The sequence below is a fragment of the Nocardioides sp. YR527 genome, assembly GCF_900101045.1.
Classification (GTDB): Bacteria; Actinomycetota; Actinomycetes; order Propionibacteriales; family Nocardioidaceae; genus Nocardioides.
Map to the genome: position 1 here is coordinate 450,583 of NZ_FNFN01000005.1, position 56,871 is coordinate 507,453.

At 69.7% G+C, this 56,871-nt stretch carries 52 protein-coding genes, 1 tRNA gene and 1 pseudogene (2 of these 54 cut by a window edge); 26 read left to right on the forward strand and 28 right to left on the reverse strand.

The window, feature by feature from the left end:
- The 4 genes from BLT25_RS17695 to BLT25_RS17710 form a co-directional block, all read right to left on the reverse strand.
- Nucleotides 1-1,036 carry the 5' portion of a sensor histidine kinase gene (locus BLT25_RS17695; RefSeq protein ID WP_091048870.1) on the reverse strand. 89 nt of this gene lie to the left of the window's left edge, so 1,036 of the gene's 1,125 nt are visible here — the first part of the coding sequence; it begins with the start codon at nt 1,034-1,036; its stop codon lies off the left edge, out of view.
- A gap of 14 nt (nt 1,037-1,050) precedes the next feature.
- Nucleotides 1,051-1,842, reverse strand: a complete 792-nt coding sequence (locus BLT25_RS17700) for an ABC transporter permease (protein WP_091048563.1) — start codon at nt 1,840-1,842, stop codon at nt 1,051-1,053.
- Complete coding sequence (locus BLT25_RS17705) at nt 1,839-2,756, reverse strand: ABC transporter ATP-binding protein (protein WP_091048566.1); 918 nt, start codon at nt 2,754-2,756, stop codon at nt 1,839-1,841. The genes BLT25_RS17700 and BLT25_RS17705 overlap by 4 nt, the downstream gene beginning before the upstream one ends.
- A 69-nt stretch (nt 2,757-2,825) precedes the next feature.
- The gene (locus BLT25_RS17710; protein ID WP_091048568.1) at nt 2,826-3,218 is read right to left on the reverse strand and encodes a pyridoxamine 5'-phosphate oxidase family protein; all 393 of its coding nucleotides are present in this window, start codon (nt 3,216-3,218) and stop codon (nt 2,826-2,828) included.
- A gap of 212 nt (nt 3,219-3,430) precedes the next feature.
- Here BLT25_RS17710 and leuA point away from each other — a divergent pair, with 212 nt between their 5' ends.
- Nucleotides 3,431-5,191: a 2-isopropylmalate synthase gene (gene leuA / locus BLT25_RS17715; protein WP_091048570.1), complete on the forward strand. Its 1,761-nt coding sequence runs from the start codon at nt 3,431-3,433 to the stop codon at nt 5,189-5,191.
- Here leuA and BLT25_RS17720 read toward each other — a convergent pair.
- A complete protein-coding gene (locus BLT25_RS17720) occupies nt 5,172-6,164 on the reverse strand; it encodes a DMT family transporter (protein WP_091048573.1) in 993 nt (330 codons plus the stop codon). The two genes, leuA and BLT25_RS17720, sit on opposite strands and share 20 nt — an antisense overlap.
- Nucleotides 6,165-6,231: 67 nt before the next feature.
- On the opposite strand from BLT25_RS17720, the gene BLT25_RS17725 reads away from it, so the two are divergent.
- Nucleotides 6,232-7,608 (forward strand): MocR-like pyridoxine biosynthesis transcription factor PdxR, encoded by a 1,377-nt coding sequence (locus BLT25_RS17725; protein ID WP_091048576.1) that lies wholly within the window; start codon nt 6,232-6,234, stop codon nt 7,606-7,608.
- A gap of 6 nt (nt 7,609-7,614) precedes the next feature.
- On the opposite strand, the gene BLT25_RS17730 is transcribed toward BLT25_RS17725, so the two are convergent.
- The gene (locus BLT25_RS17730; protein WP_091048578.1) at nt 7,615-9,372 is read right to left on the reverse strand and encodes a serine/threonine-protein kinase; all 1,758 of its coding nucleotides are present in this window, start codon (nt 9,370-9,372) and stop codon (nt 7,615-7,617) included.
- Between the two features lie 78 nt (nt 9,373-9,450).
- The gene (locus BLT25_RS17735; protein WP_256328650.1) at nt 9,451-10,251 is read right to left on the reverse strand and encodes an ion transporter; all 801 of its coding nucleotides are present in this window, start codon (nt 10,249-10,251) and stop codon (nt 9,451-9,453) included.
- A gap of 123 nt (nt 10,252-10,374) precedes the next feature.
- On the opposite strand from BLT25_RS17735, the gene recO reads away from it, so the two are divergent.
- The 3 genes and pseudogenes from recO (at nt 10,375) to BLT25_RS17750 (ending at nt 13,183) form a co-directional block, all read left to right on the forward strand.
- Nucleotides 10,375-11,103, forward strand: coding sequence for a DNA repair protein RecO (gene recO / locus BLT25_RS17740; RefSeq protein WP_091048583.1), 729 nt, complete (start codon nt 10,375-10,377; stop codon nt 11,101-11,103).
- A gap of 342 nt (nt 11,104-11,445) precedes the next feature.
- Nucleotides 11,446-12,255: pseudogene (locus tag BLT25_RS17745) on the forward strand (YibE/F family protein); the annotation flags it as partial.
- 139 nt (nt 12,256-12,394) lie between these two features.
- A complete protein-coding gene (locus BLT25_RS17750) occupies nt 12,395-13,183 on the forward strand; it encodes an isoprenyl transferase (protein ID WP_218131394.1) in 789 nt (262 codons plus the stop codon).
- A 127-nt stretch (nt 13,184-13,310) separates the two neighbouring features.
- Here BLT25_RS17750 and BLT25_RS17755 read toward each other — a convergent pair whose 3' ends face one another.
- From BLT25_RS17755 to bioB, 8 genes are all read right to left on the reverse strand, one after another.
- Nucleotides 13,311-13,703 carry a Fur family transcriptional regulator gene (locus BLT25_RS17755; RefSeq protein WP_091048587.1) on the reverse strand — a complete coding sequence of 131 codons (393 nt, stop codon included), beginning with the start codon at nt 13,701-13,703 and terminating at the stop codon, nt 13,311-13,313.
- Nucleotides 13,690-14,709: a metal ABC transporter permease gene (locus BLT25_RS17760; RefSeq protein WP_091048590.1), complete on the reverse strand. Its 1,020-nt coding sequence runs from the start codon at nt 14,707-14,709 to the stop codon at nt 13,690-13,692. Before BLT25_RS17760 ends, BLT25_RS17755 begins: the two co-directional genes overlap by 14 nt.
- Entirely contained in the window at nt 14,709-15,479 is a 771-nt protein-coding gene (locus BLT25_RS17765) for a metal ABC transporter ATP-binding protein (protein ID WP_256328651.1), read from the reverse strand. Before BLT25_RS17765 ends, BLT25_RS17760 begins: the two co-directional genes overlap by 1 nt.
- 38 nt (nt 15,480-15,517) lie before the next feature.
- On the reverse strand, nt 15,518-16,474 hold the full coding sequence (locus tag BLT25_RS17770) for a metal ABC transporter substrate-binding protein (protein WP_091048873.1): 957 nt from the start codon (nt 16,472-16,474) through the stop codon (nt 15,518-15,520).
- Nucleotides 16,475-16,485: 11 nt separating this feature from the next.
- A complete protein-coding gene (gene bioD / locus BLT25_RS17775; RefSeq protein ID WP_091048594.1) occupies nt 16,486-17,133 on the reverse strand; it encodes a dethiobiotin synthase in 648 nt (215 codons plus the stop codon).
- A gap of 115 nt (nt 17,134-17,248) precedes the next feature.
- The gene (locus tag BLT25_RS17780) at nt 17,249-18,367 is read right to left on the reverse strand and encodes an 8-amino-7-oxononanoate synthase (RefSeq protein ID WP_091048595.1); all 1,119 of its coding nucleotides are present in this window, start codon (nt 18,365-18,367) and stop codon (nt 17,249-17,251) included.
- Nucleotide 18,368: 1 nt separating this feature from the next.
- The gene (locus BLT25_RS17785) at nt 18,369-19,670 is read right to left on the reverse strand and encodes an adenosylmethionine--8-amino-7-oxononanoate transaminase (RefSeq protein ID WP_091048597.1); all 1,302 of its coding nucleotides are present in this window, start codon (nt 19,668-19,670) and stop codon (nt 18,369-18,371) included.
- Entirely contained in the window at nt 19,651-20,826 is a 1,176-nt protein-coding gene (gene bioB / locus BLT25_RS17790) for a biotin synthase BioB (protein WP_091048600.1), read from the reverse strand. Before bioB ends, BLT25_RS17785 begins: the two co-directional genes overlap by 20 nt.
- 120 nt (nt 20,827-20,946) lie before the next feature.
- Here bioB and BLT25_RS17795 point away from each other — a divergent pair, with 120 nt between their 5' ends.
- From BLT25_RS17795 to BLT25_RS17805, 3 genes are all read left to right on the forward strand, one after another.
- A complete protein-coding gene (locus BLT25_RS17795) occupies nt 20,947-22,182 on the forward strand; it encodes an alpha/beta fold hydrolase (protein WP_091048602.1) in 1,236 nt (411 codons plus the stop codon).
- A gap of 67 nt (nt 22,183-22,249) precedes the next feature.
- The gene (locus BLT25_RS17800; protein ID WP_143033784.1) at nt 22,250-22,720 is read left to right on the forward strand and encodes a hypothetical protein; all 471 of its coding nucleotides are present in this window, start codon (nt 22,250-22,252) and stop codon (nt 22,718-22,720) included.
- A 25-nt stretch (nt 22,721-22,745) separates the two neighbouring features.
- Nucleotides 22,746-23,291, forward strand: coding sequence for a GrpB family protein (locus tag BLT25_RS17805; protein WP_091048606.1), 546 nt, complete (start codon nt 22,746-22,748; stop codon nt 23,289-23,291).
- An 84-nt stretch (nt 23,292-23,375) separates the two neighbouring features.
- Here BLT25_RS17805 and BLT25_RS17810 read toward each other — a convergent pair whose 3' ends face one another.
- The gene (locus BLT25_RS17810) at nt 23,376-24,200 is read right to left on the reverse strand and encodes an aldo/keto reductase (RefSeq protein WP_091048608.1); all 825 of its coding nucleotides are present in this window, start codon (nt 24,198-24,200) and stop codon (nt 23,376-23,378) included.
- A 122-nt stretch (nt 24,201-24,322) separates the two neighbouring features.
- On the opposite strand from BLT25_RS17810, the gene uppS reads away from it, so the two are divergent.
- Both uppS and BLT25_RS17820 read left to right on the forward strand, forming a co-directional pair.
- Nucleotides 24,323-25,072, forward strand: a complete 750-nt coding sequence (gene uppS / locus BLT25_RS17815) for a polyprenyl diphosphate synthase (protein WP_176884001.1) — start codon at nt 24,323-24,325, stop codon at nt 25,070-25,072.
- A 115-nt stretch (nt 25,073-25,187) separates the two neighbouring features.
- Nucleotides 25,188-25,841 (forward strand): HAD family hydrolase, encoded by a 654-nt coding sequence (locus BLT25_RS17820; RefSeq protein WP_091048612.1) that lies wholly within the window; start codon nt 25,188-25,190, stop codon nt 25,839-25,841.
- Nucleotides 25,842-25,848: 7 nt separating this feature from the next.
- On the opposite strand, the gene BLT25_RS17825 is transcribed toward BLT25_RS17820, so the two are convergent.
- Nucleotides 25,849-26,175, reverse strand: a complete 327-nt coding sequence (locus BLT25_RS17825; protein ID WP_091048615.1) for a hypothetical protein — start codon at nt 26,173-26,175, stop codon at nt 25,849-25,851.
- A complete protein-coding gene (locus tag BLT25_RS17830) occupies nt 26,172-27,041 on the reverse strand; it encodes an SCO6745 family protein (RefSeq protein WP_218131395.1) in 870 nt (289 codons plus the stop codon). The genes BLT25_RS17825 and BLT25_RS17830 overlap by 4 nt, the downstream gene beginning before the upstream one ends.
- A gap of 159 nt (nt 27,042-27,200) precedes the next feature.
- Between BLT25_RS17830 and BLT25_RS17835 the strand changes: the two genes are divergently transcribed.
- From BLT25_RS17835 to BLT25_RS17855, 5 genes are all read left to right on the forward strand, one after another.
- Nucleotides 27,201-28,601 carry a glycine--tRNA ligase gene (locus tag BLT25_RS17835; RefSeq protein WP_091048619.1) on the forward strand — a complete coding sequence of 467 codons (1,401 nt, stop codon included), beginning with the start codon at nt 27,201-27,203 and terminating at the stop codon, nt 28,599-28,601.
- An 80-nt stretch (nt 28,602-28,681) separates the two neighbouring features.
- A complete protein-coding gene (locus BLT25_RS17840; RefSeq protein ID WP_091048621.1) occupies nt 28,682-29,365 on the forward strand; it encodes a hypothetical protein in 684 nt (227 codons plus the stop codon).
- Nucleotides 29,366-29,404: 39 nt separating this feature from the next.
- Nucleotides 29,405-30,541 carry a tRNA dihydrouridine synthase DusB gene (gene dusB, locus BLT25_RS17845; RefSeq protein ID WP_091048623.1) on the forward strand — a complete coding sequence of 379 codons (1,137 nt, stop codon included), beginning with the start codon at nt 29,405-29,407 and terminating at the stop codon, nt 30,539-30,541.
- Between the two features lie 415 nt (nt 30,542-30,956).
- Nucleotides 30,957-31,679 carry a VldE C-terminal domain-containing protein gene (locus BLT25_RS17850; protein ID WP_256328652.1) on the forward strand — a complete coding sequence of 241 codons (723 nt, stop codon included), beginning with the start codon at nt 30,957-30,959 and terminating at the stop codon, nt 31,677-31,679.
- Nucleotides 31,680-31,967: 288 nt separating this feature from the next.
- Nucleotides 31,968-32,957 (forward strand): VldE C-terminal domain-containing protein, encoded by a 990-nt coding sequence (locus BLT25_RS17855; protein ID WP_256328653.1) that lies wholly within the window; start codon nt 31,968-31,970, stop codon nt 32,955-32,957.
- Between the two features lie 111 nt (nt 32,958-33,068).
- Here the strand turns inward: BLT25_RS17855 and BLT25_RS17860 are convergent, their stop codons facing one another.
- Nucleotides 33,069-33,293 (reverse strand): hypothetical protein, encoded by a 225-nt coding sequence (locus BLT25_RS17860; protein ID WP_091048630.1) that lies wholly within the window; start codon nt 33,291-33,293, stop codon nt 33,069-33,071.
- 125 nt (nt 33,294-33,418) lie between these two features.
- Nucleotides 33,419-34,261 (reverse strand): SDR family oxidoreductase, encoded by an 843-nt coding sequence (locus BLT25_RS17865; RefSeq protein WP_091048632.1) that lies wholly within the window; start codon nt 34,259-34,261, stop codon nt 33,419-33,421.
- An 80-nt stretch (nt 34,262-34,341) separates the two neighbouring features.
- Here BLT25_RS17865 and BLT25_RS17870 point away from each other — a divergent pair, with 80 nt between their 5' ends.
- Genes BLT25_RS17870 through BLT25_RS17885 form a run of 4 tightly spaced genes read left to right on the forward strand, consistent with a single transcriptional unit; the run spans nt 34,342 to nt 36,910 of the window.
- Nucleotides 34,342-34,803, forward strand: coding sequence for an Rrf2 family transcriptional regulator (locus tag BLT25_RS17870; RefSeq protein WP_091048634.1), 462 nt, complete (start codon nt 34,342-34,344; stop codon nt 34,801-34,803).
- A gap of 26 nt (nt 34,804-34,829) precedes the next feature.
- Complete coding sequence (locus BLT25_RS17875) at nt 34,830-36,074, forward strand: deoxyguanosinetriphosphate triphosphohydrolase (protein ID WP_091048637.1); 1,245 nt, start codon at nt 34,830-34,832, stop codon at nt 36,072-36,074.
- Nucleotides 36,075-36,116: 42 nt separating this feature from the next.
- On the forward strand, nt 36,117-36,434 hold the full coding sequence (locus tag BLT25_RS17880; RefSeq protein WP_091048640.1) for an ArsR/SmtB family transcription factor: 318 nt from the start codon (nt 36,117-36,119) through the stop codon (nt 36,432-36,434).
- Complete coding sequence (locus BLT25_RS17885; protein WP_091048641.1) at nt 36,431-36,910, forward strand: SRPBCC family protein; 480 nt, start codon at nt 36,431-36,433, stop codon at nt 36,908-36,910. Before BLT25_RS17880 ends, BLT25_RS17885 begins: the two co-directional genes overlap by 4 nt.
- Before the next feature lie 103 nt (nt 36,911-37,013).
- On the opposite strand, the gene BLT25_RS17890 is transcribed toward BLT25_RS17885, so the two are convergent.
- Nucleotides 37,014-38,399, reverse strand: coding sequence for a GntP family permease (locus BLT25_RS17890; protein WP_091048644.1), 1,386 nt, complete (start codon nt 38,397-38,399; stop codon nt 37,014-37,016).
- Between the two features lie 63 nt (nt 38,400-38,462).
- On the opposite strand from BLT25_RS17890, the gene BLT25_RS17895 reads away from it, so the two are divergent.
- Nucleotides 38,463-39,395 carry a 2-hydroxyacid dehydrogenase gene (locus BLT25_RS17895; RefSeq protein ID WP_091048646.1) on the forward strand — a complete coding sequence of 311 codons (933 nt, stop codon included), beginning with the start codon at nt 38,463-38,465 and terminating at the stop codon, nt 39,393-39,395.
- 21 nt (nt 39,396-39,416) lie between these two features.
- On the opposite strand, the gene BLT25_RS17900 is transcribed toward BLT25_RS17895, so the two are convergent.
- The gene (locus BLT25_RS17900) at nt 39,417-42,800 is read right to left on the reverse strand and encodes a phosphodiester glycosidase family protein (protein WP_091048648.1); all 3,384 of its coding nucleotides are present in this window, start codon (nt 42,798-42,800) and stop codon (nt 39,417-39,419) included.
- Between the two features lie 101 nt (nt 42,801-42,901).
- On the opposite strand from BLT25_RS17900, the gene BLT25_RS17905 reads away from it, so the two are divergent.
- Nucleotides 42,902-43,687: a carbon-nitrogen hydrolase family protein gene (locus BLT25_RS17905; protein WP_256328654.1), complete on the forward strand. Its 786-nt coding sequence runs from the start codon at nt 42,902-42,904 to the stop codon at nt 43,685-43,687.
- Here BLT25_RS17905 and BLT25_RS17910 read toward each other — a convergent pair.
- Nucleotides 43,684-44,358 carry a class E sortase gene (locus BLT25_RS17910; protein ID WP_176884003.1) on the reverse strand — a complete coding sequence of 225 codons (675 nt, stop codon included), beginning with the start codon at nt 44,356-44,358 and terminating at the stop codon, nt 43,684-43,686. The genes BLT25_RS17905 and BLT25_RS17910 overlap by 4 nt on opposite strands.
- A gap of 48 nt (nt 44,359-44,406) precedes the next feature.
- On the opposite strand from BLT25_RS17910, the gene dnaG reads away from it, so the two are divergent.
- Nucleotides 44,407-46,290 carry a DNA primase gene (gene dnaG / locus BLT25_RS17915; RefSeq protein WP_091048655.1) on the forward strand — a complete coding sequence of 628 codons (1,884 nt, stop codon included), beginning with the start codon at nt 44,407-44,409 and terminating at the stop codon, nt 46,288-46,290.
- A 66-nt stretch (nt 46,291-46,356) separates the two neighbouring features.
- Nucleotides 46,357-46,429: transfer RNA gene (locus BLT25_RS17920), tRNA-Asn, on the forward strand.
- Between the two features lie 389 nt (nt 46,430-46,818).
- On the opposite strand, the gene BLT25_RS17925 is transcribed toward BLT25_RS17920, so the two are convergent.
- Both BLT25_RS17925 and BLT25_RS17930 read right to left on the reverse strand, forming a co-directional pair.
- Complete coding sequence (locus BLT25_RS17925) at nt 46,819-47,298, reverse strand: (2Fe-2S)-binding protein (protein WP_091048879.1); 480 nt, start codon at nt 47,296-47,298, stop codon at nt 46,819-46,821.
- A gap of 19 nt (nt 47,299-47,317) precedes the next feature.
- Nucleotides 47,318-49,642: a molybdopterin cofactor-binding domain-containing protein gene (locus BLT25_RS17930; RefSeq protein WP_091048658.1), complete on the reverse strand. Its 2,325-nt coding sequence runs from the start codon at nt 49,640-49,642 to the stop codon at nt 47,318-47,320.
- Nucleotides 49,643-49,957: 315 nt separating this feature from the next.
- Here BLT25_RS17930 and BLT25_RS17935 point away from each other — a divergent pair, with 315 nt between their 5' ends.
- Nucleotides 49,958-50,692, forward strand: coding sequence for a hypothetical protein (locus BLT25_RS17935; RefSeq protein ID WP_256328655.1), 735 nt, complete (start codon nt 49,958-49,960; stop codon nt 50,690-50,692).
- The gene (locus tag BLT25_RS17940) at nt 50,689-52,458 is read left to right on the forward strand and encodes a GMC family oxidoreductase N-terminal domain-containing protein (RefSeq protein ID WP_091048662.1); all 1,770 of its coding nucleotides are present in this window, start codon (nt 50,689-50,691) and stop codon (nt 52,456-52,458) included. The genes BLT25_RS17935 and BLT25_RS17940 overlap by 4 nt, the downstream gene beginning before the upstream one ends.
- 32 nt (nt 52,459-52,490) lie before the next feature.
- Here BLT25_RS17940 and BLT25_RS17945 read toward each other — a convergent pair whose 3' ends face one another.
- The 3 genes from BLT25_RS17945 to BLT25_RS17955 form a co-directional block, all read right to left on the reverse strand.
- A complete protein-coding gene (locus BLT25_RS17945) occupies nt 52,491-53,657 on the reverse strand; it encodes a PucR family transcriptional regulator (protein ID WP_176884005.1) in 1,167 nt (388 codons plus the stop codon).
- Between the two features lie 131 nt (nt 53,658-53,788).
- Nucleotides 53,789-55,291 (reverse strand): long-chain-fatty-acid--CoA ligase, encoded by a 1,503-nt coding sequence (locus tag BLT25_RS17950; RefSeq protein ID WP_176884007.1) that lies wholly within the window; start codon nt 55,289-55,291, stop codon nt 53,789-53,791.
- An 88-nt stretch (nt 55,292-55,379) separates the two neighbouring features.
- Complete coding sequence (locus tag BLT25_RS17955; protein WP_091048665.1) at nt 55,380-56,624, reverse strand: PucR family transcriptional regulator; 1,245 nt, start codon at nt 56,622-56,624, stop codon at nt 55,380-55,382.
- A gap of 146 nt (nt 56,625-56,770) precedes the next feature.
- On the opposite strand from BLT25_RS17955, the gene BLT25_RS17960 reads away from it, so the two are divergent.
- On the forward strand, nt 56,771-56,871 hold the 5' end (the start) of the coding sequence (locus BLT25_RS17960; RefSeq protein ID WP_091048667.1) for a GMC family oxidoreductase. 1,477 nt of this gene lie beyond the right edge of the window; the window shows 101 of its 1,578 coding nt (coding positions 1-101); it begins with the start codon at nt 56,771-56,773; its stop codon lies off the right edge, out of view.

Below are 56,871 nucleotides of genomic sequence, written 5' to 3' on the forward strand. Positions count from 1 at the left end.
GCTCCCGCAGACCGGTCAGCCCGGACCCGGACTCGTTGCCGGCCCGGCGCCCGTGGCCGTCGTCGTGGACGGTCACCGACCTCGGGGTGAGCACGATCTCGCACCGGTGCGCACCGGAGTGCCGGATCACGTTGGTGACCCCCTCGCGGATGGTCCAGGCGAAGAGCTCACGCAGCCCGGAGGGGACCTCGTCGGTCGACTGGGGGAGCACCGGCTCGATCCCGGCGGCCTCCAGCGCCGCCCGAGCCCGGGCGAGCTCGCCCGGCAGGGTCAGCTCGCGGTAGCCCTCGACGGCGCGGCGTACGTCGGCGAGCGCGTCGCGGGAGAGCCGCTCCAGGTCGGCGAGCTCCTGCTTGGCCCGGTCCGGGGCGACGTCGACCAGCCGCTGGGCCAGCTCGGCCTTGACCGTGATCACGGTCAGCGAGTGGCCGAGGATGTCGTGCAGGTCGCGGGCGAACCGGTTGCGCTCGTCGGCCAGCGCCAGCCGGGTGTTCTCGTGCTGGGCGCCGATGAGGGCGACGTTGCGCCGAACGACCGACCGTACGCCGAGCATCGCCGCCGACGCCGCGCAGACGGCGAACGCGGTGTCGATCTGCGAGCCCCAGCCCGGCACCAGGCCGGTGATCGCGACGCCGCCCGCGATACAGACGATCGCGACGTAGACGGCCGGGGTCGGCAGGGTCATCACGCAGGCGACCGCGACGTAGACCAGACCGGCGATGCCGCCCTCGCCGAGGGTGGCGATCATGACCGCGGCGAGCAGGCCGAGCACGGCGAGGTAGGGAGCCACGAAGCTCGCCGGCGGCTGCTCGACGAGCCGGATCATGCCTCGAGCCCGCACCCAGATCAGCATGTAGACGACCGCGAAGCAGAGCGTCGCCGCCATCCCGATCACGCCCTCGGCGGTGTCGCGGGCCTGCCAGCCGACGTGGAGCGGGGTGATCAGGAAGAAGAGCCAGATGAAGGCGAACCAGGGGCCGACGGCGGCCCACCGTCTGCTCGGGGTGGCCGTCAGCGGCCCCTGGTCGATGCTCATGTCGGACACGTTAGTCAGACCCGCGCCGTGTCCTTGCTCATCCGCCAGGCCGCGCCGGCGATGAAGATCAGGAACCACGCGATCGCGTTGACGACGGCGTACCACGGCAGCTCGTGGGTCAGTGGCGCCCTCGTCACCTCGGCGACGCCGTACATCGGGGTCCAGTAGGCGATGTGGCGCACCACCGGGGCGTACGTGCTCAGCGGGATGAAGAGGCCGCCGAGGAAGGAGAGCAGTGCCAGGCCGGGCCCGAGGATCTGCATCGCGTTCTCCCCGGGCACGACGTAGCCGACGAAGACGCCGAGCGCGGCGAACGTGAGGGTGCAGAACAGGGTCACCACCATGGCCGTGACCCATACCGAGACCGGCATCTCGGCCTTGCCCTGCAGCTTGCCGATCAGGTTGACGGTCAGGATCGCCAGTGCGCCCATGGTGAGCGCGACGACCGCCTTGGTCAGGATGTACGCCACCGGGTTCAGCGGCGTGAGGCGCAGCTGCCGCGACCAGCCGACCGAGCGCTCCAGGGCCACCATCGAGCCGACGCTCGCCGCGGTCAGGGCGGCGCCGTACATCGCCATCGAGATCAGGATGTACGCAGCGACGTTCCCCTCGCCGGCCGGCTGCTCCCACCCCGACTGCCCGCCGAAGGCGAGCGCCAGACCGGCCGGGAGCAGCAGCGTGAAGATCACCGTACGTCGGTTGCGGAGCAGCCGCCGCAGCTCGATCCTGAGCAGGGTGAGGTTGAAGCCGCCCAGGGGAGGGGTGCGGCGGGCGGTCACTGCGGGGGCTGTCGTCGTGGTGCTCACTGGTTGTCTCCGGTCAGGCTGAGGAAGGCTTCCTCGAGGTTCTTGGACGTGATCTCGAGGTCGCGGGCGGCGGTCTCGGTCAGCAGGAAGCGCGCGACGGCGTCGCTCTCCTTGGTGTGGACGACGACCTGCTCGCCGCGTACGTCGATGCCGTCGATCCCGCCGACGGCGCGCAGACGCTCCTCGGTCTCGGCGGTGAACCCGTCGACCGTGGCGCGGACGGTGCGGCCGGCGGCCAGCGCGCGGATCTCGGACCCGGTGCCGTCGGCGACGATCCGGCCCCGGGAGATGAGCACGATCCGGTCGGCGTACTGGTCGGCCTCCTCCAGATAGTGGGTGGCGAACATGACCGTCCGGCCGCGCTCGGCGTCGGCGCGGATGGCGTTCCAGAACGTACGCCGCCCCTCGACGTCCATGCCGGTGGTCGGCTCGTCGAGCAGCAGCAGCGCCGGGTCGGGGAGCAGCGCCATCGCGAAGCGGAGCCGCTGCTGCTCACCTCCCGAGCACTTGCCGACCTTGCGGTTCGCGATCCCCTCGATGCCGGCGCCCCGCAGCGCCTCGACGACCGGCATGGTGTCGGCGAAGAGGCTCGCGGTGTACTCCACCGTCTCGCGCACCGTCATGTCCTTGAGGAGCCCGCCGGTCTGCATCACCGCGGAGACGAGACCGTGGGCGACGGCGTCGCGGGGGCTGCGACCGAGCACCTGCGCGGTGCCGGACGTGGGGCGGGTGAGGCCGAGGATCATGTCGATCGTGGTGGTCTTCCCGGCTCCGTTCGGCCCGAGGAACGCCACCACCTCCCCCTGGTCGAGGTCCAGGTCGATGCCGCGAACCGCCTCGACGTCACCGAAGCTCTTGGTGACCGAGTCGAGGCGCACGGCGGACGTGGTGCGGGTTGGTGTGGCAACGCTCATGCCGACAAGCGTGGCCCGAGGTCACCCGAGATGCCTCGTCCGTTCCTCACGACCGTGAGGTGACAAATGTCAGGCGACCAGCCGGCGGCCGGTGACCTCCTTGGGGCGCAGCCGCACCCACAACGGACGAGGGCCGGCCGGCCAGGGATGGAGGTTCTTGACGACGTCGGGGATCTGGTCCTCGCGGTAGAGGATCTCGGCCCGTCCCTTGAACAGCGCCGACCAGCCCACATGGGTGTCGGGGGCGAGGTCGTCGACCAGCAGCGCGACGGCGCTCTCGTCGATCTGCTCGGCCATCGAGGAGTGGGCCGAGGTGCGGATCCAGAGCGTTTCCTCGTGCACGACGTGGTTCACCGGCAGCACCACCGGGCCGCGCGGGCCGGTCCAGCCGATCCGGGAGATCTGGGTGTCCGCCGCGAACCGCCAGGTCTCCTCGACCGTGAGCTCTTCCAGTTGGGCCACGCCCGTTCCTCCCCTTCGTCGTCACTTCCGCGTCTCAGCGTTGAGGATCAATCGCCCTGCGCGGCCAGTCTGCCAGTTCTGTTCTGTTATTGTTACCGAGTCATGATGCGCAGCCTCCTCCTTAGCTGCCGCAGCGGGGTCTGAGAAGCCGGACTCCCTCGCTGCGGAGGTTCGACGTGCGCCGGCACTCGCTCCCACCTGATGAGGACTCCATGACCAACCTGAGCAACTCCAGCAACCAGCAGAAGCCGTCGGGGATGCCGCACGAGCGCTATCGCGCGTTCGTGCCCGTCGACGTACCCGACCGCACCTGGCCCACCAAGAAGATCACCAAGGCGCCGCGGTGGCTCTCCACCGACCTGCGTGACGGCAACCAGGCCCTGATCGACCCGATGACGCCGGCCCGCAAGCTGCGGATGTTCGAGCTGCTGGTCGCGATGGGCTACAAGGAGATCGAGGTCGGCTTCCCGTCGGCCTCGCAGACCGACTTCGACTTCGTGCGCAAGCTGATCGAGGACGATCGGATCCCCGATGACGTACAGATCTCGGTCCTGACCCAGGCTCGCGAGGACCTCATCTCGCGCACCGCCGAGTCGATCGCCGGCGCCCCGCGCGCCACGATCCACCTCTACAACGCCACCGCGGAGCTCTTCCGCCGGGTCGTGTTCAACGTGACCCCTGCCGAATGCATCGGGATCGCGGTGCGCGGCACTGAGATGGTGATGAAGTACGCCGAGGAGTACGTCCCCGAGCTGATCGGCACCGAGGACTTCGGCTACCAGTACAGCCCTGAGATCTTCACCCAGACCGACACCGACTACGCCCTCGAGGTCTGTGAGCGGGTCTCGGACGTGTGGCAGCCGGAGGCCGGCCGGGAGATCATCCTCAACCTGCCCGCCACCGTGGAGATGTCGACCCCGAACACCTACGCCGACCAGATCGAGTACTTCGGGAGGGGCCTGACCCGCCGCGAGCACTCCGCCATCAGCCTGCACCCGCACAACGACCGCGGCACGGCGGTCGCGGCCACCGAGCTCGGAATGATGGCCGGCGCCGACCGCGTCGAGGGCTGCCTGTTCGGTCACGGTGAGCGCACCGGCAACGTCGACCTGGTCACCCTGGGCATGAACCTCTTCTCCCAGGGCATCGACCCACAGATCGACTTCACCGTCGGCGGCGGCATCGACGAGATCCGCCGCACCGTCGAGTACGTCACCAACATCAACGTCCACCCGCGCCACCCCTACGCCGGTGACCTGGTCTACACCGCCTTCTCCGGCTCCCACCAGGACGCCATCAAGAAGGGCCTGGAGGACCTCGACCGGATCGCCGCCGAGGCCGGCACGGACGTCAGCGAGATCCCGTGGGAGGCGCCCTACCTGCCCATCGACCCCAAGGACGTCGGCCGCACGTACGAGGCCGTCATCCGGGTCAACAGCCAGTCCGGCAAGGGCGGCGTGGCCTACCTGCTCAAGACCGAGCACTCCCTGGACCTGCCGCGTCGGGCGCAGATCGAGTTCAGCCGCGTGGTCCAGCAGCACACCGACTCCGAGGGCGGCGAGGTCAGCCCGGAGGAGATCTGGTCGATCTTCTCCGCGGAGTACCTCGAGCGCGAGGAGCCGTACGCCCTGGAGAGCTGGTCCTCGGTGACCGACGCCGAGGGCGGCGACCAGCAGGTCGTCGACCTGCGGGTGCGCGGCGAGGCCCGCACCTACAAGGGCGCCGGCAACGGCCCGGTGGCCGCGTTCGTCGACGCGCTCAAGGAGGCCGGCGCCGAGATCCGGGTCCTCGACTATGCCGAGCACGCGCTCTCGGCCGGTGGCGACGCGGCCGCGGCCGCGTACGTCGAGTGTGAGATCGCCGGCGAGATCGTGTGGGGCATCGGCATCCACGAGAACATCGTCACCGCCTCCCTGCGTGCCGTGGTCTGTGCGGCCAACCGCGCCCAGGCGGTCACGATCCCGCGCGGCTGACCCTTCGCCGAGATCTGCCGAGTCGGCGCGTTCCAACGCGCCGACTCGGCGACTCCTGGAGGCCGATCAGGAGACCCAGCGCGACCACCGCGGTGCCCAGCCACACCATCGGCCCGGGCACGATCCCGTTGAGAGGTACGCCCAGGGCTGCCGCCGCCACGGGCACGACGCCGGTCAGCAGCCCGGCGCGGCCGGAGCCGAGGCGCTTGACCGCGGTGAACCAGAGCAGGAACGCGAGCGTGGTGACGACCGCCGCCAGGTGGAGCGCCGCGAGCAGGTCGCCGGTGTCGAGCGTGGTGACGGCGGCCGGTCCTTCGGTCGTGACACCGATGACGGCCATGCCGACGGTGGCCATCCACACGGAGTGGAACGAGACGCCGAAGGCGCCCAGGCGCGGGAGGACGGGCACCGCCAGGAGCGTGAAGCCCGCTTCGCAGACCAGCACCAGGAGCGCGTAGCCGACCCCGGCCGCATCGGTCCTCCCGAAGCCCTCGACCACGACGGCGCCCGCGGTCACGACCATGGCCCCGATGATCACGGTGCGGGCCGGGAGGGTGCGGGTCGCGACCGCCGGGACGACGGCGAGCAGCATCGGGACCGCGGCGACGGCTACGCCGATCACCGCTGGCTCGGCATGGGCGACACCGCGGACGACGCCGACGTTGAAGAGCACCAGGCCGGCGGTGGCCACCCCGGCCAGCCAGAGCCACTCGCGACCCCGGGGCCGCGGCACCCGCCAGCCGGTGACGCGGGCGACCGCGAGCAGGAGGAGGGCGGCGAGGGCGTACCGGACGCCCTGCAGGGTGAAGAGCGGGGCATCGGTGATCGCGGCCGAGACGGCGACGCTGCTGCCGACGCAGACCATCCCGGTCGCGGCGAAGACGATGCCGAGCAGGGTGCCGCGGCGGGACGCCGCTCCGCCGGGGTCGGCGGTGCCGTCGTCGGCGAGGTCGGGGAGGGTTTCGGTGGTCATGTCTACGAGGTTCGCGCCAACTTGGTCTGACAGACAGATCCAAACCTGACCTGGCAGAGTGGACCAAGTGAACGGTGCGGACTTCCTTCAGCTCGACCCGGCCGGCGTACCGGCGGGCGGGCTGGCGACCTGGCTGACCGGTGCTCTGCGCGACGCGGTCGCCGACGGTCGACTCGCGGTCGGTGCCCGGGTGCCGGCCTCGCGCACCCTCGCCACCCAGCTCGGACTCTCTCGCGGGGTGGTGGTCGAGGCGTACCAGCGGCTCACCGACGAGGGACTGCTCTCGGCCCGCAGCGGCGGCGGCACGCGAGTGAGCGCGGTCCCCGGTGCCGTACGCCGTCTCGGCGCCGCCACGCGACTGCCGACTCCCGATCTGGACCTCTCCCCGGGAGTGCCCGACCTCTCGGCCTTCCCGCGGGCCGCGTGGGCGAAGGCGTCGCGGGAGGTGCTCGCCGAGATCGGCAGCGCCGACCTCGGTTACGGCGACCCGCGCGGCGTGCCGGCGCTGCGCGAGGCGCTCGCGGTCTGGCTGGGCCGCACCCGCGGCCTCACGGTCTCGCCCGACGAGATCCTGGTGGTCAACGGCGTCGCCCAGGGGCTCGTGCTCCTGGCGCGCTGGCTGGAGGAGCGTGGCCGGACCAGGGTCGGCTTCGAGGAGCCGGGATCATACGGCGGCCGCGTGCACCTGCAGCGGTGGGGGATGACGACGGTCCCGGTGCCGGTGGACGGCGACGGTCTGGACGTGGCGGCGCTCGAGGCCAGCGGCGTCGATGCCGTCGTGGTCACGCCGGCGCACCAGTTCCCGACCGGGGTCGTGCTCTCCCCGCAGCGGCGTCGAGAGCTGGTCGAGTGGGTCCGGGCGGAGCCGGACCGGTTGGTGATCGAGGACGACTACGATGCCGAGCACCGCTACGACCGGCCGCCGGTCGCGGCGGTGAAGGTGCTCGCACCCGACCGGGTCGTCCACCTCGGCAGCGTCTCCAAGACGCTCGCACCCGCGATGCGGATCGGCTGGCTGGTCGCCCCGTCCGGCATGCACGAGGAGCTGGTCGAGGCTCGCTACTGGCTCGACCTGGCCAGCCCGGCGCTACCCCAGATCATCCTGGCGCGGATGCTCACCTCGGGTGCCTTCGAGCGACACCTGAGACTGGTCCGGCAGCGACACAAGGCTCGCCGCGACGCCCTGCTCGAGGCGCTCACCGAGCACCTGCCGGCGGTTCGGGTCCGAGGAGTCGCGGCCGGACTCCACGTACTCGCGACGCTTCCCGACGGGGTCGACGACGCGGCTCTCGCCGCGGCCGCGCTCGAGGCGGGCATCGCCGTGCACCCGTTGAGCCGTCACCGCGAGGGTGAGGGTCCGCCAGGGCTGGTGATCGGGTACGCGGCGACGACCCCTGACCGCCTCCGGGAGGCGGTCAGGCGGCTGGCGCCGCTGATCTCCTAGGAGCTCCTAGGACTCGACGTCGTACTTCGCGCAGAGACCCAGGCGGCTGCCGGCCATCCAGGCGGTCTTGAACGGCGGCTTGAACATCGTCGCCTCCGCCGGACAGCCGCCCAGCCCCTGGACGTTGGTATCGCTCTGCTCGGGATAGGTGTCGCCGGTCATCTCGAAGGTGTCCACGACGATGTAGTCGTGGGTGGTCCCGCAGCGGACGACCTTGTCGATCTTGCTGTCGATGCAGGCTCGCAGGTCGGTCGGGAACGGGTCGGGCACCGGGTCCTCCGGCATGTCGATCATCGGTGCTCCCTGGACCGTCACCCCGACATCGCACCGGACGTAGCGGTTGCCGTCGTTCCAGGTGGCCTCCGCGGGCCAGTACCAGCTCACGATGTAGGCGGTGCGGGCCAGCGTCTCGGGGTGCAGCCCGAGGCCGGTCTCCAGGCGGGTGAAGCAGGCGGCCCCGGCGGCCTCGTTGTCGTTGTACGTCTTCACGTCGGTGGCGACGTGGAAGGTGTAGAGCGTGTGCGGCTCGGCGCAGTCGACCGGCTCCGTCTCGTCGACGAACTCGGTCGCCGCGGCGTAGTCGAGATCGCGGCACTCACCGGCCACGGGTACGTCACTTCCACCGTTGGTCACGAAGTAGATCAGCCCGGCGACGAGCCCGATGACCACGACAGCGGCCAGACCGCCGACCAGGAGCCCGGTGCGCTTCCGCTTCTGCGGGTGCTGCGTCGCGATGCTGGTCGGCACCGTCGTGGGCTGCTCGAAGGGCGATCCGGTCGGCGGGCCGCTGGGGGGCCCGCTGGGGGGTCCGCTGGGTGGCCCGCTCGGCGGGCCGACGGGTGGCACCTGGGACGCCGCCTTCTGCCACGGCGACGTCGAGGAGGTCGAGGTGGGTGGCGGAGGCTGAGGCGCGGAGTGCGGCTGCCCGGGGGTGACGCGAGTGCCTGCGACCGCGCTGCGGAGCCCGTCGGCGAACGAGCGCGCGTCCGGCCAGCGGTCCTCGGCCCGGGGCTCCAGCGCCCGGGCGATGGCCTGGCTGATCGGGGCCGGGAGGGGACGTACGGAACCTGCCTCGGGGACTCGGGAGGTGAGCCCGAGAGCGGGGGCGGGGGAGCGCCCGGCGAGCAGCGCCCAGGCGACCGCGCCGAGGGCCCGTACGTCGGCGCGATGGTCGATCGGCAGCGACGGGTCGAGCTGCTCGGGCGCCATGTAGGACGGGGTGCCGATGTCGCGGGTGACCTCGTTGAGAGAGTCGAGCGAGCGGGCCACACCGAGGTCGGCGATCATCACCCGGCGAGCGCCGGCGGTGCCGCCGGAGGTCTCGGAGGTGACCAGCAGGTTGGCGGGCTTGATGTCGCGGTGGATCACCCCGCGAGCCTTCAGCGCCATGAGGCCGTCGGCGGCCTGAGTGACGATCTCGGCGACCTCGTGCACGTCCAGGCCGCCGGGGGAGCCCGTGAGCAGGTCGGCGACCGAGCCGCCGTCGGCGTACGACATCACGAAGAAGGGGATGCCGGTGCTCGTCTGGCCGATGTCGTAGACACGCACGACATGGGGTGAGTCGACCGAGCGGAGCAGCCGCGCCTCCTGGAGGAAGCGCTTGTGGATCTCCGGGTTCGACACCCATCCGGGGGCGAGCGCCTTGACCGCGACATGGGAGTCGAGGTCGGGGTCGTAGTAGAGCCAGACGGAGGCGAAGGCACCGGCGCCGATGTGGCGGACCTGCTGCAGCCGCCCGAGACTGGTCGGGAAGGTCGCGCTCATGGCCGAATCATGCCCTGAATCCTCCGGGAGGGGCTGCGGTGACACCTACTTGAGCAGGTTTCGCTAGGAAATCGAGACCTACTTCCCGAAGCGTTCCTTGTCCCGCTTGACTGCGGCGTGCGCCTCGGAGCCGATGTTCTCCCTCAGCTCCACGGCGGACTCGCGGATGGCGTCGGAGATGATCTCGTGGACCCGAGTGTCGGCCAGGCCCTCCTCGACCAGACGCAGCACGGTGTCGGCCACGAGCCGGACGACGTCGTCGTGGAAGGGGAGGTACCGCAGCTTGCCGGTCGCCTGGTCCTGCCGGATGAGGTCGATGATCAGCGCGTCGATCTCGGCGCGGTTCTCCTCGATCGCGGTGGAGATGTGCCGGGTGTAGTTGCCGGTCTGGATCACCGCGATCACCTCGTCGAGCACCGCGACCGTGATCGGCGTCCGGATCGCGTTGACGATCGCCCCGGAGAACCTCCCGACCACGTACGCCGTGATGCGGTCGCCGAACGTGCGGTCGGCCACGCGCATCAGCCGCACGAAGATGACCACCACCCGCAGCAGCCGGAAGGCGCGGAAGGCCGGGTCCGAGAGCGGGATCATGCCGAGGATCTCGTACCAGTAGAGCGCCAGGAACTTCCACCCCAGCCCGGACCTGACCCAGCGGACGCAGAACTCGACGAAGAAGATCCCGCAGATCACGTAGTCGGCGATGACCACCCGTTCTTCCCAGACTCCGGGTACGTCCCAGAAGGTGATCCAGACCAGCAGGACGACCGAGATGATCGCGAGCGCGAGCATCAGCCAGTCGACCAGTGTGACCGGCGGCGTCGCCGGGGCGCCCGGCTCGCGGTCGTCGTGGCGACGGACGATGCCTGTGGAGCTCATGGTGGGCACGATAGGAGACGTGTTCACCAAAGCAGGTCAACCACACGCGTCGTTGCCATCATGTGGCATCGACGTCGGTCTGTCGCTGCCGCGGTTGTCGGTGGCACGCGGCAGAATGGTGTCGTGCCCCTCTACCGCGACGAGGCCATCGTGCTTCGCACCCACAAGCTCGGTGAGGCCGATCGCATCATCACCATGCTCACCCGTGACCACGGACGGGTGCGTGCGGTGGCGAAGGGCGTGCGGCGCACCACCTCGCGGTGGGGATCGCGGCTGGAGCCGTTCACCCACGTCGACCTGCAGTTCGCCGAGGGGCGCAACCTCGACACGATCACCCAGGCCGAGACGCTGACCCTGTTCCATGCCGGGATCGGGCTGGACTACGACCGCTACACCGCCGGCACCGCGATGCTCGAGACCGCCGACCGGCTGGTCCACGAGGAGGGCGAGCCGGCCCCGCAGCAGTATCTGCTGCTCGTCGGCGGGCTACGAGTGCTCGCCCAGGGCGACCGGCTTCCCCGGCACGTGCTCGACTCCTACCTGCTCCGCTCGCTGGCGGTCGCCGGCTACGCGCCCTCTTTCGAGGCATGTGCGAGGTGCGGGCTGGAGGGTCCGCACCGGTGGTTCAACGTGTCCATGGGCGGCGCGCTGTGCACGACCTGCCGGGTGCCCGGTTCGGCGACGCCCTCGCCCGAGACGCTCACCCACCTCGGTGCGCTGCTCTCAGGTGACTGGGATACCGTCGGCCGCGCCGAGGACCGGACCAGCAGGCAGGCGAGCGGGTTGGTCGCCGCGTACCTCTCCTGGCATCTGGACCGCAACCTGCGCTCGCTCGAATACGTCGAGAGCTGAGGAACGATGGCCCACTCCCACGGCCACTCCCACGGTGAGCACGATGCCGAGGTGGAGGTCGAGGCCCTGCCGCGGTTGGTGCTGACCGTCTCGCTCGTGCTCGTGGCTGTCGTCACCGTCGTCGGGGTGGCTCTCTGGTGGCCCGACCGTGCCGCCGTCGACAAGCTCCAGGGGTCGCAGGAGTTCATCGCCGAGGGCGTCGTCTTCGAGACCGCCGAGGTGATCTCGGTCGCCGAGCCGTGCAGCACCGAGAACACGCCGAAGGGCTGCAACACCGCCACCGCGACGCTCACCAGCGGACCCGACACCGGCACCGAGGTGGGGGTCGAGATCTCGACGCCGATGGCCCGCTCCGGCCTGGAGGCCGGTGATGAGGTGGAGCTCTCGCGCACGGAGAAGGAGGGGGAGGCGACGTACGCCTTCTTCGACGTCAAGCGCGGGCCGCCGCTGGTCCTGCTGGTCGGCCTCTTCGTCGCGTGTGTCGTCGCGGTCGCGCGGATGCGCGGGCTGATGGCGGTGCTCGGCCTGGGGTTCGCGGGGGCGGTGGTATGGCTGTTCCTGCTGCCCGCGTTGCTCTCCGGCGAGCCCGCGGCGTGGACCGCGCTGGTCTCCTCGGTGCTGATCCTCTACGTGGTGCTCTACACCACCCACGGGTTCTCGGTGCGGACGTCGGTGGCGCTGGCCGGCACCCTGGCCGGGGTCGCGGTGACCGCGCTGATCGGCACCTTCGCCATCGGCGCGAGCCGGCTGTCCGGACTGGGCTCGGAGAGCGGTCAGACGCTCTCCTCGCTCGACGCCGCGCTCGACCTGCAGAGCCTGCTGGTCGCCGCGGTGATCATCGCCGGCCTCGGCGCGCTCAACGACGTCACCATCACCCAGGCCTCCGCGGTGTGGGAGCTGCGCGCCGCCGGCCCGGACACGTCCCGCTGGGACGTCTTCCGCGGCGCGATGCGGATCGGCCGTGACCACGTCGCCTCGACGATCTACACGATCGTGTTCGCCTACGTCGGCAGCGCGCTGACCCTGCTGCTGGTGATCCAGCTCTACGACCGGACCTTCCTCTCGCTGCTGACGACCGAGCAGATGGCCGGCGAGATCGTCGCCACCATGGCCGCGGGCATCGGGGTGGTGCTGGCGATGCCGATCACCACGATCATCGGCGCGCTGACCGTCCCCGGTCCGACCGGGCGGCCGGAGGAGATGGAGTACGACGCGCCCCGGCGCGCGATGGTCCCGCCCAGGCCGCAGCCGCCCGGGCCGCAGCCGCCTCCTGGCTATCGGCCGACTAGGGTTGGGCCTCGTGAGCAAGCCGGTCCGTACCCCAACACCCCACCCGTCCGGGGCTACCCCGCCCCCGGTCCCCAAGGACCTCGTCCCGCACCACGTGGCGATCATCATGGACGGCAACGGCCGATGGGCCAAGGACCGTGGCCTCCCCCGGACCAAGGGCCACGAAGCCGGTGAGTCCTCGCTCTTCGACGTCGTCGAGGGAGCCATCGAGATCGGCGTGAAGGCGATCTCGGCCTACGCGTTCTCCACCGAGAACTGGTCGCGCTCGCCCGACGAGGTGAAGTTCCTGATGGGGTTCAACCGCGACGTCATCCGCCGCCGCCGCGACGAGATGAACGAGCTCGGGGTCCGGGTGCGTTGGGCCGGTCGTGCGCCGCGGCTGTGGAAGTCCGTCATCAACGAGCTCAAGATCGCCGAGGAGATGACGAAGGACAACACCGTCTGCACGCTGACGATGTGCGTCAACTACGGCGGTCGCGCCGAGCTGACCGACGCCGTGCGGCGGATGGGTGAGGACGTACGCGCCGGGAAGCTGCGTCCGGAGAAGATCACCGAGAAGACCTTCGAGCGCTACCTCTACGTCCCTGACCTCCCCGACGCCGACCTCATCTGGCGCACCTCCGGCGAGCAGCGGCTGTCCAACTACATGCTCTGGCAGGCCGCCTACTCCGAGTTCGTCTTCACCGACGTGCTGTGGCCCGACGTCGACCGTCGCCACCTGTGGCACGCCATCGAGACGTACGCCTCCCGGGACCGCCGCTACGGCGGCGCCCTCCCCAACCCCGTCTAGCCGCTGGTCGAGCCGCCGGAGCCGCTAGGCGGAGGCGTGTCGAGACCAACACAGTCCCCTCGGCGCTCGATAGGACCGTGTTGGTCTCGACACCGCTCGCTGGCGCTCGCGGGCTCGACCAGCGGAGTCAGCGGCAGTCGGTGCAGGTGCCGAAGATCTCCAGGGTGTGGGAGACGTCGGTGAAGCCGTTGTCCTCGGCCATGGTCTTGGTCCAGCGCTCGACGGCGGGGCCCTCGACCTCGACGGTGCGGCCGCACTGACGGCAGACCAGGTGATGGTGGTGGGTGTCGGAGCAGCGGCGGTAGATCGTCTCGCCGTCCTCGGAGCGCATCGCGTCGACCGCGCCGGCCTCAGCCAGCGCGGTCAGCGTGCGGTAGACGGTGGCCAGGCCGACGGTGCCGTCGAGACGGGAGTGGATCTCCTGGGCGGAGTGGAAGCCGTCGTAGGTCCGTAGCGCCTCGGCCACGGCGAGCCGCTGCTTGGTGGGGCGCAGGGAGCTCGGGGGATCAATGCTCGTCATAGTGCTCTCCCTCGGCGCCGACGTGCGCCGCGTGCCGGTGCCCGTCGTGGATGTAGTCGACGTGGTCGCCGTGCTCGACCGCGACGTGGCCGCACTTCTCGCCGTGGTGGTGCGGGTGTGCCTCGTCGACCGGTTTCTCCACGGGCGCGGTCTCCGGGAACGGGGCCACGAGCGCCCGCCGACGGCGCAGCCAGGCGCCGATCGGCCAGACGAGGAAGAACCCGGCCAGGGCGACCAGCACGATGCTGGGTCCCGGCTGGACGTTGGCGCCGGTGCGGGAGAGCGCGGCCGCGAGCACCAGGCCGCCGACCGAGGCGGCCAGGCCCGCGCCCATGGCACCGAGCAGCGTCATCCGGAACGACCGGGTCAGCTGCTGCACGATCGCGACAGGTACGACCATGAGGGCGGAGACGAGCAGCAGCCCGACGGTGCGCATCGCGATCACCACGCTCAGGGCAGCGAGCACGGCGACGAGGATGGAGTAGAACCGCACCGGCAGCCCGGCGACCTTGGCGTAGTCGGCATCCTGGGAGACCGCGAACAGCTGTGGCGAGAGGCCGACGCAGATCACGATCAGCACGACCGCGAGGGCCATCGTCACGAGCAGGTCGTCGACCGAGATCGTCAGAATCGAGCCGAAGAGGAACTCCTGGAGCCGGGAGGCGCCGGTGCCGGCGAGCCCGGTGACGAAGACGCCGCCGGCGAGCCCGCCGTAGAAGAGCATCGCCAGGGCGACGTCGCCTTCGGCGTGGCCGCGCTCGCGCACGATCTCGATGACCACGGCCCCGGCGATGGCCACGATCACCGCGGCCCAGGTCGGCGAGGTCTGGGTCCACAGGCCGATCGCGACGCCGGTGACGGCGACGTGACCGATGCCGTCACCCATCAGCGCCAGTCGCCGCTGCACGATGTAGGTGCCGACCGCCGGCGCCGCGATCCCGACGAGGAACGCCGCGATCAGGGCCCGCTGCATGAACGGCACCGAGAAGAGCTCGAGAAGAGTCATCACAGCTCCTTGAGCGGGGTCGGGACGGCGGCGTTGGGCTCGGGGGTCGAGGCGTCGTCGCAGTGGACGTGCCCGGCGTCGAAGCCCTGGGCGTGGACGTCGGCGTCGGAGAGGGGTGGGCCGTCGTAGGCCTTGCGCCCGTCGCGCATGACGACGGCGCGGTCGACCAGCGGGGCCAGCGGCCCGAGCTCGTGGGCGACCAGCACGATCGTGGCGCCCGCTTCCTTGAGCCGGCCGAGAGCCCCGGCCAGCGCGTGCTGGTTGGGCAGGTCGACGCCGGCGGTGGGCTCGTCGAGGAGCAGCAGCTCGGGACGGCCGGCGAGCGCCCGCGCGATCAGCACCCGCTGGTGCTGACCGCCGGAGAGCTGGGCGACCCCACGGTGGGCGTACGCATCCATCCCGACCACCTCGAGCGCTGCCCGGATCGCGGCCCGGTCGGCGCTGCGCAGCGGCCGCAGCAGCTTGCGGTGGGTGAGCCGGCCGGAGGCGACGACCTCCCAGACCGAGGCGGGTACGCCGCCGGTGGCGGTGCTTCGCTGCGGTACGTAGCCGACCCGGGACCAGTCGTGGAAACCGGCCAGGGGGCGGCCGAACAGCTCCAGGCGGCCGGCCGAGAGCGGGTTGAGGCCGACCAGGGTGCGTACGAGCGTCGACTTGCCGGAGCCGTTGGCGCCCATCAGAGCGACGAACTCACCGCGCTCGACAGTCAGGTCCACCTCGCGCAGGACGGGGCGTCCGGACAGGGCGACATCCCCGTGCAGGAGCTGCACGGGGACATCGGAGGGAACGGTGCTGTTCCCGTTGGGTTTCACTGACAACCGTTGGCCGCCTTCAGGGCGTCGAGGTTCTGGCGCATGAGGGAAAGGTAGTCCTCTCCCTCGGTGTCTGCCGAGAGGCCCTCGATCGGGTCGAGCACGGCGGTCTTCAGGCCGAGGTCGTCGGCAAGGGTGTCGGCGAGCGCGGTGCTGACCAGACGCTCGGAGAAGATCGTGGTCACGCCGTGCTCCTCGGCGTGCTCGCCGATCTCGGCGAGCTGGGCCGGGTTGGGCTCGGCGTCGGGGGTCAGGCCGGCGATCGACTCGAACTCCAGGCCGTACTTGTCCAGGTAGCCGAAGGCGTCGTGGGAGACGACGACGTCCTTGATCTTGCACTGCGCCAGACCGGCCTTGAACTCCTCGTCGACCTTCGTCAGGTCCTCGGTGAGCGACTTCGCGTTGGCCTCGTAGGTCTCGGCGTTGTCGGGGTCGGCCTCGACCAGAGCGTCGCGGACGCTCTCGGCGTACTGCGCCATCAGCAGCGGGTCGTGCCAGAAGTGCGGGTCGGACTCGCCGTGGGCGTGCTCGTCCTCGGCTTCCTCGCCCTCGGCGTGCTCCTCCTCGTGGCCGTCCTCGGCCTTGCGGAGCTCGACGACCTTCTCGACGTCGACGACCTCGCCCTTGACGTCCTGCTCGACCGCGTCGTCGACGGCCGGCTGGAAGCCGTGCTCGGTGAGGATCAGGTCGGCACTCTGCAGCGCTGCGGTCTGGTTGATGCTGAGCTCGAGGTCGTGCGGCTCGACGCCCGGCTTGGTCAGGGGAGTGACCTCGGCGAGGTCCCCCGCTACTCGCTCCGCGACGAACTCCAGCGGGTAGAACGCGGCTGCGACCTGGACCTTCCCCGAGTCTGATCCGGAGGAACCGGAGTCGTCGGAAAGGGCGGCACAGCCGGAGGTGAGCAGGAGTGCGCCGACGGCAAGGAGGCCGACGGAGCGGGTAGTGGGGGTCATGAGAACCATTCTCAGGCTAGTTGAGAATGGTTGTCAATTCCTTCCGGGATGCCGAACAGCAGGGGTACGCCGGTCACGCGGGGGAGGTCGATGCGGTTGCACCGCTCGGCGAGGCCCGGATCGCCGGGCCAGGAGCCGATGATCAGCCCGTCTGGCTCGTGGCCACGAGCGCGCAGCGCGGCCACGGTCAGCTCGGTGTGGTTGAGGGTGCCCAGGCCGGCCGCGGTGACGACGACGAAGGAGGTGGGGGTGCCGCCGACGAGGAGCGCGTCGGCCAGGTCCAGGAGCGTGCCGCCGTCGGTGTCCAGCCGCACCAGCAGCCCACCTGCGCCCTCGACCAGGACGAGGTCGTGGTCCCTGGTCAGGGCTGAGATCGTCGGAGCGTACGCAGTGACTGGTGGGATCGAGACCCCGGCCCGCCGGGCGGCGGTGTCGGGTGCGAGCGGCTCCTCGAGCCGGGTCAGCTCGTGGACCTCGATCCCGGTCAGACGGTGGATCTCCTCGGCGTCGCAGTCGCCCTCGGCGGTGCCGGTCTGCACCGGCTTCACGACGGTGACCTTCTCCCCGTTCGTACGCGCCCGGGCGGCCAGCGTCGCCGTCGCCACGGTCTTGCCGACGCCCGTGTTCGTGCCGGTGACGATCACCACCCGGCCGGTCATGCCATGCCTCGGGATGCTGACCGAGTTACCTCGGTGTCGGTGCACTTCCTTCGTGGAGTTCCGCGAAGGAAGTGAGCGCTGACCGAGTTACCTCGGTGAACATTCGGCCGCTCGCTCACCGGATCTCACCCACGATCGTGTCGATGGCCTTGGCGGCCCGCTCCCACTCCTCGTCGGTGACACCCGCCCCGGCCGTGACCCGCAGCCGGGAGATGCCGTCAGGGACCGACGGCGGGCGGAAGCAGCCGACGCGTACGCCCTCGCCGAGCAGGGACGCCTGTGCGAAGACCGCCGCCTCGGGGGAGGGCATCGGCACCGACAGCACCGCGCCGGCCGGCACCGGGATCCGGAGAGTCCGGGCCAGCTCGGTCACGCGGGTCCTGATGGCGGCGGCGAGGTCCGGGCGGGCGCGCGCGACCCGCGCCGCGGCCAGTGCCGCGGCGGTGGAGGCCGGGGCCAGGCCGGTGTCGAAGATGAACGGGCGGGCGGTGTTGACCAACTGGTCGAGGACCGCTCGCGGCCCCAGCACTGCTCCGCCCTGGCTGCCCAGGCTCTTGGAGAGCGTCGCGGTGACGAGCACGTCGGGCCGCCCGGCGAGGCCGTGGCGGTGGACGAGACCCGGCCCGTGCACGCCGACGCCGTGCGCCTCGTCGACGATCAGCAGGGCGCCGAACGCCGCGCACACCTCGGCCAGCTCGGCGAGCGGTGCCTCGTCGCCTAGCACGGAGTAGACCGACTCGGCGAGCACCAGGGTGCGTACGCCCGGCCGGGCGGCCAGGGCCGCGTGCACCGCGGTCACGTTGTTGTGCGGGACGACGGTGAGCTGGGCCCGGGAGAGCCGCACCGCGTCGATCAGCGAGGCATGGATGTGTGCGTCCGAGACGACATGGGCGGTCCGATCGGCCAGGGCGCCGACGACCGCGAGGTTGGCGTGGTAGCCGGTCGAGAACGTCAGCGCGCCCGGCTGACCGAGCCAGTCGGCGAGCTCGGTCTCCAGCTCGCCGTGCAGGGTCAAGGTGCCCGTGACCAGCCGCGATGCACCCGCGCCGCCGCCCCAGAGCAGGGCGGCCTCGGCCGCGGCGCGGCGTACGTCCGGGTGGCCGGACAGGCCCAGGTAGTCGTTCCCGGCCAGGTCGACGACGTCGTCGTCGGGTCCGCGTGGGCGCAGCCGCCGGGTCAGCCCGGCCTCCTCCCGCGCCTTGGCCGCCTCGTCGAGCCAGGTCTGCCAGCCCATCTCAGGCCACCTCCGCGGCCGCGCCGACGGCCCGGCAGATGCGGGCGAGGTCGGCCTCGTCGGTGACGTAGGGAGGCATCGTGTAGATCAGGTCGCGGAACGGCCGGATCCAGACGCCCTCGCGCAGTGCGGCGTCGGTGGCCTTCGCGACATCGACGGGGTGGTCGAGCTGGACCACGCCGATCGCGCCGAGGACGCGGACGTCGCTGACGCCCGGCGCGCCGGCGAGAGGAGAGAGGCCGGCCGAGAGTGCGCCGGAGACCCGGGCGACGTCCCGCTCCCAGCCTCGGCCGGCCAGCAGGTCGAGCGAGGCCAGCGCCACCGCGCAGGCGAGCGGGTTGCCCATGAAGGTGGGCCCGTGCATGAGCACGCCCGACTCGCTCCGGGAGATCGCGTGCGCGACCTCGGAGGTGGTCAGCACGGCGGCCAGGGTCATGTAGCCGCCGGTCAGCGCCTTGCCGATGCAGAGGATGTCCGGCGTGACCTGCGAGGACACGAACAGATCGCCGGTGCGCCCCAACCCTGTGGCGATCTCGTCGAAGATCAGCACCAGCCCGTGCTCGTCGGCGATCTCCCGGAGCGCGACCAGGCAGCGGTCGTCGTAGACCCACATCCCGCCCGCGCCCTGGAGCCGCGGCTCGAGGATGATCCCGGCGAGCTCATGTGCGTGGGCCTCGACGACCCGGCGTACGCCCTGGGCCCAGGCCTCCACGTCCCCGCCGGGTGCGGGCGGACGCTCGGCGAAGACCTGCGGGGTGAGCACCTCGGTGAACATCGAGTGCATCCCGCCGACCGGGTCACAGGTGCTCATGCACCCGAACGTGTCGCCGTGGTAGCCGCCGCGCACGGTCAGCAGCCGGGTCCGCTCCGGCCGCCCGCGGCCGCGCTGGCTCTGCAGCGCCATCTTGATCGCCACCTCGACGCTCACCGACCCCGAGTCGGCGAGGAAGACGTGCTGCAGCGGGTCGGGGGTGATCTCCACGAGCCGCCGGGCGAGGTCGATCGCCGGCGCGTGGGTCAGTCCGCCGAACATGACGTGTGCCATCCGGCCGGCCTGCTCGGCGAGCGCGGCGTCCAGCTCGGGCACCCGATAGCCGTGGACCGCCGACCACCACGACGACATCGCGTCGACGACCTCGAGGCGCTCACCGCCGTCGTCGAGGTGGAGACGTACGCCCTCGGCACCGGTGACGAGCCGCACCGGCGCGGGGTCGGTCATCGAGGTGTAGGGGTGCCAGAGGTGCTCGCGGTCGAAGGCGAGCAGATCTGCGCTCAGGCCCTGCTCAAGCGTTGGCAGCGACATCTGTTCCCGCCCCGCGACGTCGGATCACCGGGCCGTCCTGCTCGTCGTGGCCACCGCAGGCCCCGCCGGAGGCAGAGCCGCAGCTGTCGCCACAGGTGCTGCCGCAGCCACCGCTCGCGACGCGACCGGCAGCCTTGGTGCGGTGCTCCTCGATGAGGTCGTCGAACCCGCTCTCGTCCATCCCGAGGATGACGAAACCGTTGTCGCGCAGCATCTCCAGGTCGGCCAGCGCGTCCTGCCCCTCGGAGGTCAGGTAATCGCCGAGGAAGATCGAGTTGGCGACCTGCAGCGCGGTGGCCTGCAGCGAGCGCAGGTGCATCTCGCGCCCGCCCGCGATCCGGATCTCCTTGTCCGGGCAGACGAACCGTGCCATCGCCAGGATCTTCACGCACCGGGTGGGGGAGAGCTCCCAGGTGTTCTCGTACGGCGTCCCGTCGAACGGCATCAGGAAGTTCACCGGGATCGAGTCGGCGTCGAGCTCCTTCAGGGCGAAGAGTGCCTCGACGAGCTGCTCGTCGGTCTCGCCCAGGCCTGCGATGAGGCCGGAGCACGGCGAGAGGCCGGCGTCCTTGGCCTTGCCGATCGTGTCGACGCGGTCCTCGTAGGTGTGGGTCTGGACGATGTTGTCGTGGTTGGACTCGGCGGTGTTGATGTTGTGGTTGTACGCATCCACCCCGGCGGCCTTGAGCCGCTCGGCCTGGCCGCCCTTGAGCAGCCCGAGACAGGCGCAGACCTCGACGCCCTCGTGTGCGTCCTTCAGCGCGGAGGTCATCTCGACGACCTTGTCGATGTCGCGCTCGGAGGGACCGCGGCCCGAGGAGACCATGCAGACGCGGGTGGCGCCGCCACGGAGTCCGGCGCCGGCCTGCTCGAGGGTCTCGTCCTTGGAGAGCCAGGAGTACTTCAGGACCGGCGCCTGCGAACCGAGCGCCTGGCTGCAGTAGTTGCAGTTCTCCGGGCACAGCCCCGACTTCAGGTTGACCAGGTAGTTCACCTTCACGGTGTTGCCGAAGTGCTCGCGCCGCAGTCGCCCCGCCGCGGCGACGACGCTCATCAGCTCCGCGTCGGGCGTACGCAGCACGGCCACTGCGTCCTCGGCGGTCGCGGCCCCGCCGGACAGGATCCGGTCGGCGAGCTGGTCGAAGGATGTCGTCATGTGGTGCGCTCCTCGGCGATGGCAGAACTGAACGACGTTCAGGTGAACGGTGTTCAGGTTAGGTTCTGTCGGCCCGTATCGCAACGCCGCGGTCCATCCGAGCGGCATTAGGATCGGCTCGTGCGTATCGAGACGATCCCCGGACTGGTCCTGATCGAGCACGAGATCGAGGTGCCGCTCGATCATCGCGGCGGCGGGCCGGAGACGCTGACCGTCTTCGCCCGCGAGGTGCGCCGCCCGGGCGATCGCGACGACCGAGACGCGCTGCTCTTCCTCCAGGGCGGCCCGGGCGGGGAGAGCCCGCGCCCGATCGACCTCCCGATGGCGCCGGGCTGGCTCGAGCGGGCGCTCCAGGATTACCGAGTGATCCTCCTGGACCAGCGCGGCACCGGGCGGTCGACGCCGCTCACCGCGATGACCGGGAGGAGCCCGCAGGAGCAGGCCGACCATCTGGCCCACTTCCGCGCCGACTCGATCGTCGAGGACGCCGAGCTCCTCCGCGCATCCCTGGGCATCGAGCGCTGGTCGCTCCTGGGCCAGTCCTTCGGAGGTTTCTGCTCGCTGCGCTACCTCTCCACCCACCCCGAGTCGCTGCGCGAGGTGCTCTTCACCGGGGGAGTGCCGCCGGTCGGGTTGCCCGTCGACGAGGTCTACGCCGCGACCTTCACCCGCACCATCGAGCTCACCGAGCGCCACTACTCGCGGTTCCCCGGCGACCGCGACCGGATGCGGGCACTGGTCGAGCGCTGCGACGCCGGTGAGATCCGCCTCCCGCACGGCGGCCCGCTCTCGGCCCGCCAGGCGCGCTGCATCGGCAGCCAGCTCGGGATGACCGGCGGCTCCGAGCGGATCCACTACCTCCTCGAGCGCGACCCGGCCGGGCTCGGCTTCGGTCACGAGGTCGCCTCGCTGCTGCCCTTCAGCGGCCACTCGCCCCTCTACGTACTCGTCCACGAGGCCTGCTACGCCGATGCCCAGGCCACCCGCTGGGCCTCCGCGCGCGTCCAGCCCGCGGCGTACGAGGACCCGACCCTCTTCACCGCCGAGCACCTCTTCCCGTGGCACCTGAGCGAGGACCCGCTGCTGGCGCCGTTCGCCGAGACGGCGGACCTGCTCGCCGAGCGGGAGTGGCCGGCCCTCTACGACCCGTCGGTGCTGGCGTCGGTCGACGTCCCGTGCGCCGCGGCGGTCTACTACGACGACCCCTACGTCCTGCGCGAGCACTCCCTCGCCACCGCCGACCTGGTCCCCACCCTCCGCCCGTGGATCACCAACGCCCACCTCCACAACGGCGTCCAGGTCGCTCCCGAGGAGGTCCTGGACCGCCTCATCGGCATGGTCCGAGGGCGCGTGTGACGACGGTTCGTCAACGAAGGGCCAACATCCGCGGCAGCGCGCGGCGGTGCCGGGCATCATGAGGCGCATGAGTCTGCCCGTGACCGCCGTTCGAGCCGCCTCCTTCGTCGTCACCATGGTGCTCGTCGGACTCGCCTACCCGGTGCTCGCAGGGTTGGTCTACCTCGGCCTTCTGGTCGCATCAGCGACCGGCGACCAAGGGATGGGCGGACCGCTCGCGGGGCCGGTGATCGTACTTCTCGGGGCTGCCGTCGGAGCGCTCTGCGTGGCCATCGCGGCCCCCGCGGCGCTCGCTGCCCGTGTGGTCGGTGGCCTCAAAGGAGTCCTGGCCGGCTCCGCGGTCCTGGTGTTCCTCACCGCCGGAGCCACCTGGCTGGCCTGGCTGCTCTTCGACCTGTCCGGGAACCCTGGGGTCACCGCCGCGGTCCTGGTCGTCGCCGCGACCCCTGCGGCACTCGTCCTCGCGCTCTCCGACGCCCTGGCCGGGATGGTCGCCGGGCTTCGCCTTCGGACTAGCCCTCGTGCTGCCGAAGCCTGAGCCGACCTGAGAGACTCTGGTTCCTGTGAGCATCGAGGTAGTGACGTACGACCCGTCGTGGCAGGACCGGTTCGAGAAGGTCGCCGCGGCGCTGAGCGGAGCGCTGGCTGAGGGCCCGGCGGCGAGCGTCGAGCACGTCGGTTCGACCTCGGTCCCGGGTCTCGCCGCCAAGCCCATCCTCGACATCGACGTGATCGTCGCGCCGGAGGACGTCTCCGCTGCAGTCGCGGCGCTCGTACGTGTCGGCTATGTCCACCGGGGCGACCTCGGCGTCGCCGGCCGAGAGGCGTTCTTCGCTCCCGATGAGGACCCCAGACGACACGTCTACGTCTGTGCCGCGGGGACGTTGAACGTACGTAACCATCTCGCCGTCCGCGACGTCCTGCGCCAGCGTGACGACCTTCGCGACGAGTACGCAGCGGTGAAGCTGGCGCTGGCCGCCGAACCGTCGATGGACATCGACACCTACATCGCCCGCAAGTCCGACGTCCTCCAGAAGGTCCTCGCCGCCTCCGACCTGACCGACGCCGAGCGCCGCCGGATCCTCTCCCTCAACGACCCCAGCCGCTGATCTTCCGGCGCTGATGCTTCCGGCGCGGCTGCTGGCGGCCGGGTCGGCGGTGAGCAGTTCGAGCGCGCCCGGACTCCGCTGCGGTCAGGCGGTAGGTGACCACGCCGCCGTCAGTCGCCGCAGTTCCTCGGGACCGAGGACGATCTCCTGGGCAGCCACGTTCGCACGAACGTGGCTCGCGCGCGTCGTCCCGGGCAACGGCACCACGTCGAGGCCGTGCAGAGGCCCTCGGCTGTGGACCCACGCGATCGCGAGCTGACCTGCCGACACGCCGTGCGTCGTGGCGATCTCGCGGAGAACCACCTGCTTCTCGTCGGCCGGGGCCGCGTCGTCCGCGGCACCGTGCAGCACACCGTGCGACGTAGGCGAGTGGGCGACGAGCGTGACGCCCAGCTCGGCGGCGGCCGGCACGAGGTCACGTTCGACCGTGCGCTCGGCCAACGACCAGTGTTCCTGGAGCGCGGCCACCGGGTGGACGGCATGGGCGCGTCGGAGATCATCGGCGGTGACGTTGGAGAGTCCTATCGCGCCGATCTTTCCCTGCCGTACGAGGTCTGCCATCGCGCCGACGGTCTCCTCGATGGGGACCGTCTCGCTGCGGTGGTGCAGGTAGTAGAGGTCGATCCGGTCGGTCCCGAGGCGACGGAGGCTGGCCTCGCACGACCGCCGAACGTTCTCCGCGTCCGCGTGGACCTCGAAGCCCTCGGGGTTGCTGTCGGTCAGTACGACACCGAACTTGCTGGCCAGCACCACGTCGTCGCGTCGGCCGGCGATCGTGCGGCCGACGAGCTCCTCGTTGCCGTACAGCTCGGCCGTGTCGATCATCACGACCCCCTCGTCCAGGGCCGTGTTCACGACCCGGAACGGGTCCCGGTCCGGATCGCCGGACTCGGTGTCGCGCAGACGCATGGCACCGACCCCTGTCGGCCGAGCTGGAGAGGGGAGGTGGTCGCGAGCCGGCTCATGCCGAGATCCTAGAAGCCGGTGCGATGGCCGTCGCGCCGACCGGGCGACCTGCCAGACTCCCGGTCGTGAGCATCGAGGTGACCCCCTACGACCTGACCGACACCGAGCGCCGCCAGATCCCTCTCCCTCAACGACCCGAGCCGCTGATGCTGCCGATCCATGTCGGTGTCGTGATGGACGGCAACCGGCGCTGGGCGAAGAAGGCAGGTTTCGCGAACCCGGGTGCCGGCCATGACGTAGGTGCCGACCATGTCGAGGACCTGCTGGGCTGGTGCACGAGCTGGAGGATCGACCACCTCACCTCGTACGTCCTCTCCGCCGACAACATCCGGAAGCGACCGAGGTCGCAGGTCGACCACCTGTTCGGCATCCTGGCCGACAAGCTCCCGCAGACCGTCGTACGCAGCGAACGCTGGGCCCTCCACGTCTCCGGCGACCTCTCCCTGCTGCCCACGGCCGCCGCCGATGCCCTGCGCGCGGCCGAGCAGGAGACCGCCGACCGGCCTGCCCACCTGACGATGGCGATCGGCTACGACCCGCACGGCGACATCGTCGAAGGTATCCGCCGTGCGATCGCCGCGGGCGCCACCGACATCGACGAGCAGACCATCACCGCGGCGCTGCCCGGTGGCCCGGTCAAGGAGATCGACCTCGTCATCCGCACCAGCGGCGAGCAGCGCCTCTCCGGCTTCTTCCCCTGGCAGACCTCGAACGCCGAGATCGTCGTCAGTGAGAAGCTCTGGCCGGATTTCACCGAGACGGATTTCGCCGAGGCCCTGAGCCGCTACGCCGAACGACGGTCGGCAGTCCGGTAGTCCCGCTCAGAGCGAGCCGGATGCAACAACCGCGCATGTGCGGGGAAGTGGAGAGCCCAGGCTGCCGCTGTGAAGCCAGAACCCCGCAGATGCACGGTTCTGGCAGAGTTGGCGTGTGGCGAGCGCGATCATCTTCGACCTCGACGACACGCTGGTGGACCAAGCTGGGGCGGCGCGGACGGCGGTGGTCGGGTGGGCGGCCGAGCACGGGATCACCGGAGATGTCGGGGCACGGTGGGAGGCGGTCTCCGGGCCGCACTACCAGCGCTACCAGCGTCGCGAGATCAGTTTCCAGGAGCAGCGGCGGGCGCGGACCCGCGAGTTCCTCGGGATCGAGGTGGACGATCGGGAGGCCGATGCGCTGTTCGCCGGGTATCTGGCGAGGTACGAGGCGCAGTGGGCCGCCTTCGACGATGCCGTGCCGACGCTACGCAGGGTGCGCGAAGCCGGGCTCCGAACGGTCGTCCTCACCAACGGCGACGACACGCACCAGCGCCTCAAGCTCGACCTGACGGGCTTGGCCGCGGAGATCGATCTGCTCGTCTCCACCTCGACGCTGCCGGCGAGCAAGCCCGACCCGCGGGCCTACCGGCTCACCTGCGAGCGCGCCGGCATCGCTCCCGGTGAGGCGCTGATGGTCGGCAACAGCCTCGCCCATGACGTACTCGGTCCGATCGAGGCCGGACTCGACGCCGTGCTCCTCGATCGGCACGACGCCCATCCCGAAGCCACGCCCCGGATCGGGACGCTCCACGACCTGCGCTGGTGAGGTGCAGTCAGAGCCGAAGGGCGTAGGCCGCCATCCGGTAGGCGACCGCGGCCCCCTCGGGGTCGTGCAGCGAGCTGTCGGCCAGGGCGGCCTCGGCGTGTGCGCGGATGCTGGCGGCGGGGTCGTCGGCGAGCAGGTCGGCACACAGGCCGGTGACCACGGCCTCGGAGTCGTGAGGGTCGAGCTCGTCGAGGACGTTGCCGAGATCGAGCAGCATCGCCGCCTCGGCGAAGATCTCCCGGAGGGTCTCCAGGCCGGCCTCGGTCCCGGGTCGCACCGCCGCGTCCTCGGCGAGGTCGAGGATGGGCCGGAGGCGGGGGTCGAGATCGCTCATCGCTCGAGCTCGTCGAGATTCAGGCCCATCGGCGACTGGCCGGGGATCTCGCCGGAGGCGACGACGGCCTTGGTCAGCGGCCGCAACAGCGTGATGAGCTCGTCGATCTCGTCCGGCTCCAGCACGGCGTACGCCGTGGCGGCAAGCGCATCGGTCGTCGACTCGATCCCGGCCTTGGTCTCCCGGCCGGCGTCGGTGAGCGAACCGCCGTCGTCGGTGACGAGCCCGCGGGAGCGCAGACCGGAGACGAGGGAGTCCCACTCGGTCTCGTGGATGTTGCGGGAGGTGGCGTAGACCGAGGGCGAGGCGCCCGTGGCGACGGCGTGGAAGACGTGCGACTCGCGGCCGCCGATACCGGCGGCGAGGAGGGTGGCGACGTGGCCGTCGCCACGGTGCTCCCGCAGCAGCGTCGCCGCGTCCCACAGAAGGGTCAGGGGGTCGTCGGCGGCGGGGAGCGAGCGCAGCGCGGCGTAGAGGGCCCGGCCCTCCATCGGGGCGCCGAGCGCGGCTCGCGAGGCGAGCGAGGCCGCCCGGGCCAGATCCTCGGAGTCGGCGAGGTCGCCGAGGTGGCGGCGGAGTGCGGCGACGGCACCGGAGCGCCGGGCGTCGTGCGCGGCCTCGGGTGGTGCGAACGTCCAGGCGTCCGGAAGCGCTCGGGAGACGTGCGAGAAGGCGAAGTTGTAGAAGACCGCGTGCACGACCTCCGCGGGGACCGCCCCCAGCGGAGCCGACCGGGCGGCGAAGTAGCCCATCCAGTAGCCGCGGTAGCCGGTCTCCTTGAGCAGGGCGATCGGCTCGGGTGAGAAGTAACCCACCGCATGGATCGGCTCGAGCAGCTTCCACAGGCGACGCGCGTTCGGCTCCATGCCCAGCGACGTTATCGGCCCGCGACCCAGAGGCCGAGCGATTTGGCACGGCGGGCGGACTGCATAACAAGATGACATGGCGGATACGATTTCCGTACCCCCGAAAACGTCGAGGCCCGGCAGCCGGCCGGGCTCGCATCCGAGCAGAGAGCATTCATCGTGGCAAAGCCGCCAGCATCCACCCTTGACCTCGTCGTCTCCCTCGCCAAGCGGCGCGGGTTCGTCTTCCCCAGCGGCGAGATCTACGGCGGCACCCGGAGTGCCTGGGACTACGGCCCCCTCGGCGTCGAGCTCAAGGAGAACATCAAGCGCCAGTGGTGGAAGGCGATGGTCCAGCAGCGCGACGACGTCGTCGGTCTCGACTCGAGCATCATCCTGCCGCGCCAGACCTGGGTCGCCTCGGGTCACGTGGAGACCTTCAACGACCCGCTGGTCGAGTGCCAGAGCTGCCACAAGCGCTACCGCTTCGACCACCTCCAGGAGGAGTACGCGGAGAAGAAGGGCATCGAGGACCCCGACACCGTCGTCATCAACGAGGTCGTCGCCTGCCCGAACTGCGGCACCCGTGGCGCCTGGACCGAGCCGCGCGAGTTCTCCGGCATGCTCAAGACCCACCTCGGTGTCCTCGAGGACGAGTCGGGCCTGCACTACCTGCGTCCCGAGACCGCGCAGGGCATCTTCGTCAACTTCGCCAACGTGGTCACCAGCACCCGCCAGAAGCCCCCGTTCGGCATCGCGCAGACCGGCAAGAGCTTCCGCAACGAGATCACCCCGGGCAACTTCATCTTCCGCACCCGTGAGTTCGAGCAGATGGAGATGGAGTTCTTCGTCAAGCCGGGTGAGGACGAGGAGTGGCACCAGTACTGGATCGACGAGCGCACCCGGTGGTACACCGACCTCGGCATCAACCCCGACAACCTGCGCCACTACGAGCACGCCCAGGAGAAGCTGAGCCACTACTCCAAGCGCACCGTCGACATCGAGTACCGGTTCAACTTCCCCGGTAGCGAGTGGGGTGAGCTCGAGGGCGTCGCCAACCGCACCGACTTCGACCTCGGCACCCACATGAAGCACTCGGGCCAGGACCTGCAGTACTTCGACCAGGCCAACAACGAGCGCTACCTGCCCTACGTCATCGAGCCCGCGGCCGGTCTGACCCGCGCGCTGATGACCTTCCTCGTCGACGCGTACGCCGAGGAGGAGGCCCCCAACGCCAAGGGCGGTGTCGACAAGCGGGTCGTGCTCCGTCTCGACCACCGGGTCGCGCCGGTCAAGATCGCCGTGCTCCCGCTCTCCCGCAACGAGGCACTCAGCCCGAAGGCGAAGGCGCTCTCGGCCGAGCTGCGCGCCAACTGGGCCGTCGACTTCGACGACTCCCAGTCGATCGGCAAGCGCTACCGCCGCCAGGACGAGATCGGTACGCCGTACTGCGTCACCGTCGACTTCGACACCCTCGAGGACAACGCGGTCACCATCCGCGAGCGCGACACGATGAAGCAGGAGCGCATCCCGCTCGAGGGCGTGAGCCGCTACTTCGCCGAGCGTCTGATCGGCGCCTGAGCCACACCGTTACCGCGTCGTAAACCTTGCAGGGGGCGTCCTGCCGCACGATCTCGAGAAGCGTGCGGCAGGATGTCCCCATGCAACGAGCGGGGTCCGTACTCGCCGCATCCGTCACGGGTGCGGTCATCGCCATGTCACTGATGGGGTGCAGTGGCACCGCGCCGAGGACGAACGCGCCCAAGCCGTCAGAGAGCGCATCGGCCTCGACCTCCGCTTCGCCGTCCGCGTCTGCCTCGCCCTCCGCCGGCGCGCTCACCGAGCCCGGTGCCGACCGCAGGCTGGGTGAGACCGCGACCGTCGAGTGGGCGCCCAAGGACGGCGTCGACGGCAAGCTCTCGATCACCGTCGACAAGCTCGAGTCGACCTCCTTCAAGCAGACCTTCTCCGGTTGGAAGCTCGACGAGGCGACGCTGTCGCGCGCTCCCTACTTCGTACGCGCCACCATCAAGAACGACGGCAAGACCGATCTCGGTGGCTACGACGCTCCGCTGTGGGGCCTCGACGGCGAGGGCAACCTGGTCGAGGCGGCCGCGTTCAAGGAGCCGTTCAAGCCCTGCGACGGCAAGACGTTCCCCAAGCCGTTCGCGCCCGGCACGAGCGTCAAGACCTGCCTGGTCATGCTCGTCCCCGACCAGGGCAAGCTCGTCGGCGTGAGCTTCCGGCCCTACGAGGAGTTCGACCCGATCACCTGGGAGAGCGACCCGACGCCGTACGCACCGCCCAAGCCCTCCGGCTCTCCCTCCGCCTCGCCGACCTCCTAGAATTTCGTACGCTTCGGGGTTGGCCGGACAATGGAAGGCATGTCCCTTCCCGGCCCCCTCAAGCTCGGCAGCCTGACCGTCGACACCCCTGTGGTGCTCGCGCCGATGGCGGGCGTCACCAACGCCGCCTTCCGGCGCCTGTGCGCCGAGCAGGGTGCGGGTCTCTACGTCTGCGAGATGATCACCTCGCGCGGCCTGGTCGAGGGTGACCAGCACACCAAGGACATGCTCGTCTTTGACGAGGCCGAGACCGTACGCAGCGTGCAGCTCTACGGCACCGACCCGGTCTATGTCGGCAAGGCGACCGAGATCCTCTGCGCCGACTACGGGGTGGCGCACGTCGACCTCAACTTCGGCTGCCCGGTGCCCAAGGTGACCCGCAAGGGCGGCGGGGGAGCGCTGCCCTACAAGCGCGGTCTGCTCGGCGAGATCCTGGAGAACGCCGTCCGCGCGGCGGAGCCCTACGACGTACCGGTGACGATGAAGACCCGCAAGGGCATCGACGACGCCCACCTGACCTACATGGACGCCGGCCGGATCGCCCAGGAGAGCGGCGCCGCCGCGATCGCGCTGCACGGACGTACGGTCGCCCAGGCCTACTCCGGCACCGCCGACTGGGACGCCATCGCCGAGCTCAAGGCCTCGGTCGACATCCCGGTGCTCGGCAACGGCGACATCTGGGAGGCGGCCGACGCGATCAGGATGGTCGAGGAGACCGGCGTCGACGGTGTCGTCATCGGCCGCGGCTGCCTGGGTCGCCCCTGGCTCTTCCGGGACCTGGTCGCCGCTTTTGCCGGTGAGACGGTCAACGTCCTGCCGAATCTGGGCGAAGTGACCGACATCATGCGGCGCCACGCCGAGCTGCTCTGCGAGCACATGGGCGAGGAGCGCGGTTGCAAGGAGATCCGCAAGCACATCGCGTGGTACCTCAAGGGCTTCGGCGCCGGTGGTGAGCTGCGTCGGACCCTCGGCCTGGTGAACAGCCTCCATGACCTCGACGAGATGCTCGCCAAGCTCGACCGGAACGAGCCTTTCCCCTCGTCACAGCTGGGTGCACCGCGTGGGCGCCAGGGTGCGCCGCGCGACAAGGTCGTCCTTCCGGAGGGGTGGCTCGACGACGCCGACGGGCGTGGCTGCGGGTTCGCGGAGAACGTGTCGGAGACCTCCGGCGGCTGAGGTGCCGGGGCTCGTTCTGACGGGTCTCGAGGGCCGTTTCGAGGCTTCGGAATCAGTCGCTCGACAGGTACAAAACTACGCAAAAACTCGGTAAGGGAATTGGAATACCCCCTGTCGTGTGTGCTGTACTCATTGCCGTGCCGAGCCCCCACCAGCACAACCCTCGACGGGTTTCATCCGTTGAAACCGTGGGAAAACTCGGGCACAGACCATGTAGTCGAGCAAAGGATTGCGTGTGGCCGGCAGCCACAGAGGCGACACTCGGGCCGTCCGTAAGACCAAATCAATAGTTGCCAGCGCAGGGGTCGCGGTTCTCGCGACAGGCGTCGCAGTCGGCGCCGGAGCCGCATTCGCGGAGCCAACCACCCTGATCGCCAAGAACGCAGGCGCTTCCCTCTCCTCGACCAAGGCCAACGTGCCGAGCACCCGTGACGACGCGCGCGTCGCCGGGGACCGTCGCGAGACCGTCGTCAGCCGTGACGGAGGCGACCGCGAGTCGGTCTCCTCGGTCGAGGAGCTGACCAAGGGCCCCGAGCAGGTCGAGACCGGCACCGCCAAGGCGGTCAAGCGCTGGACCGAGGAGACGCTCAACCTCTGGTCCGCCTACGGCAAGCACGCAGCCCAGAACGGCGAGGTCGAGGCCGGCGAGCTGGTCTACGCGACCGGTCGCACCGAGTCCGGCCGCGACGAGATCATCGTCGATGGCGAGGTCGCCTGGGTGACCACCGGCAACCTCAGCGACGAGAAGCCCGAGACCACCGGTGTCGCGGCTGGCGTCAGCGGTGCCGCCTGTGGTGATTCCTCGGTCGAGAGCGGCTTGGTCGCCGACGCGGTCACCGTCTACCGCGCGGTCTGCAACGCCTTCCCGGAGGTCGCCTCGATGACCGTCGGCGGCTGGGACGCCCATGGTGAGCACACCTCGGGCAAGGCGCTCGACTTCATGACCGGTGACAAGGCGCTCGGCGACTCGATCGCCGCCTACCTGCAGCAGCACGCCGCGGAGCTCAACCTCTACGACATCATCTGGTATCAGCGGATCTGGACGCCGGTGCGTGCCTCGGAGGGCTGGCGCTATATGGAGGACCGCGGGTCCACCACCGCCAACCACTACGACCACGTCCACGTCTCGACCAACTGACGCGACTGGCCTCGACAACAGGTCGGCCCGGGCTCTCGAAGCCCGGGCCGACCTGCGTTTTTGGGTGGCCCGGACGATCAACAACTTCGCAAAGTCTCCGGATCACAGTGGGATACCCCCGCAGGTGTGTGGTTGACTCAGGCGCTGTGCCCGGGCTCACGACCCAGCTTCAGCGGACGTGGCGAAGGGTGTTCTCGGGCGATACCCCCACGTTGTCGAGCGAAGGATTGCACAGTGGCCACCAGCCACAGAGGCGATTATCGAGCTGTCCGTAGAACAAAGAATGCCGTGGCGACCGCCGGGATCGTCACGTTCGCGACCAGCGGTGCGATAGCCGCCGGTGCGGCCGCGGCGAACCCCGGCGTCGTCATCTCCGAGGTGGAGGAGAAGTCCGGCCTCCGGTTGCCGTCGCCGGTCGATCGGCGCATCGAGGCCGAGGTCAAGGCGACTGCGAAGGTCCCGGCGCTGCCGACGACCCCGGAGGACACCCGGATGTCGAGCGACCGTCGCGAGGTCACCGGCCGGGAGACGACGGTCAGCCGCAGCGGCGAGCGTGGGGGAGATGCGGCGACCAGCGCGCTGAGCGAGGTCGCGACCATCGAGTCGCTGATCGAGCGGCCGACGTCGGTCAGCGGCGGTGCGCAGAAGGCGGTGCTGCGCTACGTCCAGGACGACGTCACCGTCTACGCCTCCTACGGGAAGCGTGCCAAGGAGCTCGGCGAGCTGAAGCTCGGGCGCGCGGTCTACTACACCGGCCGCGACGAGGGTGGCCGTCAGGAGATCGTCCTGGAGGGCAACCCGGTGTGGATCCCCGAGGGCAACCTCGGCAAGACCAAGCCCGAACCTCCGCCCGAGCCCACTCCCACGCCGACCCCGACGCCTTCCCCGACGCCGTCCGAGGACGCCCCGGCGGGACTGGACTTCTCCGCCTGCGGTGACTCCTCGGTCGAGGACGGCCTCGTCTCCGACGCGGTCGACCTCTACCGCGCCGTCTGCAACGCGTTCCCTGCGGTCGCCTCCGGCACGACCTACGGCTACGACCCGCACGGCGAGCACATCGACGGCAAGGCGCTCGACTTCATGACCGACGACAAGGAGCTCGGCGACGCCATCGCTGCCTTCGTCCAGGAGCACGCCGCGGCGCTGAACATCTACGACATCATCTGGTACCAACGCATCTGGACCCCGGTCCGAGCCGACGAGGGCTGGCGTGCCATGGAGGATCGCGGCGACCCCACGGCCAACCACTACGACCACGTGCACGTGGCCGTCAACTGAATCGCCGAGTCGGCTCGTCCTGACCGAGTACGCCGCCGAGTCGGCGCGTCAGGACGCGCCGACTCGGCGGGGGTTTGGGTCAGTTCGAGCCGACTCGGTAGGGCCTGCGGCTCAGAGGACCGCGCCTCGTGGCGCGACTTCGACGGTGGAGACCCCGCGCGCGTACAACAGCAGCAGCCGCTCGCCGTGCCTGCAGCGGATGACCCCGGTATCGCTCGACAGCACGGCGGCGAGGTGGTCGATCGTCTCGGCCTCACTCGACGTCTCGGCGTCGTCGTAGATGACGTCCAAGCTGTCACCGCCGATGAGCCGTACGCGAAGGACGATGCCGGCCATGGTCACAGGCCGATCTCTCGCGACGTCGACATGATGTCCGCCTCTCGACCGGCACAAGAGGTGTCCGAATGGAGCCTCATCCCCGGTCAGTCACCCCAAATCTACGCCGAGTCGCCAAGGCGAGATCAGACCAGCGCGCTCAGCGGCGTCGGCTTGCGGCCGCCGACCTGCTCGACGACGTCGGTGACGGTGGCGAGCTTGCCGAGCCGGGTCGCGGTGCCGAACGAGGTGAGCAGCGGGGCGATGAAGTCCGGGAGCCCGGCGGAGACCAGGCCGGCGGTGTAGGCCTCGTCGTCGACCCGGACGACCTCGACCGGCTTGGCGGACTTCTGGGTGGCGAGCTCGGCCAGATCGGCGGCGGTGTAGGCGTGCGGGCCGGTCACGTCGTACGCCTTGCCCTCGTGTCCCTCGCCCGTCAGGACCCCGGCGGCGACGGCCGCGCAGTCGGCACGGGTGACGTAGGCCGCGCCGCCGTCGCCGATGTTGGTGACCAGCTGCCCGGTCGCGGCGGCCTGGGCGACGGAGTCGACCTGCATGTCGGCGTAGAGGTTGTTGCGCAGCATGGTCCAGGCCAGGCCGCTCTCGCGCAGCGCGTCCTCGGTGGCGGCATGGTCGGGGACGACGTCGGCGGGGTTGTCCGCGGTCGGCTCGGGCACCGAGGTGTAGGCGACGTGGCGCACGCCCGCCTTGACGGCGGCGTCGATGGCAGCCCGATGGCCCTCGACCCGGGCGCCGACGACGTCGGTCGAGATGAGCAGCAGGCGCTCGACGCCGGCGAAGGCGTCGACGAGCTCCTCGGGCTTGCCGAAGTCGGCGGCGCGGACGTCGGCGCCACGCTCGGCGTAGTCGGCGAGCTTGGCCGGGTCGCGGGTGAGGAGGACGAGCTCGGCGGGGTCGACGGTGGTGAGGAGCTGGTCGGCGACGAGGCGACCGAGCTGCCCGGAGGCGCCGGTGATGGCGATGGTCATGGAGAGTCCCTATCTGTAGTCACAGCGATGACGGTTCTTTAAATGTAGTCATAGCGATGGCAATAAGGCAAGATAGGAGCATGGCCACGCCGACGAACACCCGTTTCGCGGTGGCCGTGCATGTCCTGACCTACCTCGCCTCGAGCGCTGCGGTAGGCCGCACGACCCCGGTCAGCTCTGATGAGCTCGCTGGCAGCACCGACGTCAACCCCGTCCACGTACGCAAGGTCCTCGGGCCGCTCCGCACGGCGGGCCTGGTCCGATCGCGTCCTGGCGCCCACGGGGGATGGGAGCTGGACGCGGAGCCCGGGACGGTCAACCTCGCCCAGGTGTGGCAGGTGCTGCAGGGGGACGACCCGGTCCTCGGCATCCACGGGCCCAACCCCGCCTGCCCCGTCGGGGCCAGCATCCAGGGGGTCCTGACCGACCTCGACCGCCGCGTCGCCAAGGCCGTCCTGGCCGAGCTCGAGGGCATCTCGCTCAGCGACGTGCTCGACGAGTCCGGTTTCGACCCGGCGGACTACGCCGGGCTTCTGCCCTGAGTTCGGGCAGCGATAGCCTCTCGGCTGTGGAGCTATATGGGGCCGCCGACCGCGAGCGGATCGTCGCCGAGCCGCCCAAGCGGGTGGCCGCGCCGGAGCGTACCCAGTTCGAGCGTGACCGCGCCCGCGTGGTGCATGCCGCCTCGACCCGTCGGCTGGCGGCCAAGACCCAGGTCGTGGGGCCGCAGGCCGACGACTTCGTACGCAACCGGCTGACCCACTCGCTCGAGGTCGCCCAGGTCGCGCGGGACCTGTCTCGTGCCCTGAACGGGCCGGACTCGCCGCAGCCCGACATCGCCGAGACCGCGGCCCTCGCGCACGACCTCGGGCACCCGCCGTTCGGGCACAACGGCGAGAACGTGCTCGCCGAGCAGGCGAAGGGCATCGGTGGGTTCGAGGGCAACGCCCAGACGCTGCGGATCCTGACCCGGCTCGAGGCGAAGACCTTCGACGCCGCCGGGCGCTCGGTCGGGCTCAACCTGACCCGGGCGACGCTGGACGCCTGCACGAAGTACCCGTGGGGCTTCGGTGAGCGGAAGGGCGCGAAGTTCGGGGTCTACGAGGACGACCTGCCCGTCTTCACCTGGCTGCGCGCCACCGACGCCGGACAGCGGCAGTGCGTCGAGGCGCAGATCATGGACCTCTCCGACGACGTCGCCTACTCCGTCCATGACGTCGAGGACGGCATCGTCGCCGGCAAGATCGACCTCGCCCGCCTCGACCTCGACGGCGTCGCCGCGACCGTGGCCGACTGGTACGTCCCGGGCTTCGACCGCGCGCTCGCGGTCTCGACCATCGCCGACCTGAGTGCCGCCGGCTGCTGGGTTCCCGAGGGCGCCGCGTACGACGCCTCTCGTCGGTCCCGGGCCATGCTCAAGAACCTGACCTCCGACGTCATCGGCCGGTTCTGCGGGGCGGTGCGGGAGGCGACGTACGCCGCCGGCGGCGGTCCCTACGTCCGCTACGGCGCTGACCTGGTGGTGCCCGAGCAGACCCGCCTGGAGATCGCGCTGCTGAAGGGGATCGCGGCGCACTATGTGATGCGCACCGACGAGCGGGCCGTGAAGATGGACCGCCAGCGCAACCTGCTCGGCGAGCTTCTCGAGCACCTCGTCTCCACCGGGCCGGACGATCTCGACCGGCAGTTCGCCGACGACTGGCACGCCGCGGCCGACGACTCCGCCCGGCTCCGCGTCGTGATCGACCAGGTCGCCTCGCTGACCGACATCACCGCGCTGGCCTGGCACGAACGGCTCTGCCGGCGCGCCTGAGCACCCTTGTGGGCGCGACATTTAAGCGCTACCTTAAATGTCGTGACTGATGCCTGGTACGCCGTCTCCGACTCCACCCGTCGCCAGATCCTGGCCCGGGTGGCCGCCGGGCCGTGCTCGGTGGGGGAGATCACCGATGCCCTGCCGGTGAGCATGGCGGCGGTGTCCCAGCACCTCAAGATCCTGCGCGAGGCCGGGCTGGTGTCGATGACCCCGGCCGGCCGGCGCCGGATCTACCAGGCCCGGCTCGAGGGCCTGGCCGAGCTGCGCGCCGAGCTGGAGACCTACTGGGCCCAGGCGTTGCAATCGTTCAAGCAGGTGGCTGAGGACAGCTACCGGGCAGCGAAGGAGCAGCCATGAGCACCACCCGCGAAAAGACCTCCGTAGACCTGGAGATCACCGTCGACGTACCGGTCGAGCACGCCTTCAAGGTGTTCACCGAGGACTTCGACCGGATCAAGCCGCGCGAGCACAACCTGCTTCCCGTCGAGATCGCCGAGACGGTGCTGGAGCCTCACGTGGGCGGCCGCGTCTACGACCGAGGCGTCGACGGCAGCACCTGTCAGTGGGCGCGCGTCCTCGCCGCCGATCCGCCCCACCGGCTGGTGATCTCCTGGGACATCACCCCCGACTTCCGGCTCGAGCCCGATCCGGCGCGGTGCAGCGAGGTCGAGTTCACCTTCACCTCGGTGGGCGCGGAGAAGACCCGCGTACGCCTCGAGCACCGGCATCTCGACCGGCACGGCGCCGGGTGGCAGGGCTGGCGTGACCAGGCGGCCGGAGCGGATGCCTGGGGGATCTACCTGGAGCGCTTCCGGGATCTCGCGCAGGCGTGATCGGGGTGGACCGCACCGCGCTCGCGACGGCCGAGCGGAAGGATCTCGCCGGGCCGGGTCTGGCGACGCTGGAGAGCAGGGTGCAGCAAGCCCGTCCACAGGGCTAGGGAACGACGATCCAGAGCGCCGAGGCGATCACGAAGACCGAGAGGCCGAGGGTGGTCTCCAGGACCGTCCAGGTCTTCAGGGTGGTGATGACGTCCATCCCGAAGAAGCGGCTGACCAGCCAGAACCCGGAGTCGTTGACGTGCGAGAGGACGGTCGCGCCGGCAGCGATGGCGAAGACGAGCAGGGCGATGTCGAAGTTGCCCAGGCCCGCGGCAGCGACCTGGGTGGAGATCAGGCCGGCGGTGGTGGTCAGGGCGACGGTCGCGGAGCCCTGGGCGACCCGGAGCAGGGTCGAGATCAGGAACGCCTGCACGATGAGCGAGAGCCCGAGCCCGGAGAGCGAGGTGGACAGCGCCTCCCCGATACCGCTGATGCGCAGCACGCCGCCGAACATCCCGCCGGCGCCGGTGATCAGGATGATCGCGCAGATCGGGCCGAGCGCCTTGTCGAGGATGTCGCTCGCCCGGCCGATGGGGAACCGGCCGGGGGAGAGCACGAAGATCGCGACGAGCACGGTGATCAACAGCGCGATCGGGGTCTGGCCGATGAGGATCATTGCGCTGGCCCAGGTGGCGTCCTCGCTGACCGTCCCGGCGGCGATCAGCGTGCTGACGATCGTGTTGAGGCCGATCAGGACGAGGGGCAGAGCCAGCAGCAGCACGACGGTGGCGAACGGCGGGGGAGCGGCCCCGCTCTCCGAGGCGTCCGCATCATCGTTCGCGAAGATGTTGGCCGGCTCCGGGTTGTAGCGGGCGCCGAGCCTGGTGCCGACGAGGTAGGCGCCGGGGTACCAGGCCAGGACGGCGACCGGCACGCCGATCAGGAGGGTGAGACCGATGTCGCCGCCGAGCTCCGTGGCCGCGGCGACCGGGCCCGGGTGGGGCGGCACGACCGCGTGCATCGCCGCGAAGCTGCCGGCGGTGGGCAGGGCGTAGATGAGGATCGAGCCGCCGAAGCGGCGAGCGACCGCGAAGATGATCGGCAGGAAGACGACCAGGCCGGCATCGAAGAAGATCGGGAACCCGAAGATCAGCGCGGCGACGCCGAGCGCGAGCGGTGCGCGCTTCTCGCCGAACGCGCCGATGAGCGTGTCGGCGAGCACCTGCGCGCCGCCGGTCACCTCCAGCAGCCGTCCGAGCATCACGCCGAACGCCACCAGCAGCGCCACCGAGCCGATCGTGGCGCTGAAGCCTGCCAGCATCGCCGCGGGTACGTCGGCGACCGGGATGCCGGCCGCGACCGCGGTGACCGCGCTGACCAGCACCAGCGAGATGAAGGGGTGCAGCTTGACCTTGGCGATCAGGACGAGGAGGACGGCGACCGCGACAGCGGCGATCAGGAGCATCACCCAGGTGGGGTGAGCGGGTGCCAGCGGTTCCATGGCGGTCACCCTAACGGCGATGTGATCCAAGTCACGCCCACCGGGGTATGAGAGTCTCGCCGTGTGAGCGATCCCCTCGTCTGGCTGCCGTTCGACCCGTCCGAGCTGGGCGAGGTGCCCGCAGGTCTCCGCTTCGAGCTCTTCGACCACACCCGCTTCACCGGCGGCGAGGTGAAGGTGCCGGACTCGGTGGGTGAGGTGGCCTTCTACCTGCCGCCCTACATGCTCGGCTCGCGCATCTTCGACGTCGTCAGCCAGATGACCTCGCTCCAGGTGGTGCAGCTGCTCACCGCCGGGGTCGACGCCGCCCGCGGCCACATCCCCGCGGGGGTGACCCTCTGCAACGGCCGCGGCATCCACGACACCTCGACCGCCGAGCTCGCCGTCACGCTGATCCTGTCGTCGCTGCGGGGCATCCCGGGCCACGTACGCCATCAGGACGAGCACGCCTGGCGGCCCGGCTGGTTCCCGTCGCTGGCCGACAAGAGGGTCCTGATCGTCGGGTACGGAGCGATCGGCCGGGCCATCGAGGCGCGGCTGCTTCCGTTCGAGACCGAGGTGGTCGGGGTGGCACGGACCGCGCGGGAGGGTGTGCACGGCTTCGACGAGCTCGACACGCTCGTGCCCGAGGCCGACGTGATCGTGCTGGCCATGCCGCTCACCGACGAGACCCGCGGCCTGGTCGACCGGAAGCTCCTGGGACGGATGAAGGACGGCGCGCTGCTGGTCAACGTCGCCCGCGGTGGCGTGGTCGTCACCGACGACCTGGTCGCCGAGCTCGCCACCGAGCGGATCCACGCGGCGATCGACGTCGCCGAGACCGAGCCGCTCCCGGCGCAGAGCCCGCTGTGGAGCTCGCCCAACCTGCTCATCACCCCGCACGTCGGCGGGGCGTCGAGCGCGATGTGGCCCCGCGCCTACCGCGTCGTCCGCGAGCAGCTCGAGCGGTTCGCCGCCGGCGAGCCGCTCGCGAACGTGATGTCCCGCGCCTACTGACTCGGGGGACTACCCCGTCGGCTAGCGGATGACCCTGATCATCGACTCCGCCTTCACCCCGTTGACGACCAGGGTGAGCACCGCCGTCCCCGGGCGGAGCGCGGTGAGCTTCCGGGTGACCGGGTCCAGCCGTACGACGCCATGACCCCGCTCGCCGACCACGACCTCGTGACCACCCCAATCGGCGGTGACCGGCCAGGTGACCGGGACGGTCGCGGCGCCCTGGGTGAAGGTGGCGTCGAGGGTCACCGACGACCCGAGCGCCAACGTCTCGGGAGCGCCGGTCGTGACGGTGTCGACGGCCGGGCGGGTCTCGGCCTGAAGCCAGCGCAGCCGCGCCCCGGGCGCTGGATTGCGGCCGACGACGCCCGCTCGAGGGTCGATGCCGATCATCGTCCAGCCGCGGAAGCCGCCGTCCTCGACGTTGCCGGCCGGGGTCTTGCCGGAGTTGCCGTTGATCAGCATCGAGATGCCCTGGGACGAGGAGCCGTGGAAGACCCCGACGTGACCGTTGAGGACGGCGACCGACTTGCCCGAGGACGTACGGAACCTGCCCAGCCTGTCTTCGAGCTGCCGCGCCTCGATCCGGTCACCGAGCTGAGAGGCCTTGTCCGGGAGCGGGTCGTCGATCGGGTGGTGGAACGCGACCAGCACCCCGGTCACCGCCGGGTCGGAGGCCGCCGCGCGCAGCTGCGACTCGAGCTCGGTCAGCTGCACCTTGCCGTCGTCGTTGCCGTGCAGGGTCCCGGAGGACGAGTTGAGGGTGATGAGCAGCGTCGACCCGAGGAGCCGGGTGGTGTGGGTGGGGCCGAAGACGGCCTTGAAGTTGGAGATCGGCCCGCCCATCACCTCATGGTTGCCGGGCACGTAGGTATAGGGAACGGCGGAGCCGACCTCCTCGTCGAGGATCTTCTTGGCGAAGGCGATGTCGGCCGGTGAGGCCTCGTCGACCAGGTCGCCGTCGATGATCAGGTGGTCGGGTCTGGCGGCGACGATCTCGCGCAGCGTCGCGCGCACGCTGGCGACCAGCGGCGAGTCCGGGTTGCGCGCCACGAACTGGCCGTCCGACATCAGCGCGATCCGCTGCGGCCGGTCGGTGACGGTGCCGTCGGTGACGATGACCGGGTCGTGGACCGGCTCGGCCTCGATCGGGTACGCGCTGGGCGGCACGTCGGCGACCAGCGCCGCGACGGTGAGGTCACCGCGGTAGGACGCCTCGGGCCGCGTCTCCATCATCCGGACGGCCTCGACCCGGATCGGGTACGCCGTGCCGGCCGGCACCGGGTAGGTGACCTGCTGCCACCCGGTCCAGGTGATCAGGGGCGCGTCCAGGTTGCTGACCGTGCCGTTCCCGGAGCGGATCTGGATCCGCGGCCAGGCGCCCGACCCGTCGCCCTTGATCCACATCGACAGCGACAACGGCTGCCCGGCCACGGCGATGGGGGCGGGCGGGACGGCGTATGCGCCGCGGGTGCCGGTGGACTGGGTGAAGTCGTGCTGGATCCGCAGTGCGGGCTCGCCGCGCGGGCCGCCGGTCGTCAGCGGAGTCACGCTCACCGTGGCGCGGGCGCTGCCGGCCTTCCACGAGGCGCCGTCGGCGAAGTCGGCGACGCTCGCCTCGCTGAGACCGACCAGCACATTGATCGCGACATGGTGGTCACCGACCGCGAAGTCGACCGTGCCGGAGCCCTCCGTCAGCGACGTACGGATCTCGAAGCCGTTGGCTCCGTCGCCCACGACCTCGAACCCGTCGCTCGCGGTCACGGCCGCCTCCGACGGCTCGATCGGAGCGGGGCGGCCGTCGGCGTCGTACCCGGTCAGCATCAGCGTCGAGGTCCCGCCACCCTCCGGCAGCGCGATCACCGACCTGTCGACCGCGAGATGGTCCAGTGGCCCGAGCACCGTGATCGGCATCGTGGCGCGACGTCCGCGGCCGAGGTCGAAGCTCACCTTCGCGTCGCCCGCGCGGGCGCCGAGAGCGGCGACCTCCGAGCCGTGGGACGGCCGCGAGCGTCCGTCGTCGAGGCGTACGCTGCCTCCCTGCGCCCGGAAGACACCGTCCTTCTCGATGGCAGCGTAGGCGGCGTCGAGCCCCGAACCGAACAACGTACGCCGCTGCCCCTGCAGCACCCGATAGGCACCGGCCCGGTTGGTGATCGGGCGCACCTGCGCCCCGGTCGCGACCCCGGCCGGCCCGGCCGAGGAGAAGAACAGCAGCGTGTTGGAGACCTCGCGCTCGGACCCGTCGGAGGGGGTGTCGACGATTCTCGGCTCCACGTCGCCGGCGACCCGGGCCGCCATCGTGGTCGAGCCGCCGCCGTCGAGGTTGAGCGCCTGGTAGGCCCCGAGGCTGATCATGAAACGCGCCAGCTCTGCCCGCGTCATCCCACGGGAGGCACCGGTCTGGCCGTCGAGGGCGAGCACGATCAGTTTGGTGCCGTCGCGGTCGAGGCCCACCGCCGTACGCGAGTGGACACCGTCGTCGCCGATCCCCGGCCCGACCTCGCCGTCGACCACGAGCTGGACGTTGCCGCTGACCGCCCAGTCGGCGTCCTCGGCCAGCCCGACGGTGACGTCGACCCGGTCGCCGACCTCGAGGCTGCCGACGACCTCGGCGCCGGCCTCGCGGCCGAGCAGCACTTGTCCGCCGGCCGGGATCGCCGGCGCACCGGCCTCGTCAGCGACCGCGGTGACGACGCCGTCCACCACGCTCGCCCGCGCGACCTCGTCGGAGACGTTGCCCGGACCGCCGACCGGCCGGTCGAGGGTGTAGTCGCCCCACAGCCGGGTGTAGACGCCGATCCCGCCCGTCGGCAGCGACGGGGTGTTGAACCCGGCCAGGTCTTGCTCGGCGCCGTCGATCGTGACCGTCCCGCCCGAGGTCAGCCCGCCGATCGCCGCTTCGGCGCGGGCCATCGAGAGGGCCGGGTCGGAGCCGAAGCGGGCGTTCTGCAGGCCGTCGCGGCTCTTCGCCAGCCCGACCGGTGCGCCGGAGGCGTTGATGTCGTAGAAGCCGGCGTTGACACCGGCGACCGCCCCGGTCCCGGCCATCTGGCTCGACAGGGTGCCGATCCCGGCGACCTTGCCGGTGTTGCGTACGTCCATCGACAGGGTCGGCTCGGACAGGTCCGCGGTGAGGACGTTGCCACGGTTCCAGCCCGCGTCCTCGAGCCGCTGGAAGTTGGTCAACCTCAGACCGGGCGCGACGTCCTGGGTCGCGACCGTCGACAGCGCCTCGCCGCCGGCGGCGAAGTCGTAGCCGTTGGCCTCCTGCTGGCTCGGCGGGATCCCGCCGGGAGCCAGCGTGACCGCGGTCGGCGGCGGTGGAGGCACGTCGGCTGCCGCCGGTCCGGCGGAGACGAGGAGTGCCAGGGCAAGGGCGAGCGTGGGGGCGAGGGGGCGCACCCGTCCACTGTCGCGATCCGCGCCGTTCCCGTGAAGCGAATTAGGGGGAACCGTTTGCGGCGGATCCGTGAACGGAAGATACCGTCAGGGGTGTGCTTCAGGTGGCGGTAGTTCAAGACATCGCAGTGCCGGGTGACGTGACGGCCAACGTCGCGACCGCCGCTGCCCGGGTCCACGAGGCGGCGGCGAGGGGAGCCCGGCTGATCGCGTTGCCCGAGACCTTCACGACCTCGTGGGACCTCGACACCTTCGACGGCGGTCCGCTGCCCTCGCTCGACGACACCGCCTGGCTGGCCCCGGTGCGGGCCGCGGTGGACGAGACCGGCGCGGTGCTCGTGCTCAACTCGCCGCTCGCCTACGCCGGTCGGCGGGGGATCACCAGCATGGTCATCGCGCCGGGCGAGGAGCCGGTGGCGGCGTACGACAAACAGCACCTGTTCCCGCCGGAGGTCGGTCGCTTCGAGCCGGGTGAGCACGGCATGACGATCAAGATCGACGGCGTCCGGGTGGCCATGTCGGTCTGCTACGACGCCAACTTCCCCGAGCACGCCGCCGCGGCGGCGGCCGACGGCGCGATCCTCTACCTCAACACCGGTGCCTACTTCCCGGGCGGCGGCCACCGGCGCGACCTGCACTATGCCGCCCGAGCGCTGGACAACTCGATGTACGTCGCCTTCGCCGGCCTCGTCGGCGGACCGCTCGACTTCATCGGCGGCTCCGCGGTCTACGACCCGCTCGGCCGGCCGATCGAGCGGCTCGACGACGCCACCCCGGGCATGGTCGTCGCCACCATCGACCCGGCCGAGGTCGCGCGCGTGCGGGACGACCAGCGGATGTGGGCCGACCGCCGCGCGGACCTCGGGCCGCGGCGTACGCTCCTGCTCTAGGGAGTCGGCTCCTCGGCGACGAGCTTCCCGAAGGCGATCATCCGGTTGTCGGTGTGGAAGAGCTCGGAGCAGGTGGTGAGGGTGATCAGTCGCTGGCCCTCGACCTGCTCGGGCTCCACGCCGCCACGCGCGGGGTTGTCGGGAAGCGGGTCGGTGACCCACACGGAGGTGAACGGCACGATCAGGTCGTCGCCGTTGCTGGTGAGGGCGTAGACGTACGTCTTCTCCCTGGTCAGAACGCGGATCTCGTCGCCTTCTCGGAGCTTGGGGAGGTCGCGCAGCGGTTCGCCGTGGGTGATCCGGTGGCCGGCGAGCGCGAAGTTGCCGACCTCGCCGGGACCCGCGGTGCCGGAGAAGTGGCCCAGGCCGGCGCCCAGGACCTTGTCCGAGGTCCCGGCGAAGATCGGGATCCGATAGTCCGCGCCGAGGCGCGGGATCTCGATGATGGCCTCGGCGGACCCGAACTCGGTGCTCACCTCGGTGTGCCCCGAGCCCCAGGCGGCTTCGAGCTTCGAGGCCGCATCTTGCTGGTGTTGCTTGCTCAAAAATGTGGTGCCGTAGACGGTCCAGGCCAGGTACCCGAGAATCCCTACCCCGGCAAGGACCATGGCGAGGCCGAGCCAGAAGGAAGCCCGGCGGACAGTGCGCCGCGGCTTTGTATAGGTAGACATCGGGTCAAGCATCTCAGCCCGATCCGCCGCACCGTAGGATCTGGCGTTGTGGCGGGCCGCATCAAGGAGACGAGCATCCAAGAGGTGCGCGAGAAGGCGCGCCTGGACGACATCGTCTCCCAGTACGTCACGCTGCGCCGCGCCGGCCCGGGGACCTACAAGGGTCTGTGCCCCTTCCACGACGAGAAGTCGCCCTCCTTCAACGTGAACCCGTCGCGTGGCTTCTTCAAGTGCTTCGGCTGCCAAGAGGGCGGCGACGTCATCGACTTCGTGATGAAGCTCGAGGGACTGAGCTTCTTCGAGGCGGTCGAGCGGCTCGGCGACAAGGTCGGTGTGCAGGTCCAGCGCGAGGAGGGCGACGAGGCACCGGTCCGTCGTGGTCCCGGGCGCGGCAAGCTGGTCGAGGCCCACAAGGTCGCCGCCGAGTTCTACGCCGAGCAGCTGCTGACCGCGGACGCCGTGGTCGCGCGGCAGTTCCTCGCCGAGAAGGGCTTCGACCGCGACGCGGCGGCGCACTTCGGGGTCGGGTACTCGCCGCGCGGGGGAGAGGACCTCTATCGGCACCTGAGAGCACGAGGGTTCTCCGACGAGGAGGTCGTCACCGCCGGGCTGGTGGCGCACGGTCGGTCGCACTACGACCGGTTCCGTGGGCGGCTGATGTGGCCGATCCGGGAGTCGGGCGGGGACGTCATCGGCTTCGGCGCGCGCCGGCTCTTCGACGACGACCGCATCGAGGCGAAATACCTCAACACCTCCGAGACGCCGATCTACAAGAAGTCGCACGTCCTCTACGGGATCGACCTGGCCCGCAAGGAGATGGCCCGCACCCGCGAGGCCGTGATCGTTGAGGGCTACACCGACGTGATGGCCTGCCACCTCGCCGGGATCACCACTGCCGTTGCGACCTGCGGCACCGCGTTCGGCGACGACCACGCCAAGGTGCTGCGCCGGTTCATCTCGGATGACCAGCAGCTGCGCGGCGCGGTCGTGTTCACCTTCGACGGCGACGCGGCCGGCCAGGCCGCGGCGCTGAAGGCGTTCAAGGGCGACGGCAACTTCACCTCCCAGACCTACGTCGCCGTCGAGCCCGACGGCCTCGACCCCAACGATCTCCGGATCAAGAAGGGCGACGAGGCGGTCCGCGATCTTCTCGCCAACCGCGTCCCGCTCTACGAGTTCGTGCTGCGCAACGTCGCCTCGAAGTTCGACCTGGACCGTGCCGACGGTCGTATCGACGCCCTCCGTGAGGCTGCGCCCTTGGTGGCCTCCGTGCGTGACGAGTCCAAGAAGATGGGCTTCACCCGGGACCTGGCACGCTTCCTCGGCGTCGATCCCGACGAGGCGGCCCGAGAGGTACGCCGCGCCGCCGGCCGCCCCGCACCGTCGGTTGCTCCGTCCCGGCGCGAGGCGGCTGCCTCTCCCGAGGCGCCTGCCGCGCCGCAGCGCCCGCCCATGCCCCACCCGCGCGAGCCGCGCTTCACGGTCGAGCGCGAGACCCTGAAGCTCTTCGTGCAGCACCCCGTCGCGCTGGGGCGCACCACCGGCGAGATCACCCCCGAGGCCTTCACCCACCCCCTCTACCGAGCGCTGTGGGAGATCATCGCCGGCCTCGGTGGTCCCGGCGCCGGCACCGGCGACGCCAACTGGGCCCAGAAGCTCGGGGCCGCCGCCTCCGACCCGCTCGTCAGCCGCATCCTCGCCGAGCTCGCCGTGGAGTCGATCCCGTCCGCGAAGGAGCCCGATTCGGCGTACGTCCTGCAGTACGTCGTACGCCTCCTCGAGCTCCTCGACCAGCGCCGCATCGCCGAGGTGAAGAGCCGTCTGCAGCGCTCCGACGCGGCCGCCGACCCCGAGGCGTACAACCGTCTTTTCGCTCAGCTCGCCGCCCTCGAACAGCACCGCCGCGGCCTCCGCAACCTCGTCGCCGAGTGACGGCCTGCCGATTTCCGATCGCCGCCGCCGGGTTGCTAAGGTTTCACCCGCGCCGCAAGGTGCAATTCCCCTGTAGCTCAATTGGCAGAGCATTCGGCTGTTAACCGGAGGGTTGTTGGTTCGAGTCCAACCGGGGGAGCAAGAAAACTCAGCCTGACCTGCGGAGACGGGTCAGGCTGAGTTCGTTTTCAGGCGCCGTCATGGAGTCCTGGTGTCCTGCCGGCCGAGGTGGGCGTGGCCGAGGTCGGCAGGGTGTGCGTGTGGGCCGCTGCTGCTGTGCCCGAGCCGACGACAAGGCCAGGTCGGGCTTGGGAACGGCGACCTGCTTCTCAACCGCGACGAAGGCGATTCCCGATACCACGGACACGGCCAGGCACCCGAGCGTGGCCAACGATGCCCACCCCAGTCGCTGCCTTCGCTGAACGCCAGGATGATCGGGGCCGAGAGCGGCGGCATCAGCCCTCGTGATTCTGGTCGAGCTGACGGCGGGCTGCCCACTTCGTCCAGGTTGTCACGACGTGGCGCTGGCTACATCTTCTCAGAGCCAGACCTGATCGCGTCCCGTATCCGTGGGTAGGTGCCGCATCGGCAGATGTTGCGGAGCGTGTCCAGGTCCGCGTCGGAGATCGCCCGGCCCTCCTCCTTGACCCGACGGACCAGGTCGACCGCGGCCATGATCTGACCGGGTTGACAGTAGCCACATTGGGCGACGTCGTGTTCGATCCAGGCGTCCTGCATCGGGTGCAGACCGTCGCCTTCGACGGTGTCGGCGAGGCCCTCGATCGTGGTGACTTCGTCCTCGGGCCTGAGGTCACCGACCGGGACCGCACACGGATTGAACGCTTTGCCGTTGATGTGGCTGGTGCACGCTTTGCATACGTTGATGCCGCAGCCGTACTTCGGGCCGCGGACGCCGAGGATGTCGCGTAGCACCCAGAGCAGCCGAACATCGTTCTCGACATCGACGCGCACCGTCTCGCCGTTGACTCGGAAGGTGTGTGTGGGCACGTTGTTCTCCTTCAGCTCGTCACTTGACGTGGTCGAGACCACTGGTCGGTGACGGCGGGACAGGTGGGTTGTACGGGTACGGCTCGTAGTGCAACGGCGCGCTGTGGTTGACGGGGAAGTGTGTCGGCATGTTTCCGGTTGCCGCCCAGTAGGCGTTCGCGACCGCGGCCGCTGCGGCCGGCACCCCGAACTCGCCCGCACCGCCGGGTTCCTCGATGCCTGAGTCGACGAGGTGGATCTCGATGTCGAACGGGACGTTCCATTGCCGGGTATAGGCGTAGTTGTCCCAGCTGGCCTCGAGAAAGTTGCCGTCCTTCAGATGGAGGCTGGACGTGAGCACGATCGCGATCGCGTCCATGATGCCTCCCATCATCTGGGCTTTCAGGCCGCTCCGGTTGATCACGAGCCCGACGTCGACGGCGAAGACGACCTTGGTGACGCGTGGTCCGGTCACCGCTTTGCGTACATCGCGGTTGACGGTGGCCGGGCTGGCGTCGATCTCGACCAAGCAGGCGGAATGGCCGTGGTACTCGGAGTGGATGCCCAGACCCTGGCCGTGGTGGCGCGGCATCGACCGCCCCCATCTACCAGCCTCGGCGACCCTGTCGAGCACGGTTCGGAGCCGGTCGTTGCGGATGTGGCCGCGTCGGAACTGGTAGGGGTCCTTGCCGATCGTCCGGGCTATCTTGTCCACGGTGAGCTCGCGCGCGACCGCGACGTTGGGTGAATAGATGTTGCGCATCGCGCCGGTGTTGAGCTTCCGGTCGGTGAGCTCGTCGAGCAGGGATGTCGTCGCACCGAAGTTGTAGTGGGCTCCTGTGGTCAGCAGGTAGATGAACTGCGAGATGCTGTAGTCGCCGACCGGGAGCTTCGCGGCGGACGCGGTGATGATGTCACCGAACCCGTGGCCGAAGTCGGTACGTCCGCTGGTGTGACGCTGCTCGTAGGTCAAGACATCGTTGCCGAGAACGGTCGCGCGCACTCGCGAGGTCGACATCGGGTGCACCCGGCCCTGCCGGCATGCGTCGGCGCGATGCCACATCAGCCGTACCGGTGCACCCATCGCCTGCGAAGCGAGAGCGGCGTCCATCGCTGCGTCGGTGAAGAGGCGTCGCCCGAAGGATCCGCCGCCCTGGACGACGTGGACCGTGACCTTGTCCATGGGGAAGCCGAGGGCCTCGGCAAGCTCCTGTTGCGCGACGATCGGCACCTTGAGGCTGGCCCAGATCTCGGCCGAGCCTGTACGTACGTCTGCTACCGCGCAGTCGGGGTCGAGAGGTGCGTTGCTGGCGAACGCGAAGGTGAAGTCCGTGTCGACGGTCTTGGCGAGCAGCGGAACCTCCGGGACGGCCATCGGGATCTCGGCCTTCCGGATGCGGGCGAGGACGTCCTCGTCCGAGTCCGAGCCGATCTCTCCGGGCGCCCAGTCGACATCGAGCGCACGCACCGCGTCGATGCACTGGCCGAAGGTGCGCGCGCGGACCGCGACCCCGGTCGGGATGATCGCGACGTGGGTGACACCAGGCATCTCGAGGACCGCGGCCTGGTTGCGTACCGAGCGCACGGTGCCCTTGATCGTAGGTGGCTTGCAGACCATCGTCGGCAGGGCGTTCGGGACCTCGATGTCCATCGCGAACTGCTTCGCACCTGTGACCGCGGCGCGAGCGTCGGTTCTCCCGACGGTGGTGCCGACAAGCTTGAGGTCTGTGGCGGGCTTGAGGTCCGCCTCCACCTCGGTGGTCTGGTCGACGGCAGCGTCCTTCGCCAGGTCGCCATACGGGATGCGGCGGCCGTCCGGGGCCACGACCGCGCCGTTGTCGGTGTGGAGAGCCGTCGGCGTGAGCCCGCCCAGCATGAGGCCGGCGGCCTCGAGCAGGGCACCGCGTGCGATGGCCGCGGCAGTCCGGATCGGGTAGTACGTCGACATGGTCGTGTTCGAGCCCCCGGTGAGCTGATTCATGACCAGTTCCGGACGAGAGTCGGCCAGGGTCACGTGTACGTCCTGCAACGGCACGTCCAGCTCATCGGCAATGATCATCGCGGTCGAGGTGACGATGCCTTGGCCGACCTCGGTGCGCGGGAGGGCGAAGTGCACCGTGCCGTCTTCGCGGATCTCCATCCAGATCAAATGGGCGGTTGGCTTCGCTGCATAGTTCTGGGAGTCGCTGAGGTCGAACACGTCCGCCGGTAGCCCCGGGGTCGGGATCGTCAACGCATGGCCCGGAACATTTGCATCCGACGCCAGTCGTACGGCCACCGCGAGGGTGGGTGCTGCGACGAGATACCCAAGGAGACGGCGTCGACCGACCTTGCGCTGTCCCAGTGCTGAGTAGTCCACGGTCATGTGTTGTCCTTCCGATCAGGCAACACATGGTTGGCGTTCGGCCTGCTCGGCGCTATGTGCAGGTGCCCAATATCCGAGGATGAACTCGCGGCGAACGCACAATGCGGGGCTCTCGAGGCCGGGTGATCATGAGCCACCAATGACCCCGACCCAGGAGGGCAAATGCAGACCCCGCCTCCGCACAGCCGGCGTGCGTTCCTAGCGCGCCTCGGCATTCTCGGAGCCCTCGGCGGCGCTTCGGCGCTGGCTCCCGGACTACTGGGCTCTACAGCGTCCGGACTTACGACGAGCTCTATCGATGACCAGGTCTCGAAGATGCTGGCAAAGCTGGCCCGAGACACCCTGAACGGCCTGGTGGTGTTCGTGGTGCCCGGTCAAGACGCCTACTCACGAGCCCAGGGAACCCCTCGCGCTGAGGCAGGTGCCATCGAAGCGGATGCGGCTGCATTCTTGATCGAGGCCTTGGACAACTTCGTGCCGTTCCCTGACCAGATCGTCACGCCGGTCGCGTCCGCTCTGGCGACAGGCCTGGCCGACGTGCCCCTGCCGCTGGGTGATCTGCCCCAGCTTCCCCTGACCCAGCTCATCCAGCTCGACGACGCCGTTCGTCGACTGCTGCGCAACGACTCGACGATTCCGCTCTCCATCGTTGTGGCCCTCCTGCTCAACACCATGGCGACCAGAGTGAACCCGTTGTCGACCAACGGGGTGTTCCTGTCGCCGTTCGCCCGTCTCTCCTTCGAGGAGAAGGCAAAGGCGTTCGCCCTCCTCGAAGAAGGTGACGCGGCCCTGATCTCCACCATCGACGATCAGCTGCCGCAACCGCTGCGGGGCACCGCGTCGGGCATCTTGGAGTTCATCGCCGGTGCTCTGCTCGAGTTCTCGGCGTTCGGAGCCTTCTCGGAATGGTCGACCTTCGACAAGGAGAAGCTCTGGGTCACCGAGACCCCGGTCGGGTGGAAGCTCGCCGGCTACGACCCTGGCGGGATGAACGGCTGGGACGACTTCAAGGGTTACTACCAGGGACGGGAAGAGGTGAGCTCGCGATGAGTCGCGACGTCATCGTCATCGGAGCAGGCGCGGGCGGCCCGGTCGTCGCCAAGGAACTGGCGGCTCACGGGCTCGACGTGCTCATGATCGAGGGAGGTCCGCGGCACGCCAAGCCCGAGGAGCAGTGGAGTCGGCTCGAGAACGACTCCAACAACCCGCTCAACGGCTATTTCCGGGTCGGGCCCGAGGATCGCAGCAAGCCGGCGTTCTACCGGGAGTTCCCGCAGAACGGCTTCCTGTGGCAGCTGAGCGGAGTAGGTGGCACCACGCAGCACTACTTCGGCAACAACCCGCGCGCCTACCCCGGCGTCTTCGCCGGTTACGACGGCCCCGACAAGAGCCTCTACGACGTCCAGCACCTCTTTCCGTTCTCCTATGACGAGTTCGTGCCGTACTACGAGTGGGTGGAGCAGACCCTGCCGGTGCACACGGCGCCGATGGGCACCAAGGAGGAGATCTACTTCCGCGGGTGCGAGACGCTCGGCATCCCGGTTCAGACCACCAAGACCACGCTCGGCCCGTCGTACCGCCCCCAGGAGAATGCGATCCTCCCGCCGGGTGGGCAAGCAGGTCGCACGACCGACCTCGAGCTGCTGACGTACCCGACCTCCAGCGGGTGCACCATGTGCGGCCACTGCTTCAACGGCTGCGTGCTCCCGGACAAGTCGCCACGTAACCTGCGCGCCAAGCGGTCGACCGACAACAGCTACGTGCCGATGGCGCTCACTGCCGAGGCATGGTCCGACGGCGGTCGCGCCGTCACGTTGATCACCGACGCGATGGTGACGAAGATCCGCACGGAGAACGGGGAAGCGCGAGGCGTCTCCTGGATCGACAACGCCACTGGCATGGTGCACTCCGAGGACGCCGCCGTGGTCGTCATGTGCGGCGGTGCGATCGAGAGCCCACGACTGTGGTTCAACTCCGGCCTTCCGAATCCGAACGACTGGGTGGGTCGCGGCTTCACCGACCACTGGCTCGACTGGACCTTCGGTCTGATGGACGAGGACTGTGGCAGCTCCCGCGGCCAGGCGTCGGGGGCTCGCACGGACTATCCGGGCTATGGAATGCTCATGAACGTCGGTCTGATGCCGGCGCTCGAGGCGTTCACGATGACGTTCTCCGACAGCGGCATCCGCGGTCAGTACACCAACGGTCGCGGAATGACCGGTCCGTGGGACGGGCCCACCGGTCGCCTCGTGGGACCGGAGCTCAAGGACGTCATGCAGCACGGCCTCGATCGGATCCTGAACGTCATCAGCGTCGTCGACGACGACGTGACTCCCGACAATCGCGTGATGCTGTCGGCGATGCCGGCCGACGAGGCCGGGCCGGTGCCGAAGGTGCGGTTCCTCAATCGTGGGCGTACGCCGCGAAGCACCCGCAACCGTGAGTTCCTGGCACGCCGCGCGGTCGAGCTGCTGCGCGGCGCCGGGGCGAAGAAGGTGCACCGTATCGACTGGCCCGCACTGCCACTGCACGTGCACTCGACGATGCGGATGGGTATCTCCGACTCGAACTCGGTGGTCGACCAGAGCGGTGAGACCAGGGCGGTGAAGCGGCTGTTCATCGGGGACAACTCGGTGCTGCCCAACTCAGTCGGCGGTCCGAATCCCACGATCACCACTCAGGCGCTGGCAACCCGGACCTCGGAGCACATCGCTCGGCGGTACTTCGGGATCGACCCATGGGTACGCGACGGGTCCTCGCTGGTCGTCTCCACGGATCGGCGAATCTCTGACAGGCTCGCCGAGCTGGACCTCTGATACTCGCAAGTCGCCCTTGCCAACGGACCACGTCAATCTGCAGGCGGTCCGAACAGAGCCACGTACCGTAGTGCGATGTCGATCTTCGCCGTGCGTTCCGTGAGCGAGTGGCCGATGAGCTCCTCGGCTCGGCTCAGCCGGTAACGGACGGTGTTGCGGTGGATGAACAGGTGCCGCGCGGTCTTCTCGACGTTGAAACCGTTGTCGAAGTGGGTGAGCACGGTGTGCCGCACCTGAGCGAGGTTCTTGTCCGGAGCGCCGAGATCTCCGATCTCACGTTCGACCATCCTGCGGACCAGTTGGGGACTCTCGGAAACCAAGCACAGAAGCTCGATGTGGCTGTAGTCGACGACCGGGGGAGAGGGGGTGGCGTCAAGACCGACTCGCTGCGCTGCCTTTGCTTCGCTGTGGCCGCTGCGGAAGCCAGCCGGTCCGGGAGAAGGGACTCCGAAGGCGAGGTGTGCCTGGGACTCTTCGAGGATGCCCGCCAGCTCGAAGAGAGAACCGAGATCGGGTCGCGCCGGCGTCGCCGCCCAGAAGCAGAGCTCGCTACCCGACGTCAGCAGGGTGAGTGGTCGAGGTGCCCGAATTCTCCGAGCGAGCTGACCAGCGACGTTCTGCAGCCGTCTGGCGGCGTCGGCGGAATCGGTGGCGGTTGTCCATACGACGCCCGCGGTTTGCCAATGGGCCAAGGCATGCGAAAGCTCGGCAGAGGCGTGATCGACACGGATCGCCGCTCCTTGGAGGATGTCTTCGATGAGGCGTGTGCGCCGGATCAACGCACCTTCGTTCATGTGGGAGCGCTCCTCGTAGAACGTCTCGATCAGTGCCTCGACGGAGTCGTTCATCCAGCGCTCGGCCCTGGTCCAGAGAAACCTCAGCACCTCATCGGCCCGCGGACCGCTCTCGCCGATCGTGTCCGAGACGTCGGTGAAGAACTCGAAAACCGCCTGATGGGCGGCGCGGTAGACCTTGAGCAGCACTCCGAGGTCCATGCCCCGCCGAGCCAGCGACCGGGCGAGGTCGGCAGCGGCCGGCGGGAGCATCAACGTGTGGTCGATCGACAGCGTCAGAACGAACGCCCTCCACTGAGCGCGGGTGCTTCCATGGAGGTCGTCGATCAGCATCGGGTCTGACGAGATCTCGGGAATCTGGCTGGTGATCCGGGAGTCGACTCGAGCAACGAACTCTTCGGACATCGGCGGCACGACGGCTCGCTCCGAGAAGTTGCGGAGCCACTCACCGAGCGGCTCAGACGTCGTCATGCCTTGCATCCTCAACTTTCAGGAAGTGTGGGGCACGTCATTTCAAACTGGTCATGGCCCGGGGCTCAGGGCGTTGTGATGACCGGCGCCACGATCTCCCGTTTGAGGATCTTGTTCGTCGCACCCTTCGGGAGCTCGTCGACGAACCAGATGTGCCGGGGGTACTTGTAGGGCGCTACCCGGTCACGGACGTACTGACGCAGCTCGTCCAAGGTCGCGGCACCCGGCTCGGCCAGCGCGACGGCGGCGCCTACCTCCTCGCCCAGCTCCGCGTGCGGGATGCCGATGACGGCGCACTCGCGTACCGCGGGGTGCTCATAGAGCACCTCCTCGATCTCGCGTGGGTAGACGTTGTAGCCGCCGCGGATCACCAGGTCCTTCTTGCGGTCGACGATGAAGAAGAAGCCGTCCTCGTCCTTGCGGCCGAGGTCGCCGCTGCGGAACCAGCCATCGGCATCGATGGCTGCTGCGGTCGCCTCGGGCCTTCCCCAGTACCCCTTCATGATGTTGTCGCCCTTGATGACGATCTCGCCGACAGCGCCGATCGGTGCCTCGGCGCCGGCGTCGTCGATCACCTTGATCTCGACGCCCGGGATCGGCATGCCGATGGAGCCCGGACGTTGCTGGCCCTGCCGATTGAAGGAGGAGACCGCGGAGGTCTCGGACAGGCCATAACCCTCCAGTACGACGCAGCCGAAGGTGTCCTCGAAACCATGAAGTACCTCGAGCGGCAGCGAGGCGCCGCCTGAGACGCACATTCGAAGGCTGGAGGTGTCGGTGCTCTTCGCGTCGGGGTGGTGGAGCATGGCGTTGAACATGGTGGGAACTCCCATGAACATGGTCGCCTCGTTCTCGGCGATCGTGGCGAGCACCGAGCCGGGCTCGAAGCGCGGGGTGAGGACCAGCCGTGCACCCTTGGCGACAGAGCAGTTGAGTGCACAGATCTGACCGAAGGCGTGGAAGAGCGGAAGCGCGCCGATGACGACGTCGGAGTCGACCATCGAGAACAGCGAGGTGGAGACCTCGACGTTGCGTCGCAGGTTGAGGTGGGTCAGCTCGGCACCCTTCGGGATGCCGGTCGTGCCGGAGGTGTAGAGGATCACCGCGGTGTCCTCCTCGACGCGGTGCGCCACGTCGTCGGAGGCCGGCAGCTCCTGCAGTGAGGCCTCGAAGGCACCCGGTGTGATGTAGCGGACCTCTGTGCCCAGCTTGGCAGCGGGGTCCTCGACAACTGGCTGGCAGTCCGCCCATGCGTAGAGGAGCTTGACCTGGGGGTCCCCCAGGTAGTGCTCGACCTCGCGGCCCTTGAGCAGAGGGTTCATCGGGACGACAGCGGCACCGGCCCGGAGCGCGCCGTAATAGGTGACGGCGAAGGAGACCACATTCGGCAGCATCACGGCGACTCGATCGCCCGGTTGGACGCCGGCAGCGCGTAGGTCGTTAGCCACCCGGGAGGCGAGCACTTCGAGCTCGCGGTACGTGATCGTCGAGGCACCGGCCTGAAGAGCAACCTTGTCCGGGGATGCGGCTGCGGAGCGGGCCAGGTCGTTGAAGAGGTTCGCATTCACGAGCCTGAGCGTGACATCCGTCACCTCGAAAACGGTCGGACAGACGCACGATTTTCCGCCCGCCGATTGGTGCTCGAGTACAAACGAGCTAGGAATCGCGCGAGACCGGCGGGCCGAAGAAAGCCGTGTAGCGCAGGGCCAGTTCGAGGTGAGCGGATCGTTCTGTCAGCGGGCGCCCCAGCAGCTCCTCGGCGCGGGCGAGCCGGTAGCGGACCGTGTTCTTGTGGACGAAGAGCCGCGACGCCGTTGCGGTGTAGTTGAGCCCCGTCGAGAGGAAGACGAGCAAGGTCTCGCGGATCAGTGTCAGGTTGCGGTCTGGTCCGATCAGCGCGCCGACCTCGCGAACCACGAATCGGTCCAGCAGCCCGTTCTGCTCGCCAACCAGGCACAGCAGATCAACGTCGTCGTAGCGGACCAAGCTGGTGGGCCGGGTTGCGCCCAGACACAGCCGCTGTGCGGCACGCGCCTCGTCGTGGCTGGTGCGGAAGCCGGCGATGCCGCGTGCCGGGGACCCGATGGAGACCTGGGCACCGGCCTTGTCGAGGTCGGCGATCAGATCGCTCAGCGGTTCGAGGTCGGGCCGGACCGGGGTGGCGGCCCAGCAGCACAGTTCCCGGCCGCTGCTGGGATGCAGGACTGGCCGGGCGGCCCCGATGGCGCGAGCAGCCTGAGTGGCGAGCTGGGCGAGGTGCTGTTGTGTCTTCTCGCCAGCGGCCGGAGCCCACAGGACGAACCCCACCTGCCAGTGATTGAGCGGATGGCTCAGCTCGACACTGGCGGCGTCGGCATCGGTGACGGTGCCGCGCAGAAGGGCCTCGACCAGCTGAGAGCGGCGGAGCATCGCGCCTTCGAGGAGCTCCTGCCGTTCGGCGTAGAAGGTCTCGATCAGCGCTTCGACCGAGTCGTCCATCCACTGCTCGGCTCGGCTCCAGAGGAACCTGAGCACCGTGTCCTTGGGAGGATCACTCTCCGCGAGGTCCTCGGTCGCCTCGGCGATGAACGCGAAGACCGCCCGATGCGCGGCGCGATAGACCTTCAGAAGGACGCTCAGGTCGAGGCCTCGTCGCGCCAGCGACCGCGCGAGCTCGTCGGCCCCGGCCGGCAGCGTCAGCTTGTGATGCTGCGGAAGGGCCGCGGCGAACGTGCGCCACTGCGATCGTGTGCTGTTGTGGAGGTCGTCGAGGAGCATCGGGTCGCTCGCGATCTCCGGGACCTGGCTGGCGATCCGGTCGTCGACGACCCGGACGAACTCCTCGAGAGCGTCATCCCTGGTGGCCTGTAGGGCGAAGACGCGCACCCATTCCGCCAGCTCCATACGATCCCCCGCTGTCATCGTCTTCCGCCTCGCCTCGATGTGGTGCGCGCCACTCCAGTTTGGACGCGCAAACAATGCAACATTCGAAGCGTGGGCGCAACGCACAAGCGCGGCGGCGATTCTATGGCGAGACTCACATGACCGACTGAAGTGTGAGGAACCAGATGAACTCGTTTGACTACATCGTCGTCGGCTCGGGCTCTGCCGGGTCGGTCGTTGCTGGTCGGCTCTCCGAAGATCCCGACTGCCGCGTCCTGCTGATCGA

Coding starts and splice junctions, on each gene's coding strand:
- BLT25_RS17940 (WP_091048662.1), top strand. CDS start 50,689: ATGAGTCGCGACGTCATCGTCATCGGAGCAGGCGCGGGCGGCCCGGTC.
- BLT25_RS17755 (WP_091048587.1), bottom strand. CDS start 13,703: ATGACGAGCATTGATCCCCCGAGCTCCCTGCGCCCCACCAAGCAGCGG.
- BLT25_RS17885 (WP_091048641.1), top strand. CDS start 36,431: ATGAGCACCACCCGCGAAAAGACCTCCGTAGACCTGGAGATCACCGTC.
- BLT25_RS17735 (WP_256328650.1), bottom strand. CDS start 10,251: ATGAGCTCCACAGGCATCGTCCGTCGCCACGACGACCGCGAGCCGGGC.
- BLT25_RS17935 (WP_256328655.1), top strand. CDS start 49,958: ATGCTGGCAAAGCTGGCCCGAGACACCCTGAACGGCCTGGTGGTGTTC.
- bioB (WP_091048600.1), bottom strand. CDS start 20,826: ATGACGACATCCTTCGACCAGCTCGCCGACCGGATCCTGTCCGGCGGG.
- BLT25_RS17780 (WP_091048595.1), bottom strand. CDS start 18,367: ATGGGCTGGCAGACCTGGCTCGACGAGGCGGCCAAGGCGCGGGAGGAG.
- BLT25_RS17760 (WP_091048590.1), bottom strand. CDS start 14,709: ATGACTCTTCTCGAGCTCTTCTCGGTGCCGTTCATGCAGCGGGCCCTG.
- BLT25_RS17785 (WP_091048597.1), bottom strand. CDS start 19,670: ATGTCGCTGCCAACGCTTGAGCAGGGCCTGAGCGCAGATCTGCTCGCC.
- BLT25_RS17955 (WP_091048665.1), bottom strand. CDS start 56,624: ATGACAGCGGGGGATCGTATGGAGCTGGCGGAATGGGTGCGCGTCTTC.
- BLT25_RS17770 (WP_091048873.1), bottom strand. CDS start 16,474: ATGACCCCCACTACCCGCTCCGTCGGCCTCCTTGCCGTCGGCGCACTC.
- BLT25_RS17705 (WP_091048566.1), bottom strand. CDS start 2,756: ATGAGCGTTGCCACACCAACCCGCACCACGTCCGCCGTGCGCCTCGAC.
- bioD (WP_091048594.1), bottom strand. CDS start 17,133: ATGACCGGCCGGGTGGTGATCGTCACCGGCACGAACACGGGCGTCGGC.
- BLT25_RS17930 (WP_091048658.1), bottom strand. CDS start 49,642: ATGACCGTGGACTACTCAGCACTGGGACAGCGCAAGGTCGGTCGACGC.
- BLT25_RS17910 (WP_176884003.1), bottom strand. CDS start 44,358: ATGTCTACCTATACAAAGCCGCGGCGCACTGTCCGCCGGGCTTCCTTC.
- BLT25_RS17890 (WP_091048644.1), bottom strand. CDS start 38,399: ATGGAACCGCTGGCACCCGCTCACCCCACCTGGGTGATGCTCCTGATC.
- BLT25_RS17945 (WP_176884005.1), bottom strand. CDS start 53,657: ATGTCCGAAGAGTTCGTTGCTCGAGTCGACTCCCGGATCACCAGCCAG.
- BLT25_RS17870 (WP_091048634.1), top strand. CDS start 34,342: ATGGCCACGCCGACGAACACCCGTTTCGCGGTGGCCGTGCATGTCCTG.
- BLT25_RS17830 (WP_218131395.1), bottom strand. CDS start 27,041: ATGGAGCCGAACGCGCGTCGCCTGTGGAAGCTGCTCGAGCCGATCCAT.
- BLT25_RS17720 (WP_091048573.1), bottom strand. CDS start 6,164: ATGACCACCGAAACCCTCCCCGACCTCGCCGACGACGGCACCGCCGAC.
- BLT25_RS17810 (WP_091048608.1), bottom strand. CDS start 24,200: ATGCGTCTGCGCGACACCGAGTCCGGCGATCCGGACCGGGACCCGTTC.
- BLT25_RS17840 (WP_091048621.1), top strand. CDS start 28,682: ATGCAACGAGCGGGGTCCGTACTCGCCGCATCCGTCACGGGTGCGGTC.
- dusB (WP_091048623.1), top strand. CDS start 29,405: ATGTCCCTTCCCGGCCCCCTCAAGCTCGGCAGCCTGACCGTCGACACC.
- BLT25_RS17800 (WP_143033784.1), top strand. CDS start 22,250: ATGAGTCTGCCCGTGACCGCCGTTCGAGCCGCCTCCTTCGTCGTCACC.
- BLT25_RS17730 (WP_091048578.1), bottom strand. CDS start 9,372: ATGAGCGCGACCTTCCCGACCAGTCTCGGGCGGCTGCAGCAGGTCCGC.
- BLT25_RS17860 (WP_091048630.1), bottom strand. CDS start 33,293: ATGGCCGGCATCGTCCTTCGCGTACGGCTCATCGGCGGTGACAGCTTG.
- BLT25_RS17825 (WP_091048615.1), bottom strand. CDS start 26,175: ATGAGCGATCTCGACCCCCGCCTCCGGCCCATCCTCGACCTCGCCGAG.
- leuA (WP_091048570.1), top strand. CDS start 3,431: ATGACCAACCTGAGCAACTCCAGCAACCAGCAGAAGCCGTCGGGGATG.
- BLT25_RS17865 (WP_091048632.1), bottom strand. CDS start 34,261: ATGACCATCGCCATCACCGGCGCCTCCGGGCAGCTCGGTCGCCTCGTC.